We start from the raw sequence: 57671 nt of genomic DNA, 5'->3' as shown, positions 1-57671 counted from the left end.
CCTACATCAACTACGGTACACTCTCGCTAGGGCCTTATGAAGCCGCCTTTTTTGAACATATGAGGCGCAATAACATCGACTTCATGACGTTCTTTTTACGTTGTTGGGAAGAGTCGGTAGGTAAAGCTGCGAGAAAGGAAGTGTTCTATGAGATGCTAGCGCACTTTATTGCAAATGAGGTTTCACTCAATGTGGATCGTTATCTGCCTTTAGAAGATTTCCATACAGCGCTAGAACTGATTGAAATTGAATCCTCGTCGCTTCAAGGAAAAATTATTCTAACTATGTAAGCAATTTCATCGTAAATAGCGGCCTTCGGTACGACAACCCAATCATTGGTTCTCCAATAATTGGGGGGCACTTTATTATTAGGCTTTAGCGTTATCTATAATAGAATTATCGTCGACAATTATTGTGTTATAGATGCTTTTACTTTTCTGATCGCATTTTTGATGCCTTCAGGGTCATAACCCGGTAGCATAACTACGTTATCTTGATTTGCTCCTTTGCTTGGCATTATAACCACAGCTGGTGTACCACGTAGTCCGAGTTTAGAAAACAACTGAAAGTTAGCTGCGTAACGCTCATTAGGTTTGAATTCATTAACGTTTACACCCGCTTTTTTAGCCGCTTTTTTAACGTCTTCTTTTGTTAATTTACCTTCGTCATGACCTGTTGCGAAGATTGCGTTATGGTAAGTTAAGTAAGCTTTACTGCCTTTTTCAGAAAAAATCCATTGTCCCATGTCAGCAGCGTAGCCTGATGTTTCCCAGCGTTCAGAAAAAATAGGTGTTTCTTTAAAAATGAATTTAGCATCAGGATTTTCTTTTATTATGCTATCAAATTCAGGGCTCAATTTCGCACAGTATGCACATTGATAATCAAAGAATTCGATAATACTTACATCTGCATCACTCGGGCCGATGAAAGGACTTTTTTTGTCTTTAAGTAGTGCATCTTGATTGTCTACGATTGCTTTAGCGCTTGCGGCTTGTTGTAATTTCATTTGTTTTAATTGCAGGTTTTTTGAAGCTTGTACCAAAATTTCTGGATGGTTTACTATGTATTCAGCAGCAATTTTTCCGATTTCATCTTCTTGTTCTTTATTAAACGTTGAATTCGAAGCCATGCAATTAAGGCTGATGAGTGTGCTCAAAGCAACTGCAATAGAAAGAGATGATTTTTTCATTTTAAAACTCATTTAATGTAAGTAGTGTGGTATGTGTAAGCATAATGAAAGAAAAGTTCCTTAAAGTTCATTAAAATTAAATTCGTACCATGAATTTTAAGCTTGTCGTCCTGCTCAAATCTTTCTCCTTGCTAAGCCCCCGCTTAAAATATTATGAGCTCTCGCGGATATAAATGTCGCCTTTGGTGTCAATGTGATATATGAAACAACAAGTACACTTAATTAGATGTACCACTTATGGGAGGGCTGTATGACGTGTGTTATGTAAGATCTGAGTCTAGTAATGGTTCACTACGTATAAATAATATTATGTAATAAATTGATTTTACATTGGTTTATGCTTTTCCTTTCCCCTTTAGGATGATTTCAAAATGCAATACAAACTACGATTCTTGATTCCAGCGGCATTGACCTTGGTACTCAGTGCTTGTGGCGGGAGCGGGGGCACAGAAACACATTCGAAAAACCTGTCATCTTTGACCATATACCCGTCTCATTCGCAAACACCAGCTGAACAACTCGAGGTTCATCAGGGGATGTCTCAGGATCTAAGGACTATCGCACACTACACAGATCCGGAGTATTATCCTGATGAGGATGTAACCCAGCATGTTAAGTGGCTGCAATCGGCCCCCGAAAATTTCGAGCAGTCTCAGGGACACTTTTTGGCTAAAGCTTTTCCCGGAGCCGAAACTGATATTAACGTGGTTATGGATGGCGTATCCAGTCAACATGTACAGCTTTTGGTTATTCCTGGAACCCTGACAAAGCTTGAAGTGATTGCTGAAGAGGCTAATGATGATTTGGTGGTTCCGAGAGGCCAATCAATTATACTTAGTGCTTTGGCTACGTTTGAAGGCGATGACGGTCAGAACCATGTTTATGATGTCAGCAGTGATGCACTGTGGACCCTAAGTAACCCTGAGGAGTTTGTTGTTGAGGGTAATACTTTTAGGGCGATAGGAAAAGCGGGTTCGGATATTAGTGCAAGCTTAGTAGGGAGCTACGATACATCAAGTGAAACGAGGAAGTTGACAATCACGAATGGGGAATTAACAGGAATCCATATCAAACTGGAAGACAATCAGAGTCACACGGTTGCCAAGGGTTACAGTATCAGCTTGCACGTGTACGGTACCTTTAAAGGGTCAACGTCTTTAAGAAATTTTGAGCAGGAGATCACTGAGGAAAGTTACGTGCAATACTTGGGGGGCAATGGTAGTTTCTCCCATGACAGAAATGTGTACCACGCAAAAGGTGAACCTGGCAGTGTCGAAACTATTTCTGTGAGAGCGTTAGATGAATATAGCTATCATGGATTCTCTGACGTGATTACTCTCACAGTGGGTAACCCCACACTCGACGATTTGAATATTACTGAAAGACTCGAGCTCGGAGATAATATTCCACTTGCTCAATCTCGAGAATTTATAGCGACTGGGCATTTCGGTTCTGACTATGGAGAGGACTTCAATCAGCTGGTAACCGACGATGTATCATGGACTACGAATGAACCACTTGTATTAAGAAACGAAGAGAACATATTCTTCGCTGAGACGACTGGACGAGCTGTGGTTACTGCTACTGACAATAATGCAAAGGTAAGCGCACATTATAATACGGAGGCGATAAAATTCAGCGACAGTGCAGAGAACAACGGTAATACATTTTTCCATCCAGTGACCAAAGAAGAGGCTGAGGCTGTAGGGATGGATGCAGGCGTTTATAAACCGGTTCCGACAGTAGAATGGGCACTGTTGACTTGGTCTGATGCGAACAGTTATTGTGGTCGAAAAGGCTTTAAACTAGCGACAGTCGATCAACTCATTAGTTTATCCCATGGTTATGACAAATATGAAAATATAAACTACGCTAATGGTTGGCCAATTTTAAAGCGTTATTGGACACATAATTTGGCTAATGATAATCAACATTTTGCCTATAATATGGGTGGCAATGCGGATTATGGCAAAGAAGACAATGATACTCCTCTGCTCGCGATTTGTATTCAGCACAGCGGGGATTAGTGAACAAAGAATCTTCAAAATACGATTTATGGTAAGGCGTTTCAATATTCCTTACCATAAAGGGAATCTGGCACTATACAAATATAACTCTTGTTTACGTTTTTATTTTATTTGATAAATTCTGAATGTTTTCCTATATCCATTTGTAATACATGACAATTTTGATATTGTTGAAGACACATTAATTAAAGTGTCTTCACATATACGTTTCAAGCTTAGCTTGGCGTTATCAAAATTAAGGGATAAGCGTGCAATTATCAGGTCAAAGAATAAAACTATCACCATTCGATGAAACGGATAAGCGTCTTTTTATTGAAATATCAATGTGTCCCAAAATGATGGAACATGTTTATCAAGCATTTACATATGAAGACGCTGCAGCCGCGTTCGCAGCTAAATCACAGCCTTGGACTATTGAAAGTGACGGATGGCTGTCATTAGGCATATCTGAAATCACAACCGGTGAAAAACTAGGGAATATAGGACTTAAAATTGTTAACCATGAAGCCAAAATTGCTGTGGTTGGCTATATGATTAAGCAGGGCGCTCAAGGAAAAGGGTTTGGAAGTGAAGCATTGAACTTGCTTAAAGACTATGCGCTCAATGGATTGGAACTTAATAAGCTAACAGCTACATGTTCAGTTCATAATATGGGTTCATTTAAACTGCTCGAAAAACTTGGCTTTGTTCGTGAGGGCCGTTTACAGCAAAACTCTTTAATTAGTAACAAGTATGTAGATGATTATATCTATGGTTTGTGCAAGTAGTTTTATAATAAATCGCTGAATTAAGATTCACTAAGGCTGTTATGCCGCCGTAGAATTTAGTCGGAATAACCTTTCTCAATACATGCCATGGGAAAATAGCGTAATAGATCGGGAAAGTGCCGAAGGTTATATTGATAAACGTTTAAATAGCGGGGAGGAAGGTGCGGAATGGTTCGCGATTAATTTTAAAAATAAATTCGGCGGTATTTTTGCAATAAAATCAATCAATAGAAATTTCAGCTCTTGTGAGCTTGGGTACTGGCTTTCTGACAATGCAAGAGGTAATCGCGTTATAGGTCAGGTGTTGGAGAGTGCAGTGCCTTACCTAGCGAATAAACAAAATATTAGCGTTATTGAATTTCATTGTTTAGAAAGCAATGTAGCCAGTATTCGTATAGTGGAACGAGTAGGTGCTAAATTTCAAAGGAAAATAGCTAATATATTAGATGTTCCTCATAAAGAGCAGTCACTGTGTATTTATACGTTGGAAGTTCAGGTTTAATCAAATTATTCTATTTATGTAAATTTGTTATACTTAAAAAATCAACACTTTTCAATTTTACAAAGGATATATAATGATAAATAAAATGATATCTGTTGCTACTGTTTCATTTTTATTAGCTATGTCATCAACTACCTATGCAGGGCAGTTGACAGGCTGCGCTGCAAAAAAGAATGAGTTAGAAACGCAAATAACGTATGCAAAAAAACATGATAATACCTATCGTATTCAGGGCTTAGAAAAAGCACTCAAGGAAATAAATGAAAACTGTACCGATGAATCATTGAAAACTAAACGAATGAAGAAAATAACAGAAAAAGAACAGAAGGTTGCAGAAAGAAAACACGACCTCAAAGAAGCAAAAGAAACTGGTAACCCAGATAAAATAAAAAAGAAAGAGCGGAAGTTAGAGGCTGCTGTTAACGAACTCTCTGACGCTAAAGACGAGCTTTTACGTTAATTGTAGTCGCACAGCTTAATCTAACAACAAGCTAAGAACATAACGGATGTTGGTTAATGGGGAGAGGGCATAAGTTAGGCTCTCTCATAATATGTGTATATTAGTTTGCCATATATTTTAAAATAATGGATAAGTAAAAAGTAAGATCTTCCCTCCGTTGGTTTGAGTTAAACACAGCCCTGATTTCTCAGCCAATTCTGTCCAATTTTGGGTTAATTAACCCCTCAGTATATTAAATGCAACCACTTCAAATCAGAGAGAGCTAAAATAGCGGTGAACAAACAACCACGTTAGAGTTTTTATTTTAAACTTGTTTCAACAATGTTACATTAATGTATCTAAAGCCTAATGTGCTGCGGGCATATATAAGTCATCTAAATTAAAGGAATAAACCATGACAGGTCAAACAATAAGAAGAGTTGCAATTATCGGCGGTAACCGTATCCCGTTTGCACGTTCAAACACAGCATATTCGAAACTAAGTAACCAAGACATGCTTACGGAAACGATCCGTGGTTTAGTGGTTAAATATGGTCTACGTGGAGAACAACTTGGTGAAGTTGTTGCGGGGGCGGTAATTAAACACTCTCGCGATTTTAACTTAACGCGTGAAGCGGTATTAAGTGCAGGCCTGGCACCTGAAACACCTTGTTATGATATTCAACAAGCATGTGGTACTGGTCTAGCTGCTGCCATTCAAGTAGCAAACAAGATTGCACTGGGTCAAATTGAAGCGGGTATTGCTGGTGGTTCTGATACAACATCTGATGCTCCGATTGCTGTGAGTGAAGGTATGCGCAGTGTTTTACTTGAGCTGAACCGCGCTAAAACGGGTAAACAACGATTGAGTGCACTTTCTCGTTTACGTCCTAAACATTTCGTGCCACTTACGCCAGCGAATAAAGAACCGCGTACAAAAATGGCGATGGGTGATCATTGTCAAGTGACAGCGAAAGAGTGGAATATCTCACGCGAAGCACAAGATGAATTAGCATGTGCAAGTCATCAAAAATTAGCGGCTGCATATACAGAAGGTTTCTTCGATACATTAGTATCGCCTATGGCTGGTCTAACTAAAGATAATGTATTACGTGCTGACACGACAGTTGAAAAATTAGCTAAATTAAAGCCTTGTTTTGATAAAGTAAATGGCACTATGACGGCGGGTAACAGTACTAACCTTACGGACGGTGCATCTGCTGTATTACTAGCAAGTGAAGAGTGGGCTGCTGAACACAACTTACCGGTTCAAGCTTATTTAACATTTGGTGAAACAGCGGCTGTTGACTTTGTTGATAAAAAAGAAGGTCTGTTAATGGCTCCCGCATATGCAGTGCCAAAAATGCTTAAGCGTGCAGGTCTAACATTACAAGATTTCGATTTCTATGAAATTCATGAAGCATTTGCAGCACAAGTATTATCAACGCTAGCTGCGTGGGAAGATGAGAAATTCTGTAAAGAGAAACTTGGTCTTGATGCACCGCTTGGTTCAATCGATTTAACTAAATTAAACGTGAAAGGTAGTAGCTTAGCAACGGGTCATCCTTTCGCAGCTACAGGTGGTCGTGTTATCGCAACACTGGCACAACTGCTTGATCAGAAAGGTTCAGGTCGTGGTTTAATCTCGATTTGTGCTGCTGGTGGTCAAGGTATTACCGCTATTTTAGAAAAATAAATACTTCGTTTATTTTCTATTGATAAAGACTTCGTATAAAACCGAGGTTCTTTATTAAAGAAACGCCAATACTACAGAGTATTGGCGTTTTGTTTAATAACTAAGTGTACTAATGCATGCCATCATTTCAACCTCTAATTGGATTAGAGCACGGCGCCTCCAATAAGAAACCCAAGTGCTACGGATGTAGTGATTGTGACAACGCCTGGAATGAAGAAAGGGTGGTTAAATACTAAATTACCAATGCGAGTTGAACCTGTGTCATCCATTTCTACTGCTGCAAGAAGTGTTGGGTAAGTTGGCAATACAAACAGTGCACTCACTGCAGCAAATGAAGCGATGGCCGTTATAGGGGCAACCCCAATGGCTAATGCGGCTGGCATTAAGGCTGTCGTGGTGGCACCTTGTGAGTAGAGCAGCGTTGAGGCAAAGAATAGAGTTACAGCAAGCATCCATGGGTATTGCTGAAGGATGTCCGCAGAAAAAGTTTTGATCTCTTCAATATGGCTTGATACGAAAGTATCACCGAGCCAAGCCACACCGAGAACGCAGATGCAGGCGCTCATGCCTGATTTGAATGTTGCTGCGTTCGCGATCTCTGATGCATCAATCTTAGTGAAAGTTACAATAGCAGTAGCGGCAGAGAGCATAAATACCATAATGGCATCATTACGGCTTAACGCTGGGTTTTCAATGATATTTACCGCGTCTGAAATCAGGGTTGCATAGATTATCACTCCTATGATTGCAGTTACAAAGATACCGGTTGCTAATTTAGCGCTTGGCAATATCTCTCTTTGCGTCTTTCCTTTAAGTATGATCTGGCCTTTGGCTAACTTTTCTTGATAGATAGCATCATCTTTTAGCTCACATCCTAAAAAGTTAGAAACGAATGCTCCAACCATACAAGCGGCAAATGTTGAAGGAATACAGATCGCTAGCAGTGTAAGATAGCCCACTCCGAGCGGTTCTAAAATTCCAGAGAAGAAGACTACCGCTGCAGATATTGGAGATGCTGTGATAGCTATTTGTGATGCGACAACCGAGATGCTTAATGGCCTTGATGGGCGTATTCCTTGCTCTTTAGCTACCTCAGCAATAACGGGTAATGTTGAAAATGCTGTGTGCCCAGTTCCTGCAAGTAGGGTCATAAAATAGGTAACCATTGGGGCGTAAAAGGTAATTCTCTTTGGATGTTTACGCAGGAAGTGTTCAGAGAGTTCAACTAGCCAGTCTAACCCTCCCGCGACTTGCATTGCTGCAATTGCAGAAATCACGGACATGATAATCAATATAACATCAATGGGAATATTCCCGGTGTCGACGCCTAGAAACAGGGTAAGAACCAATACACCGGCACCACCCGCAAGACCTATACCGATTCCCCCGATACGAGCGCCAAGATAGATAAAAGTAAGCACAATAATAAACTCTACAGCAATCATAAGTTTTCCTTATTTTGGTTTTGGTGATATAAACGCCTGCCTTGTTGGTGATTTGGTAGTGTAAAGAGCTGGTTGCGTGGGCTTTTATAGGGTTATACTACACTGGCGTAGTGTGGGTAATGGAAGGGAGTACGTTATTTTTTAAAGTTGAGAGGCGGTTCATGTATTGTAGGCTTCTATCCTGCGCAAATTCACAAAATAAATTGTTTTCCATAAAGGCTACATCTATCCTCTTGATTACAAAATGCGTTTGCTTATCTCTGGGGGTGAACGTAACTAAATTGGAGAGGTTAAGGGTTTACTATAAGGGTGTTGTCTCGATTTGTGATGCTGGTGGTCAAGGTATCACGGCGATTCTAGAAAAATAAAAATGTTGTAATCCAGCCCTTATTAAGGGCTGGATCTTAGGATGTTACAAAGGATCAATAAGGTTTATCGCATTAACACGTTCACCTATACCTGGATGCGAACGTAACCAAGTTGGAGAGGTTAAGGGTTCACTTTCTAGCCGTGTCAATATATCTTCTAGCGCCTGCACAGAACCATATTCGGACAGCAATATTTCTGCTGCGAATTTATCTGCTTCAAGTTCATCCTGCTGAGAATAGTTTAGTGATAGTAATAACACACTGGCACTAGCCAAAGTATCACCGACACCCGTCGCATCACCCACAATATAATTCACCAGAACAGATAGTATCGATAATTCAACAAGTCGTTTTAAAAGATGATTATGATACTGATGTCCTATCTCATGCAATAATACAGCGCTTAATTCTCGATCATCTTGTGCAAGCATAACGAGTTCATCTGTTAGAATAATCGTGCCATCAGTTAACGTAAACGCATTGGCCGAGTCAGCTAAGGAGCGAAATAATAACTTGGGTTTTTGGTTATAAGTTACCGCTGTTGAACTGATACTATTTAATAGATTAGTCAGTTCATCTTGTCTTTTTATCGGTAGTTTAGATGGAGTGAAGTCGTGGTCGTCTAAATATTCTAGGCTATAGTCGGCTAGATGTTTTTCCATTACAGGAGGGATCGACTGTGCGATCACGCCACTAATAGCGGGAATCCCTGAGCTAATAACATACCAAGCCGATAAACTACTTAGTAATACACTGGCAATAATGGCGATGCTATTTTTTTCCAGTCTATGTAACCAAGGCTGTTTATTCTGTTGACGTAGCCAGATGTCGATTTTAGCATTATCATCGGCAGTAAATGTCCAACCGTTAACGAATGTAAAGCTACGAGGAATAGCGCCTAAAGCACGAGATATAGTTATGTTACCTATATCTGTTTTTAATGCCGAATCTGCAGCGGTTAAAATATTAGCCTCTACACTGCTGAGCACACACTCAATACCACCATCGGAATTAAGTATTAGCTCAGCGGCTATCGTAATGGCTGATGCGGGTGCAACAGCCTTACCTTGAATTATCATATAGCGCCGATGTTTAGATCGAACGCTTGGGATAATTCATCTGCAATAGCACCTGATTCATCTGTGGCTTGGTCTGTTGCATTAGTGAGGGAAAGATCACCGTCAACTTGAGTCACGGAGGCGACATAATTGGCATGCCGAATCATCGTAAATGGTCGAGCTAAACCAAGAGTACAAACGATCAGTAATAGGTTTGTTAATAGTAGTAAGCTATAAGACATAACCGTCATCGTCGATTTTGGTTGTAACTGGTTATCAAGTTTAGTCTCAGATAGGATATAGTTACGAACTCGGACATGGAAATAGACTTGAGTAAATATCATACCGAGTATCATACCAATGTAAGCAATCACAAAGACTGCCATTTTACTTGAGTCTCCGGCTAAATTACTGACGTCATTTGTGCTGACACCAGCAATAATTAGAAATACTGCAAAGACCGCAATGATAAGTACTATAAGTAACATGAACTTAGCTAGTACCTTAAATATATAGGTAGTTTGTAACGTCGCAGCGAAAGTGAGATTACCATAACGTGTATTATTAATGATGAACTGATTCATGGCGGCTATAACCCAAGAGAATAACAAGGGTAGGAGAAGTAAGCATGTTGCGGCCATAATAATTATGCCAAGTATTTTCGATGCAGGCATAATGTAAGTGAGAGTGATGGCGATGGATATGCCAATTGCTATATAAGCGGCTAACGGCTTTACGAGCATCACTTTATATGCATTTTTGTAAGAGCCGATAAAGTTGAAACGTACATTTCTAAATTGTGTCATTTTCATATCGAAGCGGAGATTACGCACGACTAAAACTGGATAGATAAGTACGAATATTAACATGACAAGTGCAGCTAATAGTGGTGAAAACGTATTTAAAGCTGCCCATATACTAACTGCTATAACGGCAATGATTCGACCAATCAAGATCTGTTTAGGTTGCGCTAGGTAATCAAATCGATTTCCGCTAAGCTCAGTATTACCATAGAAGTATTTGTTGGTACGAACTTTAGCCCATGCTGAGTAGATCCCTAGCGTTATGATACTTAATAGAATATTTACGATCCAAATACCAAAATATTCCTTTCCTTTACCATGAAATTTAAACTGGTGCATTTCTGTTCCTTTGAAATGATGTAAATGAGAATTATTATCGTTATGGTATCATGCTAAGTGTGTACTCAAAAGGGGATATGTAATATTAAGAAGAAAATGAGGAACTAATCACGATATTTTTGTCGTAGTTTATACTGGCATCACTTAAGCGCAATATAATACAGCGGCACCGGCGAGCCTGTTTGTAAGGAAACAAAAAAACAGCACCTAAGTGCTGTTTTAATTGAGGCTTAACGAAGAGTTAAACGAGATTAGTCTTCGTATGCTTCGTTATGTACGCCAGCTGCACGACCCGATGGATCTGCATTGTTTTGGAAACTTTCATCCCAAGCTAGCGCTTCTACTGTTGAACACGCTACAGATTTACCAAATGGCACGCATTTAGCCGCCGAGTCACCAGGGAAGTGATCTTCAAAGATGGCGCGATAGTAGTAACCTTCTTTGGTATCAGGTGTGTTAATCGGAAATTTAAATGCAGCGCTTGCTAACATTTGGTCCGATACAGCTTCTTCAACGTGAACTTTTAGCTGGTCAATCCAAGAATAACCTACACCATCAGAGAATTGCTCTTTTTGACGCCATACAATTTCTTCTGGCAATAAATCTTCAAATGCTTCACGAATGATGTTTTTCTCAATTCTGTCACCAGTGATCATTTTTAATTCAGGGTTTAGTCGCATTGACGCATCTACAAACTCTTTATCTAAGAATGGTACACGTGCTTCAATTCCCCATGCCGCCATCGACTTATTCGCTCGTAAGCAATCAAACATATGAAGTTTAGAAACTTTACGTACCGTTTCTTCATGGAACTCTTTTGCATTTGGTGCTTTGTGGAAGTACAAGTAACCACCGAATAGTTCATCAGCACCTTCACCAGAAAGCACCATTTTGATACCCATGGCTTTAATTTTACGCGCCATCAAATACATAGGTGTTGATGCTCGAATCGTCGTTACATCGTATGTTTCAATGTGGTATATAACGTCACGTAATGCATCGATACCTTCTTGTACAGTAAATTCAATCGAGTGATGGATAGTGCCTAAGTGATCTGCCACTTTTTGTGCCGCAGCTAAATCTGGAGAACCGTTTAAGCCTACAGAGAAAGAATGCAATTGTGGCCACCATGCTTCTGTTTTACCATCGTCTTCGATACGACGTTTTGAATACTGTTGAGTGATCGCAGAGATAACTGAAGAATCTAAACCACCTGACAGTAATACACCATAAGGTACATCACACATTAGTTGACGTTTAACGGCACTTTCTAAACCTTGCTTAACAACTTCTTTATCACCGCCATTTTGTGCTACTGCATCAAACTCTGTCCAGTCACGTTGATAATACGGTGTTACTTTACCGTCTTTACTCCACAAGTAATGACCAGCTGGGAATTCTTCAATTTGTGTACAAACAGGTACTAACGCTTTCATTTCAGATGCAACATAAAAGTTACCGTGCTCATCATAGCCTGTGTATAGCGGAATAATACCGATATGATCTCGACCGATAAGGTAAGCGTCTTCTTCTTCATCATATAAAGCAAAAGCAAAGATACCATTCAGGTCATCTAAAAACTGCGTTCCTTTCTCTTTATATAGAGCAAGGATAACTTCACAATCAGACTCTGTTTGAAATTCAAAATCTACATTTAATGTTTTTTGTAAATCTTTATGGTTATAAATTTCACCATTAACAGCAAGTACGTGAGTCTTTTCTTCATTGTATAAAGGTTGTGCACCATTATTAACATCAACAATTGCAAGGCGCTCATGGACTAAAATAGCATTATCATTAGTATAGATACCTGACCAATCTGGGCCTCGGTGACGCAGTAACTTTGATAACTCTAATGCTTGTGCACGAAGAGGTTTAATGTCTGACTTGATGTCTAGAATTCCGAATATTGAGCACATAACTAATTCCTTCTAATGCTGCGTATGCAGCTAACTTTCTAAATAGTGTGTCTAATTTGCCACATTGTAGATTTAATGCAAACAAAAATGATAAAACAATTACAAAAAATGAATTTAAATGTTGAATCGATAATTTAAAGGTGCTGAAAGTAACAATTCAATAATATTAATGGCGAGGTAATAGACTAATATGGATCTTAATGAATAAGTAAGCATGATTGAATCCATTCAACGCAACGTGGTACTAAGTAAATAATTTAAATACAATAATGATCCACTTGCGTTAAATTTATCATGATAATTAACTCTAGCTCAATGGCAATTTGGCATAACTATAAAATATATTTTAAATTAATGGGTTAGTAGAGTATTTAAACTTGAAATGGGTACTTTATGGCGTTATTGGTATATTGGTATTGAGCCATAGCGTGTTAAAACGATTAAAATAGAACAGTAAATATAAAAAATAGTTGGTTTTGGTGACATAACTGAATAAAATGATTAGCTTGATATCTCGTAGTACTTTCGTAATTTAAACAGGTTTGATAAAACTATATGTCTGATAAATATAAACCGTATGACCTTTCTTTCAAAAAAACATTTTTGCTACCTAAGTTTTGGCCTGTATGGTTCGGCGTCTTTGTATTATACCTACTCGCTTTTGTACCTGTTAAACCGCGTGATAAGTTTGCGCGTTTCATCGCGACGAAATTATTTAATTTAAAAGTGATGAACAAGCGCAAGAAGGTTGCGAAAATTAACCTATCTATGTGTTTTCCTGAAATGGATGAGGCAGAACAAGAGCGAATTATTATGGGTAACTTAGTTACTTTTTGCCAAACGATCTTAAGCTATGCAGAACCAAGTGCACGTAGTCGCGCTTATAACCGTAATCGTATGGTTGTTCATGGTGGTGAGAATTTGTTCCCATTACTTGAACAAGGCAAAGCTTGTATTTTATTAGTGCCGCATAGCTTCGCAGTTGATTTTTCTGGCTTACATATTGCTTCTTATGGCGCACCATTTTGTACTATGTTTAATAATTCTGATAATGAGCTGTTTGATTGGTTGATGACACGTCAACGCGCTATGTTTGGTGGCACTGTTTATCACCGAAAGGCTGGGTTAGGGGCTCTGGTTAAATCACTTAAAAATGGTGAAAGCTGTTATTACTTACCTGATGAAGATCATGGCCCTAAGCGTAGTGTATTCACCCCTTTATTTGCTACGCAAAAAGCAACTTTACCCGTGATGGGCAGATTAGCAGAAAAAACAGGCGCATCAGTTGTTCCTATCTATGCTGCATATAATGAAAAACGAAGTAAATTCGAAACATTTATCCGACCAGCGATGCAAAACTTTCCGTCCGAAAGTCCTGAGCAAGATGCGGTTATGATGAATCAAGAGATCGAAGCGTTGATTGAGTGTGGTATTGATCAGTATATGTGGACGTTAAGATTATTAAGAACACGTCCAGATGGTAAAAAAATCTATTAGTTGTCGTCATCTCTTTATTCAAGCGCTATATATTTAACTTAGATATAGCGCTTCCTTTTAACGTAAAATCCCGCCTGACGAACCATTCTTAGATGCTCTTGCAGTTATATTTAATGACAATTTGGCTTGTACTTGCTTTGTTTTTAGCCTAATGAGTGAAACAAACTTGATCTAGGTATCTATTCTGTCTTTCTTTATGCTTATCACTCTATGTTTTTAAACTTATACTTGTTACAATTGGTTTCATATGAAAGGGATGTGGTTTCAATAAAAGCTATTTCGGTTTCAATAAAAATTTTGGTTTATAGTCGCATTCAGAGTAAATCGAACAACTTTCTCATCTAGACTATGAATAAGAACACAAGATCTAAAAGAATATAAAATATCCCATACGGAGCTATAAGAATGAAAAAGACTAAAATTGTTTGTACAATTGGTCCAAAAACTGAATCAGTAGAGAAACTAACAGAGCTTGTTAATGCAGGTATGAACGTTATGCGTTTAAACTTCTCTCATGGTAACTTTGCTGAGCATTCAGGTCGAATTCAAAATATCCGTCAAGTAAGTGAAAACCTGAATAAAAAAATCGCAGTATTATTGGATACGAAAGGTCCAGAAATTCGTACCATTAAATTAGAGAATGGTGAAGATGTTACATTGACAGTAGGTCAGTCATTCACATTTACAACAGATATTAATGTTGTAGGCAATAAAGAGTGTGTTGCTGTCACGTATGCTGGTTTTGCTAAAGACCTAAGCCCTGGCGCAATCATTCTTGTTGATGATGGCTTGATTGAAATGGAAGTGACTGAAACAACAGATACTGAAGTTAAGTGTAAAGTATTAAACACCGGTGCACTTGGTGAAAATAAAGGCGTTAACTTACCAAACATCAGTGTCGGTTTACCTGCATTATCTGATAAAGATAAAGCTGATCTTGCGTTTGGCTGTGAACAAGAAGTTGATTTCGTTGCTGCATCGTTTATCCGTAAAGCTGATGATGTAAGAGAAATTCGCGAAGTGTTATTTAATAACGGTGGCGAAAACATTCAGATTATCTCTAAAATTGAAAACCAAGAGGGTGTTGATAATTTTGATGAGATCCTAGCTGAATCTGACGGTATCATGGTTGCTCGTGGTGATCTGGGTGTTGAAATCCCTGTTGAAGAAGTGATCATGGCTCAGAAGATGATGATCAAGAAGTGTAACAAAGCAGGGAAAGTTGTCATTACAGCAACACAAATGCTTGATTCTATGATCAGTAACCCTCGTCCAACTCGTGCAGAAGCGGGAGACGTAGCCAATGCTGTTCTTGACGGTACTGATGCGGTAATGTTATCTGGCGAAACTGCGAAAGGTAAATATCCAGTTGAAGCTGTTTCTATTATGGCGAATATTTGTGAGCGTACTGATAACTCTATGTCTTCGGACCTAGGTGCTAATATTGTTGCTAAAAGCATGCGTATTACAGAAGCTGTATGTAAAGGTGCGGTAGAAACAACTGAAAAATTATGTGCACCACTGATAGTTGTTGCTACTCGTGGCGGCAAATCGGCGAAGTCTGTACGTAAGTATTTTCCGAAAGCTAACATTCTTGCGATTACAACGAACGAGAAAACTGCGCAACAATTATGTCTGACTAAAGGTGTTAAATCTTGTATTGTTAAACAGATTGATAGTACTGATGAATTTTACCGTAAAGGTAAAGAGTTAGCGATTGCAAGTGGACTAGCTAAAGAAGGTGATATAATTGTTATGGTTTCAGGTGCCCTTGTACCATCAGGTACAACAAACACCGCATCAGTTCACCAACTGTAAGTTGTTAAATTGATATTGTAGAAAAGAGAGCGCATGCTCTCTTTTTTTATACCTATATTTAATATACAGTTAGTAAAAAGTTAATTGGGGATTAATCAAAGAGATGGGTAGCACTAAACACAATATTGGCTTGGTACTTTCTGGTGGCGGAGCGAAGGGTATTGCTCACCTTGGCGTATTAAAATACCTGTTAGAGCAGGGGGTAAGACCGAGTTTAATTGCGGGCACGAGTGCCGGTTCTATGGTTGGTGCACTTTACTGTTCTGGATTAGAGATCGATGAAATACTGCAGTTTTTTATAGATGTGAAACCATTTTCTTGGAAATTTACTCGAGCGGCTGCGGGTTTTATTGATCCTGCTAAATTGTATCCTGAGTTTTTAAAGTATATCCCGGAAGATAATTTTAAACATCTTGATCCTGAGTTGCGTATTATTGCTACCAACATGCTACTTGGAAAAGAGCATATTTTTAAAGAGGGTTCCGTTATCAATGCCTTGTTAGCATCGGCAAGTTATCCTTTAGTATTCTCGCCTATGATCATTGATGGCCAAGTTTACTCTGACGGTGGTATCGTTAATCACTTTCCACTAAGTGTTATCGAAGCTGATTGTGATAAAATAATCGGTGTGTATGTATCGCCAATACGTCAAGTTGAACCTGAGGAATTGTCGAGTATCAAAGACGTTGTATTACGCGCATTTACGTTGCAGGGAAGTGGCGCTGAATTAGAGAAACTATCTCAATGTGATGTGCGAATTTACCCCGAAGCATTAGTCAATTACAATACATTTACAACCGACGAAAAATCATTACGAGAAATCTTTAAGATCGGCTACGAAGCAGCAAAAGAGCAATGTGATAGTATTATTGAATTAAAGGAAAGTTTAGTTAGCAGTAACCCGAAAAAGAATCCCTTTACAAGGTGGTTCGGTCATTAATACTGTTAGTAACTCTTGTGTTATACTCATCAGCAATTAATCTTAAATAATTTATCACGGTAAACATGACTCAAATAAATAACCCGCTTCACGGGATGACACTCGAAAAAGTAATTAACAGCCTTGTTGATAAATATGGTTGGGATGGCCTTGGTTACTACGTTAACATTCGCTGTTTTACCCATGATCCAAGTGTTAAGTCTAGTCTTAAGTTTTTACGAAAAACACCTTGGGCGCGTGATAAAGTTGAAGCGTTATACGTAAAAATGGTCACTGAAGACTAAATTTTATTACGGCACGTTGGTCCTTGTTTACTATTGATTAAGCATCATTAACAATGATAAATAGGGACCTGTGAATTGAAAGACGGTATTAACTTTGATTATCGATCTCATTCCTCAGTTATAACTATAAGCAAACCTGTGCTTATTCTAGTGTTACTACCTTTAATGTGTGACACCTTGTCCAATGTTACACTGTCATTTCTCTAATTTATCTATATGCTATGTATTTTAATACGTGATCAAATAGGTTAATTTCAGTAATGACGAAGATATACCATCACCCAGTACAAATTTATTATGAAGATACCGACCACTCAGGTGTTGTTTACCATCCTAATTTTTTGAAGTATTTTGAACGTGCACGTGAACATGTTATCAATTGCGATTTATTAGCGACATTGTGGAACGAACGCGGGTTAGGTTTTGCGGTTTATAAAGCCAATTTAACGTTTCTGGATGGCGTCGAGTTTGCCGAAGTTTGTGATATCCGTACCTCTTTTACACTCGATGGTAAATATAAAACGATCTGGCGTCAGGAAGTGTGGCGTCCTAATGCGAGTAAGGCTGCCGTCATCGGCGATATTGAAATGGTGTGCTTAGATAAAGAAAAGCGCTTACAGCCCTTTCCTAATGATGTATTAACCGCAATGGTAAATGCATAATATCTGGTGTTAGCCAATTGGGTACGAAAAAACCACAATGAAATAATGAGGTATCTAATGCCTCAATTTACGTTTAAATGACTTCCCGTCACGATTAAAACATCGCTAATAGCGACGTCTTCACATGTACTTACTCGTTATATCAGGATTAAATATGGCCATTGGTACATCAAAAATGCTGAGCATTTAGTCTATTAATCATTATTTATGATTGAATTTTGACTGTGTCGCAGCGGTTATGTAATTTAATGTAAGCTTCTTCTTATTTATTACGGCGTTTATTCTAGAAAATGCATACTAATAATGAGAGGTTACGCAGATTTAAGATTAATTATTTGCCACCGGAGTATTTTAGAAAAATAGGTTTTTAGCTTAAAAGAGATGTTTATTACTGAATATCTAGTGAAAATCGGGTAAATGTGTATAAAGATGCATAATTTTATAATGCTAAATCTACTATTTTCAGTTATCCCCTGATCTGATGAGTCTGACTTAAGTGAAATCGAGTATATTTGAGTTGGTTTTTAATCCTGTGTATATTATTGCAGATGTAAATAATACTATGCTGGCGTTGGACGATTAAGTTCAGTGCTGACTATTGGGATAAAATTTAAAACAATTAACTCTACCGAATTTATTTTATGTGAAATGAGATGACGGTAGATTTTTTTCGCACTTTAAGGGTACACTTGTACGCTCAAGTGGTTAGCTTAGTGTCCAAATGGACATTTAATGAGCATTGTTTTTAGTGCAGGAAGATCCTTACAGGAGCAATAACACAATGGCTAAAAAGAACACCACATCGGTTAAGCACGGCAAGGATGTGTTAAGTAGTGACGAGCAACAGTTAAATTCACGTTTGCAAGAATGCCCAATTGCAATCATCGGTATGGCATCGGTTTTTGCTGACGCTAAAAATCTGGACCAATTCTGGGATAATATCGTTGATTCCGTTGATGCCATTATCGATGTGCCTAGCGACCGCTGGAATATTGACGACCATTATTCGGCAGATAAAAAAGCAGCAGACAAGACATACTGTAAACGCGGTGGTTTTATTCCTGAATTAGACTTTGATCCGATGGAGTTTGGCCTGCCGCCAAATATCTTAGAGCTAACTGATATCGCTCAACTGCTGTCGTTAATCGTTGCACGCGATGTATTAAGTGATGCTGGCATTGGCAGTGATTATGACCATGATAAAATTGGTATCACTTTAGGTGTTGGTGGTGGTCAAAAACAAATTTCACCGTTAACCGCTCGCCTGCAAGGCCCAGTGTTAGAAAAAGTATTAAAAGCCTCAGGTATTGATAAAGATGATCGCGAAATGATCATCGAAAAATTCAAAAAAGCTTACATTGGTTGGGAAGAGAATTCATTCCCAGGTATGTTAGGTAACGTTATTGCTGGTCGAATTGCTAATCGCTTCGACTTTGGCGGTACTAACTGTGTGGTCGATGCGGCGTGTGCAGGCTCCCTAGCAGCAATTAAAATGGCGATTTCAGACTTACTGGAATACCGTTCAGAAGTGATGATCTCGGGTGGTGTATGTTGTGATAACTCACCATTCATGTATATGTCATTCTCAAAAACCCCTGCGTTTACCACCAATGATGATATTCGTCCGTTTGATGACGATTCGAAAGGTATGCTGCTGGGTGAAGGTATTGGCATGCTGGCGTTTAAACGTCTGGAAGATGCTGAACGTGATGGCGATAGAATCTATTCTGTATTGAAAGGTATCGGCACGTCTTCCGATGGTCGTTTCAAGTCTATTTACGCACCGCGCCCAGATGGCCAAGCCAAAGCGCTTAAACGTGCTTATGAAGATGCGGGTTTCGCACCTGAAACATGTGGTCTTATTGAAGGTCACGGTACGGGGACGAAAGCTGGCGATGTGGCGGAGTTTAGTGGTCTAACTAAACACTTTGGTGCAGCGAGTGATAAGAAGCAGCACATTGCATTAGGTTCGGTTAAATCGCAAATTGGCCATACTAAATCTGCGGCTGGTTCTGCAGGTATGATCAAAGCAGCATTAGCACTACATCATAAAATTTTACCTCCGACTATTCATATCGATAAACCAAATGAAGCCTTGGATATCAAAAATAGCCCGATGTATTTAAACAGTGAGACGCGTCCTTGGATGCCACGTGAAGATGGTATCCCACGCCGTGCGGGTATTAGCTCATTCGGTTTTGGTGGTACTAACTTCCATATTATTTTAGAAGAGTATCGTCCGAGCCATGATAGCGCATATCGCTTAAACTCAGTCTCGCAAACAGTACTTATCTCTGCGACTAACCAGCAAGGTATTATCGCAGAATTAAATAATTGGCGTACTAAACTGGCGGTAGAGGCTGACCTTCAGGCATTTGCGTTTAACGATTTAGTGACTACCTGGCCGTTGAATACGCCATCAGCAGATCAAGCGCGTTTAGGTTTTGTTGCACGTAATGCAAACGAAGCCATTGTTATGATTAATGCGGCGTTGAAACAATTCAGCGTGAATGCAGATAAAGCAACATGGTCAGTACCAACGGGGATCTATTATCGCCAAACGGGTATTGATGCCAATGGTAAAGTTGTCGCGTTATTCTCCGGACAAGGTTCGCAATATGTGAACATGGGCCGTGAGTTAACTTGTAACTTCCCAAGCATGATGCACAGTACAGCGGCAATGGATAGAGAATTCAGTACAGTTGGTTTAGGTCAGTTGTCTGCAATCACTTATCCGATTCCAGTGTACACTGACGCTGAACGTAAGTTACAAGAAGCGCAATTGCGTTTAACTCAACATGCACAACCTGCGATTGGTTGTTTTAGCGTTGGTCTGTTTAAAACGTTCCAACAAGCAGGTTTTAAAGCTGACTTTACCGCTGGTCATAGTTTCGGTGAATTAACGGCATTATGGGCTGCTGACGTATTGAGCGACAGTGATTACATGATGTTGGCACGCAGTCGTGGTCAAGCCATGGCGGCGCCAGAGCAACAAGATTTTGATGCTGGCAAGATGGCGGCTGTCGTGGGTGACCCACTGCAAGTTGCGGTGATCATCGACGCGATTGATGATGTGTCTATTGCTAACCACAACTCTAATAATCAAGTGGTTATTGCTGGGTCTAGTGAGCAGGTGGTTGTTGCTATTACAGCGCTCGGTAATGCTGGTTTCAAGGTTGTTCCACTGCCTGTATCAGCTGCGTTTCATACTCCATTAGTCGGTCACGCTCAAAAGCCATTTGCCAACGCGGTTGATAGCACTAAGTTTAAAGCGCCGACAATTCCAGTTTTTGCTAACGGCACAGGTTTAGTTCATTCAAGTAAACCGAACGAAATTAAAAAAAGCCTGAAAAAACATATGTTGGAACCTGTCCATTTCAATCAAGAAATTGACAATATATATGCAGACGGTGGCCGTATATTTATCGAGTTTGGCCCGAAGAATGTACTAACCAAATTGGTTGAGAATATTCTTAATGATAAATCTGATGCTGTAGCTATCGCTGTAAATGCTAATCCAAAACAACCTGCCGATGTGCAAATGCGTCAAGCTGCCCTGCAGATGGCCGTTCTTGGTGTTGCGTTAGAAAATCTTGACCCGTACGATGCGGTTAAGCGTCCATCAACTGCGCCGAAAGTGTCACCTATGTTGATGAAACTGTCTGGTGCATCGTATGTGAGTCCGAAAACTAAAAAAGCATTTACGGATTCGTTAACTGACGGTTGGACGGTGAAACAAGCAAAGGCTACTCCTGTTGCTGTTCCACAACCTAAAGTGATTGAAAAGATCGTTGAAGTCGAGAAAATAGTAGAAAGAATCGTTGAAGTCGAGAAGATTGTCTACGTTAATGCTGATGGTTCACTTGCATCTAAAAATAATAGCAACGGTGTTAACGATCATGTTAACAGCGCTGTTATTAACAATACTGATGCCGATCTTGTTGCTTCTATCGAGCGCAGTGTTGGTCAGTTTGTTGAACACCAGCAGCAATTATTAAATGTGCATGAGCAGTTTATGCAGGGACCACAGGACTATGCTAAAACAGTTCAATCGGTACTTGCAGCGCAAACTAGCAACGAATTACCGGAAAGTCTAGACCGTACACTGGCTATGTATAATGAGTTCCAATCTGAAACTCTGCGTGTGCATGAAACTTATCTGAACAATCAGACGAGCCATATGAATACCATGCTCACTGGTTCTGAATCTAGCGTTATAGAAACGTCTGTTACTCCTGCATTGAATACGCCACAACAGCCAGTACAAACTGCATCGCTAATAACTCCGGTTGTTCATGACAAAGTGGCAAGTCCTGTTGTTGTAAATACAGTGACAAATGTTGCATCTAATGTTTCAAATAGTGCGGCCGTTGCAGTGCAAACTGTGGCATTAACGCCTGCTCCTGTGAGCTCTCCAGCGGTTGCTTCTACACCTGCACCTGTATTGGTTGCTGTCGTGGCTGAATCAGTTGTTATACCTAAGGTTGTCGTTCAATCGAGTATTGATGTAGCAACGATTAACAAGGTGATGTTAGACGTTGTTGCTGATAAAACCGGTTATCCAACAGATATGCTTGAACTGAGCATGGATATGGAAGCTGACTTAGGTATTGACTCTATCAAACGTGTTGAAATCTTAGGTACAGTACAGGAACTAATCCCAGATCTTCCTGAGCTTAACCCTGAAGACCTTGCTGAATTGCGCACGCTTGGTGAAATTGTTACTTATATGCAAAGTAAAGTAATGAAATCAAAAGCGCAAGCGGCAGTACCTGCAATAAGTGCATCTATTACGGCTGTACCTGCAGTTGCTGGTATTGATTTAAACCATATCCAAACAGTAATGCTGGATGTTGTGGCTGATAAGACTGGTTATCCGACAGACATGCTTGAACTAAGCATGGATATGGAAGCGGACTTAGGTATTGATTCAATCAAACGTGTAGAAATTTTAGGTGCAGTACAGGAAATTATCACTGATTTACCTGAGCTAAACCCTGAAGACCTAGCTGAATTACGCACCTTAGGTGAAATCGTTACTTATATGCAGAGCAAGGCTCCTGTATCAGAAAGTGTACCTGCGGCAACGATAGAATCTATAGACGCTGTAGCTACAAGTTCAACATCAGCTATCGATTTAAACCACATCCAAACAGTAATGCTGGATGTTGTGGCTGATAAGACTGGTTATCCGACAGACATGCTTGAACTAAGCATGGATATGGAAGCTGACTTAGGTATTGATTCAATTAAACGTGTAGAAATCTTAGGTGCAGTACAGGAAATTATCACTGATTTACCTGAGCTAAACCCTGAAGACCTAGCTGAATTACGCACCTTAGGTGAAATCGTTACTTATATGCAGAGCAAGGCTCCTGTAGCAGAAAGTGTACCTGCGGCAACGATAGAATCTATAGACGCTGTAGCTACAAGTTCAACATCAGCTATCGATTTAAACCACATCCAAACAGTAATGCTGGATGTTGTGGCTGATAAGACTGGTTATCCGACAGATATGCTTGAACTAAGCATGGATATGGAAGCGGACTTAGGTATTGATTCAATCAAACGTGTAGAAATTTTAGGTGCAGTACAGGAAATTATCACTGATTTACCTGAGCTAAACCCTGAAGACCTAGCTGAATTACGCACCTTAGGTGAAATCGTTACTTATATGCAGAGCAAGGCTCCTGTAGCAGAAAGTGTACCTGTGCCAACGACAGAATCTACAGACGCTGTCGTGACAAGTGCTACACCAACTATCGACTTAAATCATATCCAAACGGTAATGATGGAAGTGGTTGCAGACAAGACGGGTTATCCGGTAGACATGCTTGAATTAGGTATGGACATGGAAGCGGACCTTGGCATTGACTCAATTAAACGTGTAGAAATCTTAGGTGCAGTACAGGAAATTATCACTGATTTACCTGAACTAAACCCTGAAGATTTAGCGGAATTGCGTACATTAGGTGAAATCGTTACCTATATGCAGAGTAAAGTGGAGTCTCCGGTTGTAGCTGACATTACTAATACAACGGCTAATACTGTAATGACTGCCGAGATTGATTTAGATCGTATTCAAAACGTGATGATGGACGTTGTTGCGGATAAGACGGGTTACCCTGCCAACATGCTAGAGCTAGCAATGGACATGGAAGCGGACCTTGGTATTGATTCAATCAAACGGGTTGAAATTTTAGGGGCAGTACAGGAGATCATTACTGATTTACCTGAACTAAACCCAGAAGATTTAGCAGAACTGCGCACACTAGAAGAAATTGTACTTTATATGCAGAGTAAAGCCATGCAAAGCAAGGCGACGGGCAGTGTCGATTCTGAAAATGCTGTTTCGGATGCATTTATGCATGACAGTGTTGCAACGATTACTGCAGCGTTAGAGCCGAAAGCTGAATTTCAACCAGCACCGAGTGCTACGGTTGCGATTACACGATTAAGCTCTGTCACTAAAATCAGTCATGATACTAAAGGTGCTAACGCCCTAATCGTCGCTGACGGTAGTGATAATGCGGTGCAATTAGCGGATGAATTAATTAAATCTGGCTGGAATGTAACTGCATTGCAACCGAGTTGGATCACAACTGATAGCACAAAAACGTTTGCTAAGTCAGTGAGTGTGGTTACGTTAAACGCCGTTGATGAAACTGAAATTAACAATATCATTACTGCAAATGCGCAACTTGATGCGGTTATCTACCTGCATGCAAGCACTGAGATAAGCCACATCGAATACCCGCAAGCATCTAAGCAAGGCTTAATGTTAGCGTTCTTATTAGCTAAATTGAGCAAAGTAACTCAAGCAGCTAAAGTACGCGGCGCTTTCATGGTTGTTACTCAGCAAGGTGGTTCATTAGGCTTTAGTGATAGTGATAAACCTGAGCGAGTAAAAAGTGACTTAGTACAAAGTGGTTTAAACGGCTTAGTTAAAACACTATCACACGAATGGGATCACGTATTCTGTCGTGCGGTAGATATGCCTACGTCATTAACTGCAAAGCAAGTGGCAAAAATTGTTAGTGATGAACTGCTTGATGCTGACACCACTTTAATTGAAGTTGGTTATCAGCCTGCAGAGAAAAATGGCGTTGAACGTGTCACTTTAACTGACGTTGTTACTGATAGTTACGGATTAACCGCAGGTAATAACATTGATGCTAATTCGGTATTCTTGGTTAGTGGTGGTGCTAAAGGTGTGACTGCACATTGTGTTGTTCGTATTGCTAAAGAATATCAAGCTAAGTTCATCTTATTGGGACGTTCGAAGTTCTCAACTGATGAGCCTAATTGGGCACAGGGTATTAGCGATGAAGCTGCGTTAAAGAAAGCCGCGATGCAGTCTTTGATTGCTGCTGGTGATAAACCAACACCGGTGAAGATCGTACAACTGATCAAACCTATCCAAGCTAATCGTGAAATAGCACAAACTTTAACAGCCATTACCGCAGCGGGTGGTCAAGTTGAGTATGTTTCTGCTGATGTAACCAATGCAGTAAATGTACAGGCCGCCGTGAAACCAGTTATTGCTAAATTTGGTGATGTTACAGGTATTATTCATGGCGCAGGCGTTTTAGCCGACCAATTTATTGAGCAAAAAACACTGAGCGATTTTGAGTCTGTTTACAGCACCAAAATTGACGGTTTGTTATCACTGTTATCAGTGACCGAAGCAAGTAACATCAAGCAATTGGTATTGTTCTCGTCAGCCGCGGGTTTCTACGGTAACCCTGGGCAGTCTGATTATGCAATGGCTAATGAGATCTTAAATAAAACTGCCTATCGTTTTAAATCATTGCACCCACAAGCGCAGGTCCTGAGCTTTAACTGGGGTCCTTGGGATGGCGGCATGGTCACGCCAGAGGTGAAACGTATGTTTGATCAACGTGGTGTATATATTATTCCACTTGATGCAGGCGCGCAGTTGTTATTGAGTGAGTTAGCAGCGAATGATAATCGTTGTCCACAAATTCTAGTGGGTAATGATTTATCAAAAAATGTTGAGAATGATGTAGAGAGTAATACTGTAAAAAAGCCACGAGTTAGTTGTTTATCAGATGCTTTCGTCATTAAAAGCATCAAAGCAACTAACAGTGATTTTCAGGCTAATAGCTATAATTTTCAGGTGAACGATAATCACTTTTTAGCTGACCACATGATCAAAGGCAATCAGGTATTACCTACGGTTTGCGCGATTGCCTGGATGAGTGATGCGGCACTGGCGACTTATAGTAAACGAGACTGTACATTAAAATATGTCGGTTTCGAAGACTATAAATTGTTTAAAGGGGTGGTTTTTGATGGCAGAGAGGCGGCGGATCACCAAATCCAATTGTCGCCTGTGACGACTGGTCCCGAGCTGGCAGGTGTAGTCCGTATTGCGGCAAAAACCTTTAGCCTGAAAAGCGATGGTAAACCTGTGTTTCACTATGCTGCGACGATATTATTAGCGACTCAACCGCTAGACGCAGTGAGGGTTAATCTGCCGTCATTAGCGACGGATGTTGATAACAACGCTGTTAGCAACAAGTCGGTTGATGAAGCACAAGCATTATATAGCAATGGCACTTTGTTTCATGGCGACAGTCTGCAGGGTATTAAGCAGATATTACGTTGTGATGAGCAAGGACTATTACTGGCGTGTCAGGTCACGGACGTTGCAGCTGCGAAGCAGGGATCATTCCCCTTGGCAGCTAACAACATTTTTGCTAATGACTTGGTTTATCAGGCTATGTTGGTATGGGTGCGTAAGCAATTTAACTTAGGTAGCTTACCTTCTGTAACAGCAGCTTGGACTGTGTATCGTGAAGTGGCTGTTGATGAGCTGTTTTATTTGCAACTTAAGGTTGTCGAGCATGATCTGTTGACATCTCGAGGCAGTAAAGCCTGTTGTGATATTCAATTAATCAGTGCCGATATGCAATTACTTGCAGAAATTAAATCTGCACAAGTCAGTGTGAGTGACATTTTGAATGATATGTCTTGAGCCTGTAATTAAATAATCATAATTGTAGGCGTCATAGTCATCATGGCGTCTACTTTTATTAATTAGTTTCATTATTAAATATTAATAGCTAAAAGCGGTTGGCTTAAATTCCAGTTTCCAGCGTTTTTAGCTATTACTATTCGAAATAGGATATTACAAAGAATATGACGGAATTAGCTGTTATTGGTATGGATGCTAAATTTAGCGGACAAGATAATATTGATCGTGTTGAACGTGCTTTCTATTTAGGCGCTAGTATCGGCAATAACGCCAGTATTAGCACCAGCGGCATTAGCGATGCTGATAAGAAAAATAGCACTTCGGCGACAGTGCTAACGTCTGTGGCGTTATTAGCAGAAACTAATCAGTTGCACATGGCTAATATAGCGGTATTGCTTATTGCTGATACCAACAGTTGTGTTCACGAGCTGATTGTTGAACAAGTCGCGCAGCAGTGCGCGAGCTGTGTTGTTATTACCGAACTAGGCCAAGCACTGAAGCAAGCAACTGATTTAGTCAATAACCAAGATTGCGCAGTCGCTGTGATCGGTATTAATAATGCCACTGCTGTTGGTCATGACTGTGTCAGAATTGATACTGCAGAAGCACCCGTGGCGACAATCAGCTTTGATGAAACATTTAGTGGTTATGCCAGTGTTACAGGGGTCGCCAGTTTACTTATCTCCTCAACAGATTTCGCTCGTGTTAATCAATGTTATGTTTATACCAACATTAAAGGCTTCGCTCAGTTGGCTGTAAACAGTGAACTAAATGTTCCAAACATTGCTAATACCGCACGCCTCGCATTACAGAAAGCTCAAATCAAAGCAGAGCAGGTTGGCCTATTAGAAGTCACTGCAGACTCTAGAGCTGAATTGGCGTTATTTGAAAGCCAGGGGTTAATGTCTGCTTATAGTAATACGCAAAGTTTACATACAGCATTAAGCTGTGCGCGTAGTGTGACTGGTGAAAACAGCTATTTCTCACAGGTTGCGGGTTTATTAAAAGCAGTTATTAGTTTACATCAGCGTTATATACCAGCTATTAAAGACTGGCAACAACCTATCCAAACACAAATGTCACAGTGGCAGCGTTCGCCATTCTATATATCAGTTGATGCTAGACCTTGGTTTCCACATGAAGATGGTAGCGCTCATGTCGCCGCTTATAGTTGCGTTGCTCACTCCTTATCAAAACAGGGCTACTGTCACGTAATTCTACAAGAAAACAAGGTCAAGATTGCAGGCCAAGACCATCCGGTTAGCGATGTGCGCAGTAATGGTTTTTTTGCCGCCAGTGATTTATCTCTGGTTATTATTCAAGGTGATGACGAAGCGCAATTACGCAGTGAATTAGAGCGTATTGCCGGTCAATCAATGACGACCGGTATTAAGAAAATAGCGACGGATTGTTATGTTCGTAGTGATAGCAACAAAGTTTATAGCGCAGTGCTCATTGCTGAGTCAGCCGAAGAGTTGAGTAAAGAGATCACGCTTGCATTCGCTGGCATCAGCAGTGTATTTAATGATGCGAATGTCAGTGAATGGAAAACCCCTAAGGGCAGTTATTTTACTGGGCAGCCAGCTAACCGTGGAACAGACCACTGTACACAAGGTGGTATTGCATTTTTATACCCTGGGATTGGCGCTACTTATGTTGGTTTAGGCCGTGATCTATTTCATTTATTCCCACAAATTTTTCAGCCCGTTGCGGCCTTAGCGGATGACATAGGTTCGAGTCTTAAAGATACCTTACTTAATCCACGCAGCATTAGTCGCCATAGTTTCAAACAGCTGAAACAGCTGGATCTAAATCTACGGGGCAACCTAGCCAATATTGCCGAAGCAGGTGTTGGTTTTGCTTGTGTGTTTACCAAGGTGTTTGAAGAAGTATTTGCAGTTAAAGCAGACTTTGCCACGGGTTACAGTATGGGTGAAGTGAGTATGTATGCAGCATTAGGATGCTGGCAACAACCGGGGCTGATGAGCGCACGTCTTGCACAGTCAAATACCTTTAATCATCAGCTTTGTGGTGAATTAAGAACCCTACGCCAGCATTGGTGTATGGATGATGTTCCAGACGGTACTTTTGAACAGATCTGGGAAACGTATACCATTAAGGCGACTATTGAACAGGTAGAGATTGCAGCTGCAGATGAAGATCGTGTGTACTGCACCATCATCAATACGCCAGATAGTTTATTACTGGCAGGTTATCCAGAAGCTTGCCAGCGGGTGATCAAAAAATTAGGCAAACGGGCGATGGCATTAAATATGGCCAACGCGATCCACAGTGCCCCAGCTTATGCCGAATATGACCATATGGTTGAGTTATATCATATGGATGTCACTGAACGTATTAAAACCAAAATGTATTCAAGCTCATGTTATTTACCTATTCCACAACGCAGCAAAGCGATCTCACACAGTATTGCTAAATGCTTGTGTGATGTGGTGGATTTTCCGCGCTTAGTGAATACCTTACATGATAAAGGCGCGCGGGTATTTATTGAGATGGGGCCTGGACGCTCGTTATGCAGCTGGGTAGATAAGATCCTAACCCATGAGAAAGATGATAGTCGCCATGTATCCGTCCCTGTGAATGCTAAGGGCACCAGTGATGAACTGACTTATATTCGCGCGATTGCTAAATTAGTTAGCCATGGCGTGAATTTGAATTTAGATAGTTTGTTTAACGGGTCAATCCTTGTTAAAGCTGGCCGCCTCGATTGTTAATACATGACGCTTTGCTAGTGCGGGCAGATAATTAAAAAATCAGAAAAACAAGGTAGACAGTCCAGGCGGGGTGTTCTCCGTCAGTTGAAATATGGATTTAAAGAGAGTAATTATGGAAAATATTGCAGTAGTAGGTATTGCTAATTTGTTTCCGGGCTCACAAGCTCCGGATCAATTTTGGCAGCAATTGCTTGAACAACAAGATTGCCGCAGTAAAGCGACAGCTGTTCAGATGGGCGTTGACCCTGCTAAATACACCGCTAACAAAGGTGATACAGATAAGTTCTACTGTGTTCACGGTGGTTATATCAGTGATTTTAATTTTGATGCATCTGGTTATCAACTCGATAGCCGCTATTTAACGGAATTAGATGATCTAAATCAGTGGGGGCTTTATGTTACTAAACAGGCGCTTGCAGATGCAGGTTACTGGGGTAGTGATGCGTTGTCAAATTGCGGGGTTATTTTAGGCAATCTGTCATTCCCAACCAAGTCATCGAATCAGCTGTTCATGCCGTTATATCATCAAGTTGTTGATAATGCGTTAAAGTCAGTATTACATCCAGATTTTCAATTAACCCATTATACTGCACCGAAACAAACACATGCAGATAATGCCTTAGTCGCGGGTTATCCAGCGGCTTTGATCGCCCACGCTGCGGGCTTAGGTGGTTCACACTTTGCACTGGATGCGGCTTGTGCGTCATCTTGTTATAGCGTTAAATTAGCCTGTGATTATCTGCATACCGGTAAAGCTGACATGATGTTAGCTGGAGCGGTATCAGCAGCAGATCCTATGTTTGTGAATATGGGGTTCTCGATTTTCCAAGCTTATCCAGGCAATAATGTTCACGCCCCGTTTGATAAAAATTCACAAGGTTTATTTGCCGGTGAAGGCGCGGGCATGATGGTATTAAAACGCCACAGTGATGCAGTACGCGATGGTGATAATATTTACGCCATTATTAAAGGCGGCGCATTATCGAATGATGGTAAAGGTGAATTTGTATTAAGCCCAAACACCAAGGGCCAGGTATTAGTTTATGAACGCGCTTATGCGGATGCCGGTGTGGATCCAGCGGCTGTTGATTATATCGAGTGCCACGCTACCGGTACCCCGAAAGGTGATAATGTTGAATTACGCTCGATGGAAACCTTCTTTAGTCGGGTAAATAACAAACCGCTGTTGGGCTCGGTTAAATCAAACCTTGGTCATTTGTTAACGGCAGCTGGTATGCCGGGCATGACCAAAGCTATGTTAGCACTGGGTAAAGGCCTTATTCCAGCCACGATTAATCTGAAAGAACCACTGCAGTCTAAAAATGGTTACTTTACTGGCGAGCAGATGCCGACGAGTACTGTGCCTTGGCCTACTTCTCATGGGTCAAAAACGACTGGCCCACGTACAGCAGGTGTCAGTGTCTTTGGTTTTGGTGGCAGTAACGCCCATTTGGTATTACAACAACCAACACAAGCGCTTGAATCTAACTTTGGTGCTGCTAAGCCCCGTGAGCCACTGGCTATTATTGGTATGGACAGCCATTTTGGCAGTGCGAGTAACTTAGCGCAGTTCAAAACCTTATTAGATAATAACCAAAACACCTTCCGTGAGTTACCTGAGCAACGCTGGAAAGGGATGGAAAGTAACGCTAACGTCATGCAGTCGTTACAGTTAACCAAAGCGCCTAAAGGTGGCTATGTTGAACAGCTAGATATTGATTTCTTACGCTTCAAAGTGCCACCAAATGAAAAAGACTGCTTGATCCCACAACAATTAATGATGATGCAAGTTGCTGACAATGCTGCGAAAGATGCAGGGCTTGTTGAAAGTAGTAACGTTGCCGTGTTAGTTGCTATGGGTATGGAACTGGAATTACACCAGTATCGTGGTCGTGTTAATTTAACGACTCAAATTGAAGACAGTTTATTACAACAAGGCATTAACTTAACGGTTGAGCAACGTAAAGAACTGACTAATATTGCCAAAGATGGTCTCGCCTCTGCCGCGCAGTTAAATCAGTACACCAGTTTTATTGGCAATATCATGGCGTCACGTATTTCGGCGTTATGGGATTTCTCTGGCCCTGCTATTACTGTATCGGCTGAAGAAAACTCGGTATATCGTTGCGTCGAATTAGCTGAAAACCTATTTCAAACCAGTGATGTTGAAGCGGTTATTATTGCTGCCGTTGATTTGGCCGGGTCAATTGAAAACATTACCTTACGTCAGCACTACGGACCTGTAAGTGAAAATGGGCCTAATAGTAAAGATGTAACCAGCAACAACATACTTGATGAGCAGCAATGGCTGGTGGGTGAGGGTGCTGCTGCTATTGTAGTGAAACCTGTATCTCAAGTTGCATCACAGCAAGTTTATGCCAGCATTGATGCGGTTAGTTTTGCATCAGGCAGCGATGCTCAAGCCATTGCGAGTGCAGCGGATAAAGCCTTAACGTTAGCAGGTATCAGTGCTGCGGATGTGGTGAGTGTAGAAGCACACGCCAGTGGTTTTAGCGCCGAAAACAGTGCTGAGAAAGCCGCGTTTGCTCAATTATATCCAAATGTTAATATTAGCTCGGTAAAATCTAATATTGGGCATACGTTTAATGCATCCGGTATTGCTAGTATTATTAAAAGTGCTTTACTGTTAGACCAACAAAGTAGTCAAGAGCAAGCAAGTACCAAGCAACAGCAAGCGGTACAACATATTGCGATTAACGGTCTTGGTCGTGATTACAGCTGTGCACATCTTATTTTGTCGACTTCGGAACAAGTTCATCAAGCTGCGCCAGCGCCAATCAGTAAACGACGCCCGCAACTGGTTAAAACTATCAAGCTCGGTGGTCAGTTAATTGCCGAAGCAATCGTGAATAGTGCCAGTTCATCGTTGAATGTGATCAAGGCGCAGTTTGTGGGCAAAATCTTAACTAAGGTTAACCAGCCTGTAATTATGGATAATGTGATACCACAAGGTATTCGTCCTAATTCAATCAGATCCTCAATCCTTTCCCAACATCAACATACAGCGCAGCCAGTATTGGCTCAGAGCGTTGTTGGAGTGACAGTGAAAAGTAAAGCCAGTACAGAAATTTATCAGCAAGCGTCTACGCATCAGGCATTCTTACAAAGCCGCTTAGCTGCACAGAAAAATCTTTCTCAACTTATCGAACTACAAGCGAAAATATCAGCTGGTTTGCCAGTGCAAGATCGCGTTGAAAGCGCAGCCTCAGAAATAGTGACGCCATTAACGGTAGTACCAACGGTTGTTTCAGAGAAGCCTGTAGTCGTTGCTAATCTCACAAGTGTGGAAGCACAGGTTCAAGCCGAAGCGATACAAGCTGGTTTCCAGATCAAAGGGCCAGTCGGTTACAACTATCCACCATTGCAATTAATTGAACGTTATAATCAACCAGAAAATGTTATTTATGATCAAGCTGATCTGGTTGAGTTCGCTGAAGGTGACATTGGTAAAGTATTTGGTGCAGAGTACAACATCATTGATGGTTATTCACGTCGTGTACGTTTGCCAACCTCGGATTATTTGTTAGTCACACGCGTTACCGAGCTTGATGCTAAGATTAACGAATATAAAAAATCATACATGTGTACGGAATATGATATCCCGGTCGATGCACCGTTCCTTATTGATGGTCAGATCCCTTGGTCAGTAGCGGTGGAGTCAGGTCAGTGTGACTTGATGCTGATTTCCTACATAGGTATCGATTTCCAAGCTAAAGGAGAGCGTGTTTACCGATTACTTGATTGTGAATTAACTTTCCTTGAAGAGATGGCTTTCGGCGGCGATACATTGCGTTACGAGATCCACATTGATTCTTATGCACGTAATGGTGAACAGCTATTATTCTTCTTCCACTATGATTGTTATGTGGGTGATAAGAAAGTACTTATCATGCGTAATGGTTGTGCTGGCTTCTTTACTGATGAAGAACTTTCTGATGGTAAAGGTGTGATTCAAAACGATAAAGATAAAGCTGAATTTTCAAATGCAGTTAAATCATCATTTACACCGTTATTGCAGCATAGGCGTAGTCAATATGACTACAGTGATATGATGAAGTTGGTTAACGGTGATGTGGCTGGTTGTTTTGGTCCGCAATATGATCTTGATGGACGTAATCCATCGTTGAAATTCTCATCAGAGAAGTTCTTGATGATTGAGCGCATTACCAAGATAGATCCAACAGGTGGTCACTGGGGCTTAGGGCTATTAGAAGGCCAAAAAGACTTAGATCCTGAGCATTGGTATTTCCCTTGTCACTTTAAAGGTGATCAAGTGATGGCGGGTTCTTTGATGTCGGAAGGCTGTGGTCAGATGGCGATGTTCTTTATGTTGTCACTCGGCATGCATACTAACGTTAATAATGCTCGTTTCCAGCCCCTGCCAGGTGAATCGCAAACGGTACGTTGTCGTGGACAGGTATTACCGCAGCACAACACGCTGACTTATCGTATGGAAGTGACTGCTATGGGTATGGAACCGTACCCGTATATGAAAGCCAATATTGATATTATTCTTGATGGCAAAGTGGTTGTTGATTTTAAAAACCTTTGCGTGATTATCAGTGATCAAGATGAAAACTCAGATTATCCAGTAACGCTACCTCATAATGTGAAGCTGAAAACACGCACGTCTCCAGCCGTTGTAACTGCTTTAGCGCCAGTGGCTGTAACAGCTAACAGTGCGGTTCTGGACGAACGTGGTGTTGAACCATTTAAGTTCCCAGAACGTCCTCTAATGCGCGTAGAGTCAGATTTATCAGCACCGAAAACGAAAGGTGTAACGCCGATCAAACATTTCGAAGCGCCAGCGGTTGCAGGACATCATAGAGTGCCGAATCAAGCACCATTCACGCCTTGGCATATGTTTGAATTCGCAACCGGAAACATTTCTAACTGTTTTGGTCCTGACTTTGATGTCTATGAAGGTCGTATTCCACCACGTACGCCTTGTGGTGATCTACAAGTCGTTACTCAGGTTGTTGAAGTTCAGGGGGATCGTCTTGACCTGAAGAATCCGTCAAGCTGTGTAGCTGAATATTATGTACCGGAAGATGCTTGGTACTTCACGAAAAACAGCCATGAAAACTGGATGCCATATTCATTGATTATGGAAATTGCGCTGCAACCGAATGGCTTTATTTCCGGTTACATGGGTACAACCTTGAAATACCCAGAAAAAGACCTGTTTTTCCGTAACCTTGATGGCAGTGGAACATTACTGAAACAGATAGATTTACGCGGTAAAACTATCGTTAACAAATCGGTATTGGTCAGCACGGCAATTGCTGGTGGCGCGATCATTCAAAGTTTTACGTTTGATATGTCGGTTGATGGCGAGCTGTTTTATACTGGTAAAGCGGTATTTGGTTACTTTAGTGGCGAGTCTCTGACTAACCAACTGGGTATTGATAATGGTAAAATCACCAATGCTTGGTTTGTTGATAACAATACCCCGTCAGACAATATTGATGTATTTGATTTAACTAATCAGTCATTGGCTCTGTATAAAGCACCTGCGGATAAACCCCATTATAAATTGGCGGGCGGTCAGATGAACTTTATCGATATCGTGTCAGTAGTTGAAGGTGGTGGTAAGGCCGGTGTTGCTTATGTTTATGGTGAACGTACGATTGATGCTGATGATTGGTTCTTCCGTTATCACTTCCACCAAGATCCGGTTATGCCTGGTTCATTAGGTGTTGAAGCTATCATCGAGTTAATGCAAACTTATGCGTTGAAAAATGATTTAGGCGCACAGTTCAGTAATCCACGTTTCATTGCACCAATGACGAAAGTTGATTGGAAATACCGTGGCCAAATTACGCCGCTGAATAAGAAAATGTCTCTGGATGTGCATATTACCGAGATCATTACTGAAGCCGGTGAAATACGTATCGTCGGTGATGCTAACCTATCTAAAGATGGTCTGCGCATTTATGAAGTGAAGAATATTGTATTAAGTATTGTTGAGGCGTAGCGTCTGTTCAATGTCGCATTGGTTAAAGACGCTCAGTAGGCTTACTTTAATCAATACGACCGAGGTGATCTAATTAGGATCACGGTGAACTTATTAGATAATAAACGGAATAGTTCGGCTGTTGAATTTAGTTATTGAAATCAGATTTGAGTAAATAGTTCAGCAGCTGCATAAAATAGGAATGAAGTATGTCGAGTTTAGGTTTTAACAATAGCAACGCGATCAATTGGGCTTGGAAAGTCGATCCGGCGTCAGTGCATACGCAAGATGTAGAAATTAAGGCCGCCTTGATGGATCTGGCTAAGCCGCTTTATGTGGCGAATAGTGTTGCAAGTAGTGTCGCTAATAATTCGGGTGTTACGGGTATCACTAACCATACTTCAGTATCTGGTGCTATCAGCAACAATGTTGACGTTAATGTACTGGCATTTGCACAAAAACTAACCCCAGAAGATCTGGGCGATGCTGCTTATAAAAAGCAACACGGGGTTAAATATGCCTACCATGGCGGCGCGATGGCTAACGGTATTGCGTCAGTTGAGCTTGTTGTCGCGTTAGGTAAAGCGGGACTGTTATGTTCTTTCGGCGCAGCAGGTTTAGTTCCTGATGCAGTTGAAGATGCAATTCGTCGTATTCAAGCGGAATTACCAAATGGTCCATACGCGGTCAACTTGATCCATGCACCAGCAGAAGAAGCACTAGAGCGTGGCGCGGTTGAACGTTTCCTTAAACTGGGTGTTAAAACAGTAGAGGCTTCCGCTTATTTAGGGTTAACAGAGCATATTGTTTGGTACCGTGCTGCAGGCTTATCTAAAAATAGTGATGGCACTGTTAATATTGGTAACAAGGTTATTGCTAAAGTATCGCGTACTGAAGTTGGCCGTCGTTTTATGGAACCTGCACCGCAAAAGTTACTGGATAAATTATTAACACAAGGCAAGATCACACCACAGCAAGCGGCATTAGCACTGTTAGTGCCAATGGCTGATGATATTACTGCGGAAGCGGATTCTGGTGGTCATACTGACAACAGACCATTTTTAACGTTATTACCGACAATTATTGGCCTGCGTGACGAAGTGCAAGCTAAGTATAACTTTTCTCCTGCATTACGTGTGGGTGCTGGTGGTGGTATCGGAACACCAGAAGCGGCACTCGCTGCATTTAACATGGGCGCAGCTTACATAGTGTTGGGATCTGTTAATCAGGCTTGTGTCGAAGCTGGTGCATCTGAATATACCCGTAAACTATTATCTACCGTTGAAATGGCCGATGTGACAATGGCACCTGCGGCTGATATGTTCGAAATGGGTGTTAAACTACAAGTATTAAAACGTGGTTCTATGTTCGCTATGCGTGCGAAGAAACTGTATGACTTGTATGTCGCTTATGACTCGATTGAAGATATTCCTGCAGCGGAACGTGAGAAGATTGAAAAACAGATTTTCCGTTCAAACCTTGACGAGATCTGGACTGGCACGATAGCGTTCTTTGCTGAGCGTGATCCTGAAATGTTAGCGCGTGCGAAAAGTAGCCCTAAGCGTAAAATGGCATTAATTTTCCGTTGGTATCTAGGTCTGTCTTCACGCTGGTCAAATACAGGTGAGAAGGGCCGTGAAATGGATTACCAGATCTGGGCAGGTCCAAGTCTAGGTGCATTTAACAGTTGGGTGAAAGGATCTTATCTTGAAGATTATACTCGCCGTGGTGCTGTTGACGTAGCCTTGCATATGCTAAAAGGTGCAGCGTATTTACAACGTGTAAACCAGTTGAAATTGCAAGGTGTGAGCTTAAGCACTGAATTGGCGTGCTATCGCACTAGCGATTAATATCGGATGTCGGCATTTCGGTTGTTTATTTTCGCCGATATCGCAGCTTAGCCAGCGTGTTATGCTGGCTTTCTGCTTATAATAGCCTTGTTAATTCAATCCTATTCTATTCTATCTTCTTTTAAGTGATTGCTTTCATTATAATTCTTACGCCACTTACACTTCCTTACAATTCAGCCGTGTCGACACATTGTTTTTAGTATCATTGTATTTATAATCCGCGCTATAAAAAACCAGATAGCTTAAAGGCCAAAAATGAAAAAATTCGATATGAAAATAATAATTGTTAGTGCGTTAATAACCACTATTGTTGGCTGTGGTTCAGGTGGCGGATCCTCGGAGACTACTGTGATCAAAGAGTCGGCAGTTACATGCTTCGGTGAGAACCTCTACCAAGTGGGAGAGTATGACATCGAATATAAATATAAGAGTGATACGCGTAATGGTTTTACTCGAACATATGTTGAAGTTAGTCAACTTGAAGATAAAATTGGTAGTAATCAATTTGAGATGAGGGAGACATATCCCGGTGTATTTGCCAGCGTAACGGATACGGTACTGATTTGGCCTGGTGCCGGTTGGGTTGAACTTAAAGGTCGTGTAGTTATTAAAAACGACGCACCTCAGATCTCAAAATATAAATTTGATACGGTTGATCCACTGATAGTAGGCTGGTTTTCTTTGAGAGAAGGAGAACATAAAAGTATTTCTACGTCTTATGACCTTCAAACATACAGCCCTGACTTGTCGGAAAGCATAAAAAATGAAAGTGAAAATTTTGAACAAAAAGTTACTTTTGTAGGATTCAAAAATATCAATATTAAGGGTGTAGATTACAACACATGCCAAATCACCGATGAACAAATCTATAATGAAGGTACTATTACATCCCAGGTTTTCTATCAGACGAACACTGGACTTCCGTTGAAAAAAATCACTCTCAGTAAACGCAACGATGGAAAGACAGATAAGAAAGAAGAAACACTTATTAGCTATCAATTTAACGGAACCGAACTGTTAAATTAACTGAGAGTAAAAATGTTATTCAGATATAGCCTTTCACAGGACTATGTCTGAATAAGAAACAAAGTTTTGTTGCAGATCTAAGTCCTGGTTTCAATTCAGGCAGACAAGAGAGATAACCACGGTTATTTCTCTTAAGCCAGCACTTATGCGCCGACATAGTGCTCTGTTACCTTACTTATATTATAACCATCATATTCTCCCAAGGGTCATACATCGAATTATCAGACTTAACGCGAATAATGCCGACTGGTAACATCTGTAACCGCCTCACAATTGAGTTCTTATAATAACGACAGTTACTTACCGTGATACTGATTTTTATTTCGCAGATTCTACTCCCTGTTTAACTAAAACTGTGAGTTGACTAACTATTTGGGGCGTAGTTTAGCAGGATGATGTCTGACCAATGGTTCCGTTTTATTATTATATTAATTAATGGAATAACTTAGGTTTGAAGATGAAATTAAATAAAATAAGTCTTGTACTCATGCTTGTCAGCCCAAGCTTGTTTGCCTCACCCAATCTAACCATCTCAACCAGTACCACTAGTCGAGACTTCTTGCTCACTAGTGAATCTCCGCTGGTGGTGCCACTTACTAAAGCAAGCTATACCTTAAATGTTACTGGAATTGAAGGAAGCTGCATTAAGCCAAAAGAACAAAAGGTAAGGTTTAGTCAACCACTGGCTTTGAATTGTGATTCACCGACTGAACTGCTTATTAAGATCAGATTTAATGGTGATTATGCATTTGTATTTGATGCAGAAAATAAAACACTGTTAATAAAACGTCAGCCCAAAAAATCCACTGACAAAGCATTCAAACGTCCTTTACCACAAGTGCAATGTGACATCTATAAAGGTGGAGAGGTTACTATTAATCTTGCCGATACCTATAAAGATGGTACTCAATTAAAAGATAAACTAAGTGGGCAAGTTGTCACTGTTATTCAACAGCAAGTAACTATTACGCCTGCAATTAATAGTGGGGGATTAATATTATTAGAGCCACTAAAAGGTCAATTCAAAGAAGCTAAATTTAACTGGCGCAACGCAAATATTTATTTTGTTATGATTGATCGTTTTAATAATCAAGATACAAGCAATGATAATAGTTATGGTCGCCGTAAAGATGGAAAAGATGAGGTTGGAACCTTTCATGGTGGCGATTTAAAAGGGGTTATTGAGAAGCTTGATTATATTAAGAGCTTAGGAACAAGTGCTATTTGGCTTTCACCTATTGTAGAACAAGTACGGGGATTTGTCGGTGGTGGTAACGCTGGCTCGTTTCCGTTTTATAGTTATCACGGCTATTGGGCTCGTGATTTTACTAAAATAGATGCGAATTTTGGCAATGAAAATGATCTCAAGCGTTTGGTTGAAGAAGCGCATAAGCGGGGCATTAAAGTTTTACTCGATGTCGTCATAAACCACCCCGGATATGCCACCTTAACAGATTTACAGCGTGATCAAATTCCTGTTGTAAACCCTGCTCAAAGCTGGCCTGTACAATGGCGTGATTGGCAACCAAATACGGGCCAAAATTGGCATAGTTTCAATGACAATATTGATTATGATAATGCTGCATGGAGTCAGTGGTGGGGAGGTGATTGGGTCCGTGCCAGTTTACCTAATTATCCAAAACCAGGCTCGAATGACCTAACACTTTCACTTGCAGGCCTGCCAGACTTTATAACTGAATCCACCAAGTCTGTTACACCCCCACAATGGCTATTAAATAACCCCGGAACACGAGTCATTAGCCATGATAACTATACTGTAGCGGATTACTTGATCGAGTGGCAAACAGACTGGGTGAAGCGTTTTGGTATTGATGGTTATCGTATAGATACTGTAAAACATGTGTCTGGTGATGTATGGATGCGCTTAAAAGAAGCTGCAACAAAAAGTTTAAATGACTGGCGTGAAGAGAATGATGAAACAGGACAACCATTTTGGATGATGGGGGAAGTATGGGGACATAGCGCTTATCGTAGTCCTTATTATGATGACGGTTTTGATGCGCTGCTCAATTTTGATATGCAGAAAAAGATGGACGAAGGGGCTCTCTGTTTTAGCAAGATGGCCGATACTTACCAAAATTATGCAGATACACTCAAAGAAAAGCCCGATTTTAATCCTGTGAGTTATATGTCATCTCATGATACAGAGCTTTTCTTTGGGCGATTTAAATCATTTGAAATGCAGCGTAATGCAGCCAGTGCGCTATTGCTAAGTCCTGGTGCTGTTCAAGTTTACTACGGTGATGAAGTAGCAAGAAACATAGGCGCTTATGCGGATGATTTCCATCAAGGAACCCGTTCTGATATGAATTGGTCATTGGATGCTAACCGCCAGAAATTACTCAAACACTGGCAAACACTCGGGCAATTTAGACAGGCTCATCCAGCTATTGGTGCTGGGACCCATAAGGAGATTAAGCAGAAAAATGGTTATGCATTTTCTCGTACGTTAGGTGGTGATAAGGTCGTTGTTGCATTTGCAGGTAAATCAACTGAGCCTTATTAATTTCGATACTGTTTGTTATATTTTCGTGAGAATAACCCCATTATAGCGAATGCGAAAATGACAAGTGTTGATGGTTCTGGGACTTGTTCCACTGAGAAATTTGGATTAATAACATAACCTAAATCTGCGAACGAATTTATAGTTGTTAAACTAATCGTGGTATTAGGATCTAACCAACCAGTCATTAATTCACTGAGCCCGCCTCCATAAGGCTCATTCCAATGGTAGCCCGCAGTTCCTGGGCCGCCATCTTGTTCTACAGGGACAAATGTCGCTTCTGGATTACTAAGTTGATATGCTTCTAATCCATATTGGCCTATATAATTACCAGCGCTATCTAATAAATCATTTAATGTCGGTCCCCATAAAATACCAAAACCAATGGCATGCGCCATTTCATGCATGACAACATGAAATAGATTTCCAGCTGTTTCTATAGAAAGCAGATCTGCACTATCAATTTGTATCGTCCCCTCTGTGGCATAAACATAGCTAGGAATAAATAAACCATAAGTAATTCCTGTTTTTCCAAGAGTGCCTCCAACACCATCTATATTTTGGCCAGAAGCACTAATATCTAAACCTGGGCCTGGGAACTCATCTCGGTATCCTACGATGAATAACTCCCAAAGATTTTCTGCATCAGAAAAAACAGTTTGTTGTGAGTTAGTTAGGCCACTGTCAAAATTGACTCTTATATCAAAGTCATAGATGGTTCCCGCATTAGCTAAGTTAATAAAGTAGCTAGCAGACAAAGTAATCCCGGCTAGAGCAGCATATATAGACTTTAAATACATTTATACACCTTTGGAACCCAGATGAGAAATGAGACTGTGATTAGAAAAAGTTGCAGTTATCAATATTTTCATCTAATGCTACAATCCCCAAAGTGTACTTGTAGCTTCTCATATCGCTCAATATCGTAGCCTGTATCAGCTATGGGAAATTCGTTTTTGGTATTAATTAAAGATATGCAATAAACGGTGACAAATCAATTTATCATTCACCACGTTAAAGTGTTTGGCTTAACTAGCACTGGATTTATAGCCCTCAGATACAGTTATGCCGCTAAATAATAAAACGGACCCCTCATTAGATAAAAACCCTGTCTGACTTATTCCGATTGAACTAACTAATGAAGTTTGGTCAGGGGAGCTCACCCCGCTGACTATAATAAGTAGATCATGATCGAGTAAGCGCTAGTGCTTCACTGTGCAATGCGATTGTGTGAGTTCACAAGAATCATACGCAGAATTATCAGACATAATCCGAATAATGCCACCCATAAGCCTGAAGTCGAATTTCTAGACGCCAAAATGAACCTCTCTTAACAAAACAGGGAAGGTGATGGATAATGATGCCGTAAGTTCGAATGTCATTAGTTCAATCATATTTTCACTTTAGTGGTGGGGGGATGCACTAAAGATAGCCCTAGATGTATCATTGGCAAAAGTATTGAATACTTTGGTTTTAAGTTGTGAGTTAGTTTACTGTAATTAAAATTTGGACGTGATGCTAGTCTAAATCTTGAAGGTTAACGCCTAAAAATAGGCGTTGGCATGACTCCCCACCTGATTCTAAGTAATTACTTCTCTAAATCAATGGTTTTACAACGTATAGACAATGTCGACATACTGGCGGCAGGAGATAAACTGCGTATAAAATCGATAGCTTTGGTTAAATCTTGAGTTTCAATTTTTAGGTTGTTCATAATGCGCCCATCATTAGTCATGTCAGTATCGACAACACTTGGGCATAAGCAGCAAACCTTAATGCCAAAAGGAAGAAGTTCCTGATAAAGAGATTGGCTATAACTAACGATAGCGGCTTTTGTTGCTGAATAAGCGGCTATTTTGGGAACGGGCTCTAAGCCAGCTGTTGAGCCGATACTATAAATTTCACCGTAACCTTGTCGCTTCATTTTTTCGATAACCAAATTACATGCTGTAATAGTCGAAAGTAGGTTTACATTTATTAATTCAGAAAGTTGATTCAGTGTTAGATCTACGTGCCCAGCCATGAGGACTCCGGCGCTATTAACCATAACATCGATTGAATCGTGGTTAGTAATAATCGATTTTATTGTAGATTCAACGTCTGCTGGCTTATTAAAATCGACTGTGATTGTTTCGATATTAGCCGACGGATATTGTGATTCTATCTCTAACTTAGCTAGATCTAGATTTTCCTTATTTAATGAAACTAAAATAAGCGAATATCCTTGCTGGGCAAAGTAATGAGAAATAGCCTTTCCTATACCACGACTCGCTCCAGTAATTAGTGCAAATTTAGTCATGACGAGTTTCCTTGTTGATTCGTTTTTGGCACCATAGCACCTTTCAGTACTTTCGAAAAGTGCCAATATTGTTAGGGTTTTCATGGCTCTGTTCCGTTTTTGTTGGGATTTTTAAACTACCAATTGATCAGTTATAAACTTTCATAAAATACTTTGTGATCCACATCAAACTTATGTCGCTAATGTTTAGCGATTGTCTTGTATGTTAAATTTGTATCCTATTGTAATTATGATGGTATATCAGTATATAGGCTCGAAGTAGAATAGAGCAGGTGAGATATAAATGTATTTATATTTATGGTGATTTATTTTCAATCAACAGAATAATTTAATAATCAATACTAATAATAATGTAATCCATTGTTATTTAACAACAATGAAGTGTTTGGTTCTTTTATGTTCGTGATTTTTAGGCATCATACGGAATACTGGGAAATCACTAGCTAACTCATTAGGTATATTAAATGAAGTTTTTATTAAGTCTTATTGTTATTACGCTCTCTTTTACGTCTTTGGCAAAGAAAATTAGCGTTTCTAACACTGATATTTCATTCGTGTCACCTTATGAGTTTCGGCCATTACCTCAAGACATTATAGATACGAAGTGGCCACACAAGAGAGCCCCTAAATGGGTTCTTGGCAATGCTTCGGCTTCGACTACTATTACATATGATCTTAAGCCAAATGATATTTCGGCAGCTCCCTTACCAGTTATAATGGATTCCTTTAAGAAAATTTTTGATCGTATGATCCCCGGTGTTGAATGGAAAAAGAAAGAAATTATAGAGCTTTCTGGTAAAAAATGGGTGTATCTTGAGATGTTCTCAAACGCGATTGATACAGACATACACAACATCATGCTTATTACTAGCTATGGTAAAGAAATGCTTATTTTCAACTTCAATTCAGCTAAAGGAGAATTTCCAAAGTATGAAGATAAACTTCGAGCCAGCATTCAATCCATACAGCTTTCTAAGTGAGCGGACAAAAACAATCAGACAAGAGGACGAGTTACTGCCCTAATGTCTCAACCCCGCGTTTTGTTCAATATTTAAATCAAATCTTCTTGTCCTTTATCTGCCTTTGTTAATAGACTCTCCGCTTTTTTAATTACTTTTGACCCTGATTTAATTTTACCCGTCACAATTAGTTTCAAGTAACGATTGGCTAAGTCTCGGCGTAACTTGATTAACGGTTTAAAATTGACGGGTAGTGATTTGTTATACGTGTCTTGTTGGTTATAAATTTGGTCTAATGTTCGTTGACTTGTTGCCATTTTGACAGCAGCAATCCATGCATCAAATCTATCTCGGTAAAATAGCTCAGCAGCATCGAAAGGAAATGCTTGTGATTTATCTGAAGTTTGATACTCAGTGAGTGTTTTAATCGCAGTGATGAGTTCTGGCTGATCTAATAATGTTTGTAGTTCCGAAGCTGAATGTTTAAATAGTAATTCGCCGGGTGCTAGTAGTGTGTTAATGACGTTATAATTGTACTCACTGATCGCAGTATGGAGTTGTTTACGATATAGGTTTACCGCTTGCTTTGAAGGGATGATCATGTAATCAGTATCAACTTGTTTCATATCTTGACGTAGTGTGAATATATCGGTTCCATCGCTGTCAGGTAGGTAGTTTGCACGTAGTAAGCGTTGTTCAATACTCGCGAGCAGTATTGTTCTTGCTGACTCTCTTTGGTCTTCAACATACAGTTCCATATCGCTAAGTTTAATCGAGTCTGGATATAAGGTTGTCGTTTCTTCAATCAATGCTGCCATCTGGTCGAAATCAGGGTAGCGTGATTTTGGATCCTGCATAATGCGGTTTATTTTTGCAATATGGAAGTTGATCACTTCCTCACGTTTCAGTCGCAAGATACCAGCTTTAAGCGTCGCTGTTTCACTATCTAGCTCAGATAATGAATTCATGAATACTTCAACGCTTGAGTTAGCTAAGTTATCAACATTGGATGTATGAACCTGTTCAGTCAATTGCTGTGTAGTGATTACATTTTCCATATAATAAAAATAACCGACAGAACCTAAGATAGTAAGTAAAGGTAATATGGTTGAAAAAACAGGAAGCGGTTTGCGGGTTAGTTTAGATTGCCACGCTTGAATGCTTTGTGGTCTATCTGCATTCGATAATTGCAATGCTGAGTAAATAACTTTCCATTTATTATTACTGAGTTTAGTTAATTTTTTTACAGTAATCTTATCCGTAATTGCTTGATCTGCCGGTTTACGTAAATAAGGGTGTTTACTTGATAGTAATTCGTAAAAAATACAACCTAATGAAAAGAGGTCATCGCTTTCTGATGGTTGCTGACCTTGCAACAACTCCGCACTCGCATAAGCAGGAGTGTAACCACCCAGTGAGTTATTCTGTTCAATATTATCGTTGGCAAATTCATCTGCCTTATTCTGGATTAATCTGGCAACACCAAAGTCGAAAATCTTAATATCACCATTACGCGTGTGCATGATATTAGAGGGTTTTAAATCTGTATGTACAATGCCATTTTTATGGGCGAATTTGAGTGCATCAGCCACCTGTGAAATAACTTTCTCAGCACCTTTATATGTTAATCCCTTAGGCTTAGAGCGTGAAATAACTTGATCAAGTGTTTCGCCATTCAACCATTCCATAATGATAAAGCAAAGATTATCTTCCTTATCTACATCATAAACACGGATAATATTTGGATGAGAAAGAGACATCGTTTTATGTGCTTCCCGAAACAACAGCTGCTGTGCTTCTTTATTTCGAGTGTATTGTGGTTGCAAGACTTTTATCGCCACGTAAGGTTCTTCGACACCTGCTTTATCTAATAACAAATCTTTTGCTTTATATATATCACTCATGCCGCCAGAGCCAATGTGCGCTTCTAATTCATATCTATTTTTTAATACCTGTCCTGTAAGTGTCGCTGTATCAATGTCATTTTTTGAGTTTTCATTACCTAATAGCATTTTATCTTTTTCCACACTAGACTCCTTGTGTTTTTTGAAAACTTAATGTATTAAAAGTACTAGTTCCATCTAGTTCTTTTGTATTGATTTATGCTTTTTATTAAAATTAATACTTTAGTTAACTTTAATATGAGCAAATTAAAGTAAGTTGTGATTACGATTTTTATTATGTTTTTTGTCAATAGTTAATAAAGTGTTTTATCATTTCACCGTTTATTTACCATGTTCTTTGAAATTGATGTTGAATACGATAAGTTGTTGTTTTTAGTGTTATTTTGCGCGGTGTTATCGTTCTGTTAACTGGCGCGTATAAATAAGGTTGAAATTATGCTTAGCAATAAATGAAGAATTTATTTTTCTTACCGAATAATAAATCCTTGTATTTCATTAACGACAATCAGCATACACATTTATTTACCGGAAATAGTATTAAATGTAGTATTAGATATCTGTTTAAATTGTAAATGTAGCGGATCAGCTTGTTTGACTTGGTTGTAGTTATTTGGTTTTATGATTATATCAATACGTATTAAATACAAATCTTCATGAACTTAGAAGTTAATAACATTGATAAATGTATAGGGCCAGCTGGATATTTATTTAGCGTTAACAATAGATAAGTCAAGGAATGATAAATGGGACTGCTTTTATCTGTAATAAGTTATCAACAATTATCACCAAATTTACAAGCAACCTTTAAATTAGAAGGTGCATCTGCGGTAATTGGTCGTTCTGATTCAAATGATTGGGTACTACCTGACTGCGATAAAATTTTATCCAGTCGACATGCCGAATTAACGTTAGTGATGGGTAAATATTATATTACAGATGTATCGACAAATGGTGTGTTCGTTAATCAGTCTACTAAGCCCCTTGGTAAAGGCAATCGCCATACATTGGCATCTGGCGAGCAAATTATTCTTGGCGAATACGTCATTGAAGTGAACATTGAGGTCGAATTATTAGATGATCATTTACTGGCTTCAAACTCAACATCATCTCCTTTTTCTTCTTCTGCATATATAGAAGAAGATCGTGTCAATCATGATAAGCCAGTTGATCTGACGAGTGTAAGCGACCCTCATTTAATCGGCAGTGAATTACAGGATAGTTTAGTACTAGATGGCAACATTATTCCTGACGATTGGAATTGGGCGAATGATGGGCAAAATGCCTGCGCACCTAAAATCGCACCAAAACCAGTTGTCGATATACAGGAAGCATCATCGACAAAAAAAGATGAAAAAGTAGCGTTAGTAAGCAAAAAAATCGTTAACGATTCTCTGCAATCTAAAGTTAAAAGTACAGATAAAATGGCCGCGTTTCTTAAAGGTCTGGGGATTGAATCGTCTCCTGTTATTGATGATGAGGAATGGTGGTTTGACCTTGGGTCATCAATCCGAACTATCAACGATGAACTTATGGCTTCATTACGAGACCGAGCTTTATTTAAAAATCAGTTCCGCGTTAATCACACCATGTTTCAGATTAAAGAAAATAACCCATTCAAATTTTCAGCTTCTGTTGATGACTTATTTCGTAATTTATATTTGCGCACCAATGGCAGTTTTATGTCGACAAACAAAGCCATTACAAAAGCATTTGGTGATTTACGTCAGCATGAACAAAGCATGCGGGCAGGTCTAGAGGGAGCGGTTGTCGGTGTTTTAGACCAACTATCGCCAGATAATATGGTCCCGGTTCAAGACGAAAAAGGATTTTTTGATAAGTTTAAACGTAGTAGTAAAGAGCAGAAAATGTGGCGTAATTTTATTGAAATGCATGAAGATATCCGCAACGAAATCACTGTTAACCGTGAAAGTATCCTTTCTGACGCGTTTGTTCGAGCTTATGAAGAAAGGCAGAAACAGGGTAAATGATATTTTGTAATAAACCGAATTTACTTAAAAACCATAATATTAAAACAGGCAGAGACATGAAATTATTAAACTTAAAAAGTAATCGCTTTAATCGCATCGTTTTTATGTGCATGGCAATGCTAGCGGTAAGTAGTCTGGCAGGGTGTTCGATGATGAACTTTGTAATAACGCCATCTACAACATTAAATTTTGTTGCATCTAGAAGTTTAAACCCCGACATTGAAACGCGCCCATCACCAGTCGTTGTTAAAATATTTCAGCTAGCAAGTCGTGGGTCGATTGAAACAGCCGACTTCTTCAGTTTGTATTCAGACTACGAAGAGATTCTTGGACCAGAACTGCTTGAAAAGGAAGAGTTAGTATTCAACCCTGGCCAACAGCTAAAATATGAACGCGAATTAAACAAAAACACACGATTTATAGCAGTACTCGTTGCTTATCAAGATATTGAAAACTCACGTTGGAGAGATGTAATAGCCGTTGATCCTAAAGCGTACGACGATTTCAATGTGTATTTAGAAAAACTAAGTGTGTTTATTCGTGATTAATAAGCAATTTAATTACGCGGTGATGTAGATATTAGTATGGGGGATTACAGTAATGAGTGACTTCAGTAAAGTTGCATGGAGTGAGGGAATGTTTCTTCGCCCCCAGCATTTTCAGCAGCAAGACCGACATCATGGTTATGTACAAAGGCGTTTATTGCAAGCTTTAGGATCTCACCAGTGGGGGGTTATTGAACTTTGTACTGACGATGATTTATTAACACTAGGGCGATTCTCGTTAACGGATTTTGAAGGCATTTTTAATGATGGTACACACATTAAGATGCCATCACAGGCAAGATTACCACCGCCGTTGCTTATACCTCTAGGGACGATTGACTGTAATATTGTTTTGGCATTACCTATAGAGAAAAGTACCGGTCTTAATATCACAAACAGTGAACATGATGACGTTATAGTACGCTATTTAAATGTTTATAAAGATGTGATTGATACATCACTCGAGAGTTTACCCGTTGAATCAATTGCGATGGCTAAACTAAGTGTAGAATTTAAACTCGCAACTCAAGATCTCACGGGTTATGTAACGATACCGATTGCGCGTGTGATTAATGTAAGCGATACAGGTGATATCAAGCTTGATAAAAAGTTTATTCCACCTTGTATGAGTATTAAATCTGTTGCCCATCTCGTTGACTATATCAATGAAGTAACCGGTATGGTCGTCCAGCGCGCAGAAGCCATTGCCGCACGTTTAACAAAAGGCCAGGGGCAGGGTCAAGCATCTACAGTTGCAGACTATATGATGCTGCAACTTTTAAATCGAATCGAGCCCTTATTAATGCACAATTTACAGCAGCGTACATTACATCCTGAGCGATTATTTGAACTGTTTATTTCGATTTCGGGTGAGTTATCGACCTTTTACGGTGAAACAAAAAGAGCAGCTAAAATGCCTTTATATAAGCATGATAACTTAGCAGCAACCTTCGGTAGTTGTATGTCGTTATTGACTCAAACCTTGAGTGTTGTGGTCGATCATACTGCGGTAGGATTAGCGCTTATTGAGAAGCAATTTGGAATTTATGTCGCACAACTTGCAGATAAAAGTGTGCTGGAAAATAGTATTTTAGTCTTGGCTGTAAAAGCAAATATGTCGGTACAAGAGGTAACAAAAAACCTACCGGGTCAAATAAAAATTGGCCCGGTCGAACTGATTCGGGATCTGGTTAATGTACAACTTCCAGGAATTAGCGTTACATCCTTACCTGTTGCCCCAAGGCAAATTCCTTATCATGCAGGGAGTGTTTATTTCCAATTAGATAGTAGTAGTGAATATTGGCATAAATTAAAAAGTAGTGGTGGTGTTGCTATCCATTTATCTGGACAGTTTCCAGGGCTCGCAATGGAATTGTGGTCAATAAAACAATAAGTATCAGCAGGAAGTTTTACATTGAACGTTAACATGGACCGTTTAGCAGTAAGCAGGGATAGATTAGTATGAGTGAAAAAACAATATTTAAACCTAGACCTGGAGGTCGGAGTCAACCCGAACCAACACCGTCTAGTACTGTCGCCAACGCTGTACCCAAGCCAGGCCTTGCAGCAGATGACAATAATACCTTATTTGTACAGCCACAGCATAAAGCATTTAATCAGACAATTTTAACCATTGGGGCGAATCCTCTGATTGAACACGCAGGGATAATCCTATCCTTGATTAACCAGCTTAGGGTTAATAATGAATACGAAAAAGTGGATGTATTACATGGCCAGTGCATCGATATAGTGGATAAATACGAACGCCAATTACACGCATTAAAATATGAAAACAAGTTAAGTGGAAAAACAGAAACAACGGATAATAAACTCATTGATGCCGCTAAATTTTGTGTTTGTGCATTTATTGATGAAACTGTAATGACAATGCCTTGGGGGCGTAATAGTGCTTGGGCGCAAAACTCACTGCAAAGTCATTTTTATCATGAAACATTTGGTGGCGAGCATTTCTATCAGTTATTGGACGAGTCAGTCGCGAATATGGTCGAAATGGTATTTGTCGTTGAATTACAATATTTATGTTTGTCACTTGGTTATCAAGGTAAATACCGTGTAACTAAAAACGCAGAACAATTAATTGAATCGTTACGCGATAACTTAGGACTTGCTTTAAAAAATCATCATGGACGCAGAGAAAAGCGTTTATCTGACAACTTACAAGTGGCGCAAGTGGGTAGTGTCAAAGCCAAGTTCGAATTACCTATCTGGGTTACAGCATCAATTGCAGCTGCATTACTTGCTGCGAGTTTTATAGGCTTACGTTTTAATGTTAATGAAAATGCCGATTTAGTTTACCAGCAAGTACTGAACCTTGTTGACCGTAAGCCGGAAGCCACCTCAGCGGTCAGAGCCAGTTCATTAGCATTAAAGTTAGAACAATTATTGCAAACAGAAATTGGCCGGAACATTGTCGTTGTTCAAGAGCTGTCTGATCGTATAAGCATCCGCTTAATTAGCGCTGATTTATTTGCCAGTGGTAGCGATAAAATTAGTCCTGCATACCAACCTATCATCCGTAAAATTGCACGTGCACTCGAATCAACGCAAGGGCAAATCTTAATTACTGGGCATACGGATAAACAACAAATTATTTCGAGCCGATACCCTTCAAACTGGCATTTATCACTTGCTCGTGCGACAAGCATTGCAGATGTACTAGCCAAAGACACTCGTTTAAGTGGCAGGTTATTACCTGAAGGTCGGGGGTCATCAGAGCCATTAGTTACTGGTTCTACGATCAGTCATGAGCAGCACGCGCAAAATCGTCGTGTCGAAATCGATATTTTGAGGTAATAAAAGATGGCATTTAAACAAGGTATATCGAAATTATTTGCGTTATTAACGTTAAAAACTTTTTTTATTGTTATTGGTATCATTGCCATTATTGTCTGTGTTTGGTTGGCTGGTCCTCTCATTGCTATTGATGGCGTCACACCATTAGCAAGTGTGATGAATCGGTTGGTTTTTTTAGCGTTATTATTTTTATGTTGGGTCGTAAGCTTACTCGTCAAAAAGGTTTTAGTAAAACGCCAAAATAATAAGTTAGCTCGCGAGATGATCAAAGGGCAAGACAATGAAATAGATGATATTGCAGCAGAGCAGGATATTTCTGCGATTGAAGACAAACTTAAGCAAGCGATTAATATTTTGCGCACCGCTAAATTGAGCAAAGGTAAAAGTATTTATCAGCTGCCTTGGTATGTGCTTATCGGCCCTCCGGGTTCGGGTAAAACAACAGCATTGCAGCAATCAGGACTGCAGTTTCCTTTGCAGAAAGAAATGGGTGTAAACGCATTGGCCGGTATTGCTGGTACTCGTCATTGTGATTGGTGGTTTACTGATAAAGCTGTATTAATTGATACGGCAGGACGTTATACGACTCAAGACAGTCGGAGTGCGACTGATTCAAGAGCATGGTTTGGATTTTTAGGGTTGTTAAGACGTTATCGTGCAGAACAACCTATCAATGGTGTGCTTATTTCGATGAGCTTGTCAGATTTATTAACCTGTACGCAAACAGAACGTAATCTCCATGCGCGTGCCATTAAGCAACGAATTCAAGAATTACAAAATCAATTGAGCATGACTTTTCCGATATATGTCATTTTCACCAAAGCCGATCTCGTTGCTGGTTTTAATGAATATTTTGCAGAGTTGAGTGAGGAAGAGCGTGAACAAGCGTGGGGCTTTACGCTACCGATGGAAAGCAGTGAAGATACAAAAGGTGTCGTGTCACTCTTTAATAAAGAGTTTTATCAACTTATCGTTAAAGTTAATGAAGGCATGTTACAGCGCTTAAATGGAGAACGAGACCCGAAAGTTCGTGCGCTCATTTATGAATTTCCAAAACAGTTACGCATGTTGCAAGGGGCCGCAGATGATTTTTTAAAAGAGATATTTGCACCCAATGCATTTGAAAAATTACCGCTATTACGTGGTGCTTTCATCGCGAGTGGTCATCAAGCGGGTAATCCGATCGATCGCGTGAGCAGTCAAATGGCGAGTGGTTTTGGTTTGAAACCAAGCTCCCCTCTGTCTGTTAATCATAATGAACCAAAAGGTTTTTTCATTAAGTCTGTGCTTAACGATGTCATTTTTGCAGAACAAAATATTGCAACCGTTAATACTGAGCACGCGCGTCATAATCGTTGGCTACGCCGTACTGCAATTACATCGATTTGTGTTTCTTCGGCTCTGTTGGGAACAAGCTGGTGGGCAAGTGCAAATTGGAATCAAGCCTTATCGGCACAGGTTAGCGAGGGTGTTGAGGTATTTAAACAGAATGCAACTGGCGGTTTAACTGAGTCAAGTGATCTCATTACGTTAGCAAACGGATTAACGATTCTACGTAATCTTCCAACGGGCTATGAAGGTAATTTGCCTGACGGTTGGCCGAACCATTTAGGCTTGTATCAAGGTGACCGATTAGGGCAAGCAACGAACGAAGTGTATCAACGGGCACTGCAGCAATATTTGTTGGCATATGTATCGAAATCGTTAGTCAGCGATATGGCAAACAATAAAACACATATTGATTATTTATATGAAACCTTAAAGACTTACTTAATGTTGTTTGAGCGTGAATACTATAACGCAGAGCAAATTAAATCATGGTTTTCATTCCACTTAGAAAATAACATTCCTGGTGATGTTAACAAAGTAATGCGTTTAGCGCTTAATGAACATTTAGACGTTCTATTAAGTAGTAGCGCGATAGAACCTGCATATAACGAGCTGGCTGTAAGTGAAGCGAGAGACATTCTACTCTCAGTGCCTTTAGCTGAACGCGCGTTTGCTCGAATTCAACAAAAGTCAAAGCAACATCAGCTCGGTGAATTTAAGCTCACTAATGTCTTACCAAATGAAAGCATAGGGCTGTTTTATCGCCACAGTGGTGAATCGATGAGTAAACCGATACCTGCGCTTTTTACTTACGAAGGTTTTTATAAAGTATTCCTCGCGGAACACAAAAAAATAATTCAAGTATTAACAAAAGATAGTTGGGTTTATGGTGATGAAGTTAAAGGTATGGGGGATGATGTTGAAGATCAAATTATTAAGCAGGTCAAGGAGCGTTACTTCAAAGAGTACAGTTATTATTGGCGTGATTTAATTGATGATGTTGCACTTAAACCATTTGACAGCGCATCACAAGGTGCTTACACCACTAAGGTGTTGACGGGGCCGGATCAACCAATACAGAAACTATTAACAGCGATTCAAGATAATATTGAGCTAACAAAGCTACCAGCATCAGAAGCAGCGGGCAAAGCGGGTGAGGTAGCAGGAGCGATAGCCGCGCACAAAATGCCAAGTACGACCAACCGCTTCAAGCAGTACATGCCACAAGATGTCAGCATTAATATCGCATTACCTGGTGAATCCGTTGAAAAAGTATTTCCAGGGATATTGGGACTGGAAGATACCGATGTATTACAAGTTCAAACACAGATGAAGAAGGTGCATGCACTTTTAGCGAAATTGAGTCGAGGTCAAACGAGTGGAGACAAAGTAGTTAGGCAGCATGTAAACCTAAGACAAGCCGGAGAACCTCTTGCGGAGTTGGATAAGCTTGTTGAAGACCTACCATCGCCTTTTGCTGAAATGATTAAAGGTGTTGTCGAAAGTACAACGCAAATATCATTGCAAAGCTCACGTTATCATCTGAATGATCTATGGCAAGGTACGGTATATAACGAATATAAAAAACGTATACGTGGGCGTTATCCGTTTAAGCGTAGTGCGCAGGATGAAGTTAGGATCAGAGATTTCTCTCGCTTCTTTAGTCCCGAAGGCACCATGTCTAAGTATTTTGAGACTTACATTAAACCACATGTACGAATGGGTGCTAGACGTTGGACCTTTAAGAATAATATTGGTTTAAGTAATAAGTCTTTAGCTGTGTTCCGAAAGTGGTACAAGATCAAAAATGAATTTTTTGAATCTGGTAGTACGCCAGAGATAGAATTTGCATTGAAAGCAAACTACTTAGATCGCGATATGCAGCAAATTAAGCTGCAAATTGATGACCAAAATTTTGTTTATCGTCATGACCCAATAAGAGTGATTGAATATCATTGGCCAAGTTCGGCAAACTTCGCACAAACCCGAGTGATATTTACACCTGCAAACTACATGCGCACGGTCGAAAAGTCATATGAAGGTGATTGGGCTTGGTTCCGGTTCTTAGATGAAATCGTGGCTAAGCGACCAAAAACCCTAAAAGATAACATGTTAGAAATTGAAATTCAGGGGCATGTAGCGAAGGTTCAGTTGATCGCTGGTAGCGCTTCAACCCCATTTAAAACACGTGAGTTGGAGGCGTTTTCATGTCCGGCCAAGCTGTAATAGACGAACAATTAATGAATAGTGCCAATATGAATACTAAAACGGTCGATATCATCACGGGATATTGCGGAAAAATTCCGAGTTTAGGGGATTTTGTTAGCCTAGGTCTTGATTCAAGCTTAGAGCAATCTTGGAACGAGTGGGTGCAAGCAGCACTTGCAGTCAGCCGAGAAAAATTGCAAGGCAAGTGGCTAGATAATTATTTAACGTCACCTATTTGGCATTTTGCAGTGAGTGGCGGCGTGTGTGCAGATCGAAGTTTCGCTGGCACCTTGATCCCAAGCGTGGATAACGTCGGGCGATATTATCCGTTTACCTTGTTCTATCAAGCGGATCTAGACCCACTACAGTTCTGGCAGAAACAGGCATTTTTCCAGCAAAACGAACAGCAATTGTTAACGATATTAGATGACAACTGTGTCTTACTGAATTGGTATAAAAAGCTAGCACCGCTAACCCTTGGTGTCACACCCATTACATCGTACAAGCAAACTTTGCTATCTCCGAATAGCCACCAGCAAAATTGGCTGCTAACGGCGGTAGGAGAGCAAACGGGAGATATTGGGAGTGATCAACTTGGTTTATTACAACAGACATTAAATCAGCAGTTTAATCGTTATAGCATATGGTGGACAGCGGGTTCAGACAAGATCGATCCTTGTACATTAGTTTTCTCTGGGATGCCAAGTGCAGCCACTTATGCTGGCATGCTAGATGGTAATTGGACTCGGTCTTAAGAAGGGTAAATCGAGATGTTAACAGAAATAGTTTTACAATCTTTTGGTCAAACTCATGTTGGCGCTGTGAGAAAAATAAATGAAGACAGTTTATTAGAATACCCAGAGCAAAATATTTGGGTTGTTGCTGATGGCATGGGAGGGCATGAGGCAGGAGATGTGGCAAGCCAAATCCTTGTCGAAACAATCAATACTTATATTAATGAGAACGCCTATCGTGGCATTACCGTTGAGGTATTAAAGCAAGCGATACTCACAGCCAACGAAAAAATCATTGCTTATAGTCATAGCCAACTTGCAGGGAAAACCGCAGGTTCAACCGTTGTTTTGCTCTGGATTGATGGTAATACCGCACATTGGTTGTGGACTGGTGATAGCCGAGGTTATTGCTTTTACCATCAAGATTTAAAGCAAATTACACGAGATCATTCCCATGTGAACGAATTAATAGACCAGGGAGTGTTGAGTGCTGAGGATGCTGAAAAACACCCGATGGGTAATGTCATCACTCGTGCGATAGGCGTGGTTGAAGATATCGAAATTGATCATGTGACACATCCGATTATCGAAGGTGAATTGCTATTACTCTGCAGTGACGGCTTAACAGGTGAATTATCCGACGCAAGTATTGCGCAACAGCTCCAGCAGCATAGCGTAATAAACGCCGGTTCATCGCTTATGCACGCTGCACTGGGTAAAGGAGCAAAGGATAATGTCACCTTAATCTTAGTGTCGGTATCGCGACAGAATCAGCTTAACAGCGCTGAAAATGATGATCTCACCATACCGCTATTTAGCTAAATTGTAGTGCTTATCGACCTTACATGGATGTAGTAGATGTCAGTATTAAACCAAGAAATTATCGAAGATGTAGTAAAGCCCATTAATGGCGAATTGTTGTGTGGTATTGATCCTCGCACTGACACGTCACCTTTGTCTCAATACTATCGTTTGAAAGAAATTCGTACACGCACTCGTGCAAATGAACGAAATGCATTAATTGGAATAGATGGTGACGAAAGGACGGCTGATTTTGTACGAGAGTGGCATCCGATCAAAGATGAAATACCACAAATACTCGTTAATGAAACGAAAGATCTTGAGTATTGTGCTTGGTTAATTGAAGCGCTATGCCGTACCGATGGTTTTGCCGGATTAGCGATTGGTTTCAAGTTGGCACACCAACTGATTTGTCACTTCTGGGATGGATTGTATCCAAGCCCCGACGAAGATGGATTGGAAACTCGCATTGCACCGTTGCTTGGACTAAATGGTTTTGAAGGGGAAGGGGTATTGTTAATGCCAATTTTATCCATCCCTTTAGTTGAAACCTTATCTGGTGAACGGTATGCAACATGGCAGATTGAACAAGCAAGCCAGCTAAACAGCTTAAGCGCAGATAAACAAAAAGGAAAAATTGAAAACGGCGCTATTTCATTGAAGCAGATTAAGGAAGCGTTAACCGAAATCGGTGATGAAGAATTAATTAAACTAAAGCACGATATTGAAGACGCCATTTCGGCCTTTAGTGAATTGTCAGAAAAAATGGATGTAGTGATGTCAGGTAATGCGCAACCGACGTCAAAAATATCTGAAAAATTACAAAATTGTCAGAATATTTTTACCTTTATTATGACAGAACGCTTTAACGTGATTAATGCGCAGTCTCAAATCGAGATTGATAAATCTGAGTCAATTAATGATTTAGATAGTGATGACACGGCTGATGTATCAGACTTAAATACCGAGTCCGAGCCCACTGCGCGTGTTAATCCGACGAATGGTTATGACTTTGTGCAAATGGAGCAGTCGTTGAATAATAGGCAAGAAGCGATTACAGCATTACATAAAATTGAACAATATTTTCGTACAACAGAGCCTCACTCACCAATTTCATACGCGATAGCACAAGCGATACGTTGGAGCGAACTTAGTTTACCTGAGTTACTCGCAGAATTAGTCAGTGACCCCAGTGCGAGAACAGATTATTTCAAACTTACTGGC

General features: G+C 40.1%; 34 protein-coding genes (2 of these 34 cut by a window edge). 26 read left to right on the top strand and 8 right to left on the bottom strand.

Translation table 11 applies throughout. The annotated features are described in order from the left end of the window. Window positions 1–290: the final stretch of a zinc-dependent alcohol dehydrogenase family protein gene (locus HWV01_RS12120; RefSeq protein WP_211671790.1), read on the top strand. It extends 706 nt beyond the left edge of the window; 290 of the gene's 996 nt are visible here — the last part of the coding sequence; its start codon lies beyond the left edge, outside the window; its stop codon occupies window positions 288–290. A gap of 119 nt (window positions 291–409) precedes the next feature. On the opposite strand, the gene HWV01_RS12115 is transcribed toward HWV01_RS12120, so the two are convergent. Beyond that, window positions 410–1189, bottom strand: a complete 780-nt coding sequence (locus HWV01_RS12115; RefSeq protein WP_211671789.1) for a DsbA family protein — start codon at window positions 1187–1189, stop codon at window positions 410–412. 371 nt (window positions 1190–1560) lie between these two features. Here HWV01_RS12115 and HWV01_RS12110 point away from each other — a divergent pair, with 371 nt between their 5' ends. From HWV01_RS12110 to HWV01_RS12090, 5 genes are all read left to right on the top strand, one after another. After that, window positions 1561–3216 (top strand): adhesion domain-containing protein, encoded by a 1656-nt coding sequence (locus HWV01_RS12110; protein ID WP_211671788.1) that lies wholly within the window; start codon window positions 1561–1563, stop codon window positions 3214–3216. Window positions 3217–3464: 248 nt separating this feature from the next. Continuing rightward, window positions 3465–3983: a GNAT family N-acetyltransferase gene (locus HWV01_RS12105; RefSeq protein ID WP_211671787.1), complete on the top strand. Its 519-nt coding sequence runs from the start codon at window positions 3465–3467 to the stop codon at window positions 3981–3983. 82 nt (window positions 3984–4065) lie between these two features. Next, window positions 4066–4485, top strand: coding sequence for a GNAT family N-acetyltransferase (locus tag HWV01_RS12100; RefSeq protein WP_211671785.1), 420 nt, complete (start codon window positions 4066–4068; stop codon window positions 4483–4485). Between the two features lie 73 nt (window positions 4486–4558). Beyond that, window positions 4559–4945 carry a DUF1090 domain-containing protein gene (locus HWV01_RS12095; RefSeq protein WP_211671783.1) on the top strand — a complete coding sequence of 129 codons (387 nt, stop codon included), beginning with the start codon at window positions 4559–4561 and terminating at the stop codon, window positions 4943–4945. A gap of 394 nt (window positions 4946–5339) precedes the next feature. Then, window positions 5340–6620, top strand: a complete 1281-nt coding sequence (locus HWV01_RS12090) for an acetyl-CoA C-acetyltransferase (protein WP_211671782.1) — start codon at window positions 5340–5342, stop codon at window positions 6618–6620. A gap of 143 nt (window positions 6621–6763) precedes the next feature. On the opposite strand, the gene HWV01_RS12085 is transcribed toward HWV01_RS12090, so the two are convergent. From HWV01_RS12085 to asnB, 4 genes are all read right to left on the bottom strand, one after another. Further along, on the bottom strand, window positions 6764–8065 hold the full coding sequence (locus HWV01_RS12085) for an anaerobic C4-dicarboxylate transporter (RefSeq protein WP_211671781.1): 1302 nt from the start codon (window positions 8063–8065) through the stop codon (window positions 6764–6766). A 412-nt stretch (window positions 8066–8477) separates the two neighbouring features. Further along, complete coding sequence (locus HWV01_RS12080; protein ID WP_211671780.1) at window positions 8478–9512, bottom strand: M48 family metallopeptidase; 1035 nt, start codon at window positions 9510–9512, stop codon at window positions 8478–8480. Further along, window positions 9509–10633, bottom strand: a complete 1125-nt coding sequence (locus HWV01_RS12075) for a YjgN family protein (protein ID WP_211671779.1) — start codon at window positions 10631–10633, stop codon at window positions 9509–9511. Before HWV01_RS12075 ends, HWV01_RS12080 begins: the two co-directional genes overlap by 4 nt. Window positions 10634–10884: 251 nt before the next feature. Continuing rightward, window positions 10885–12552 (bottom strand): asparagine synthase B, encoded by a 1668-nt coding sequence (asnB, locus tag HWV01_RS12070; RefSeq protein WP_211671778.1) that lies wholly within the window; start codon window positions 12550–12552, stop codon window positions 10885–10887. Window positions 12553–13107: 555 nt separating this feature from the next. Here asnB and lpxM point away from each other — a divergent pair. The 11 genes from lpxM (at window position 13108) to HWV01_RS12015 (ending at window position 40869) form a co-directional block, all read left to right on the top strand. Further along, window positions 13108–14049: a lauroyl-Kdo(2)-lipid IV(A) myristoyltransferase gene (gene lpxM / locus HWV01_RS12065; RefSeq protein WP_211671777.1), complete on the top strand. Its 942-nt coding sequence runs from the start codon at window positions 13108–13110 to the stop codon at window positions 14047–14049. 405 nt (window positions 14050–14454) lie between these two features. Further along, a complete protein-coding gene (gene pykF / locus HWV01_RS12060; protein ID WP_211671776.1) occupies window positions 14455–15867 on the top strand; it encodes a pyruvate kinase PykF in 1413 nt (470 codons plus the stop codon). Between the two features lie 103 nt (window positions 15868–15970). Next, window positions 15971–16807, top strand: coding sequence for a patatin-like phospholipase family protein (locus tag HWV01_RS12055; protein WP_211671774.1), 837 nt, complete (start codon window positions 15971–15973; stop codon window positions 16805–16807). A 65-nt stretch (window positions 16808–16872) separates the two neighbouring features. Next, on the top strand, window positions 16873–17091 hold the full coding sequence (locus HWV01_RS12050) for a VF530 family DNA-binding protein (protein WP_211671773.1): 219 nt from the start codon (window positions 16873–16875) through the stop codon (window positions 17089–17091). Window positions 17092–17351: 260 nt separating this feature from the next. After that, window positions 17352–17753 (top strand): thioesterase family protein, encoded by a 402-nt coding sequence (locus tag HWV01_RS12045; RefSeq protein WP_211671772.1) that lies wholly within the window; start codon window positions 17352–17354, stop codon window positions 17751–17753. A 781-nt stretch (window positions 17754–18534) separates the two neighbouring features. After that, window positions 18535–26754: a type I polyketide synthase gene (locus HWV01_RS12040; protein WP_211671771.1), complete on the top strand. Its 8220-nt coding sequence runs from the start codon at window positions 18535–18537 to the stop codon at window positions 26752–26754. A gap of 164 nt (window positions 26755–26918) precedes the next feature. Next, the gene (locus HWV01_RS12035; protein ID WP_211671770.1) at window positions 26919–29489 is read left to right on the top strand and encodes a PfaB family protein; all 2571 of its coding nucleotides are present in this window, start codon (window positions 26919–26921) and stop codon (window positions 29487–29489) included. Between the two features lie 112 nt (window positions 29490–29601). Further along, window positions 29602–35487, top strand: a complete 5886-nt coding sequence (locus tag HWV01_RS12030) for a beta-ketoacyl synthase N-terminal-like domain-containing protein (RefSeq protein WP_211671769.1) — start codon at window positions 29602–29604, stop codon at window positions 35485–35487. Between the two features lie 188 nt (window positions 35488–35675). After that, on the top strand, window positions 35676–37316 hold the full coding sequence (locus HWV01_RS12025) for a PfaD family polyunsaturated fatty acid/polyketide biosynthesis protein (protein ID WP_211671767.1): 1641 nt from the start codon (window positions 35676–35678) through the stop codon (window positions 37314–37316). Window positions 37317–37571: 255 nt separating this feature from the next. After that, the gene (locus HWV01_RS12020) at window positions 37572–38342 is read left to right on the top strand and encodes a hypothetical protein (RefSeq protein ID WP_211671765.1); all 771 of its coding nucleotides are present in this window, start codon (window positions 37572–37574) and stop codon (window positions 38340–38342) included. A 457-nt stretch (window positions 38343–38799) separates the two neighbouring features. Beyond that, on the top strand, window positions 38800–40869 hold the full coding sequence (locus HWV01_RS12015) for an alpha-amylase (RefSeq protein WP_211671763.1): 2070 nt from the start codon (window positions 38800–38802) through the stop codon (window positions 40867–40869). Here the strand turns inward: HWV01_RS12015 and HWV01_RS12010 are convergent. Beyond that, window positions 40866–41666 carry a PEP-CTERM sorting domain-containing protein gene (locus HWV01_RS12010; RefSeq protein ID WP_211671761.1) on the bottom strand — a complete coding sequence of 267 codons (801 nt, stop codon included), beginning with the start codon at window positions 41664–41666 and terminating at the stop codon, window positions 40866–40868. The two genes, HWV01_RS12015 and HWV01_RS12010, sit on opposite strands and share 4 nt — an antisense overlap. A 788-nt stretch (window positions 41667–42454) precedes the next feature. After that, the gene (locus HWV01_RS12005) at window positions 42455–43165 is read right to left on the bottom strand and encodes an SDR family oxidoreductase (RefSeq protein WP_211671759.1); all 711 of its coding nucleotides are present in this window, start codon (window positions 43163–43165) and stop codon (window positions 42455–42457) included. 464 nt (window positions 43166–43629) lie between these two features. On the opposite strand from HWV01_RS12005, the gene HWV01_RS12000 reads away from it, so the two are divergent. Continuing rightward, a complete protein-coding gene (locus tag HWV01_RS12000) occupies window positions 43630–44145 on the top strand; it encodes a hypothetical protein (protein WP_211671758.1) in 516 nt (171 codons plus the stop codon). A 71-nt stretch (window positions 44146–44216) separates the two neighbouring features. On the opposite strand, the gene HWV01_RS11995 is transcribed toward HWV01_RS12000, so the two are convergent. Beyond that, window positions 44217–46151: a serine/threonine-protein kinase gene (locus HWV01_RS11995; RefSeq protein WP_211671756.1), complete on the bottom strand. Its 1935-nt coding sequence runs from the start codon at window positions 46149–46151 to the stop codon at window positions 44217–44219. Window positions 46152–46771: 620 nt separating this feature from the next. On the opposite strand from HWV01_RS11995, the gene tagH reads away from it, so the two are divergent. The 8 genes from tagH to tssA form a co-directional block, all read left to right on the top strand. After that, window positions 46772–48016 carry a type VI secretion system-associated FHA domain protein TagH gene (gene tagH / locus HWV01_RS11990; protein WP_211671754.1) on the top strand — a complete coding sequence of 415 codons (1245 nt, stop codon included), beginning with the start codon at window positions 46772–46774 and terminating at the stop codon, window positions 48014–48016. A gap of 56 nt (window positions 48017–48072) precedes the next feature. Beyond that, window positions 48073–48564, top strand: a complete 492-nt coding sequence (gene tssJ, locus HWV01_RS11985; RefSeq protein WP_249185286.1) for a type VI secretion system lipoprotein TssJ — start codon at window positions 48073–48075, stop codon at window positions 48562–48564. 52 nt (window positions 48565–48616) lie between these two features. Continuing rightward, window positions 48617–49954: a type VI secretion system baseplate subunit TssK gene (tssK, locus tag HWV01_RS11980; protein WP_211671753.1), complete on the top strand. Its 1338-nt coding sequence runs from the start codon at window positions 48617–48619 to the stop codon at window positions 49952–49954. Window positions 49955–50022: 68 nt separating this feature from the next. Continuing rightward, window positions 50023–51375: a type VI secretion system protein TssL, long form gene (gene tssL, locus HWV01_RS11975; RefSeq protein ID WP_211671752.1), complete on the top strand. Its 1353-nt coding sequence runs from the start codon at window positions 50023–50025 to the stop codon at window positions 51373–51375. 6 nt (window positions 51376–51381) lie between these two features. Further along, window positions 51382–54930: a type VI secretion system membrane subunit TssM gene (tssM, locus tag HWV01_RS11970; protein WP_211671751.1), complete on the top strand. Its 3549-nt coding sequence runs from the start codon at window positions 51382–51384 to the stop codon at window positions 54928–54930. Beyond that, a complete protein-coding gene (gene tagF, locus HWV01_RS11965) occupies window positions 54912–55667 on the top strand; it encodes a type VI secretion system-associated protein TagF (protein WP_211671750.1) in 756 nt (251 codons plus the stop codon). Before tssM ends, tagF begins: the two co-directional genes overlap by 19 nt. A 15-nt stretch (window positions 55668–55682) precedes the next feature. Continuing rightward, complete coding sequence (locus tag HWV01_RS11960) at window positions 55683–56468, top strand: Stp1/IreP family PP2C-type Ser/Thr phosphatase (RefSeq protein ID WP_211671749.1); 786 nt, start codon at window positions 55683–55685, stop codon at window positions 56466–56468. A 36-nt stretch (window positions 56469–56504) separates the two neighbouring features. Next, on the top strand, window positions 56505–57671 hold the 5' portion of the coding sequence (gene tssA, locus HWV01_RS11955) for a type VI secretion system protein TssA (protein ID WP_211671748.1). The gene runs 24 nt beyond the window's last position; only the first 1167 of its 1191 coding nucleotides appear in the window; it begins with the start codon at window positions 56505–56507; the stop codon falls past the right edge of the window.

This window comes from Moritella sp. 5 (assembly GCF_018219455.1).
GTDB lineage: Bacteria > Pseudomonadota > Gammaproteobacteria > Enterobacterales > Moritellaceae > Moritella.
Note: the sequence above shows the minus strand (reverse complement) of the source record. Positions and strands in the feature narration are given on the sequence as shown.

Excerpts from the sequence above, each read along its gene's own strand:
- tssK (WP_211671753.1), top strand. The coding sequence starts at position 48,617 with ATGAGTGACTTCAGTAAAGTTGCATGGAGTGAGGGAATGTTTCTTCGC.
- tssL (WP_211671752.1), top strand. The coding sequence starts at position 50,023 with ATGAGTGAAAAAACAATATTTAAACCTAGACCTGGAGGTCGGAGTCAA.
- tssM (WP_211671751.1), top strand. The coding sequence starts at position 51,382 with ATGGCATTTAAACAAGGTATATCGAAATTATTTGCGTTATTAACGTTA.
- tssJ (WP_249185286.1), top strand. The coding sequence starts at position 48,073 with ATGAAATTATTAAACTTAAAAAGTAATCGCTTTAATCGCATCGTTTTT.
- HWV01_RS12115 (WP_211671789.1), bottom strand. The coding sequence starts at position 1,189 with ATGAAAAAATCATCTCTTTCTATTGCAGTTGCTTTGAGCACACTCATC.
- asnB (WP_211671778.1), bottom strand. The coding sequence starts at position 12,552 with ATGTGCTCAATATTCGGAATTCTAGACATCAAGTCAGACATTAAACCT.
- HWV01_RS12000 (WP_211671758.1), top strand. The coding sequence starts at position 43,630 with ATGAAGTTTTTATTAAGTCTTATTGTTATTACGCTCTCTTTTACGTCT.
- HWV01_RS12040 (WP_211671771.1), top strand. The coding sequence starts at position 18,535 with ATGGCTAAAAAGAACACCACATCGGTTAAGCACGGCAAGGATGTGTTA.
- HWV01_RS12075 (WP_211671779.1), bottom strand. The coding sequence starts at position 10,633 with ATGCACCAGTTTAAATTTCATGGTAAAGGAAAGGAATATTTTGGTATT.
- HWV01_RS12100 (WP_211671785.1), top strand. The coding sequence starts at position 4,066 with ATGCCATGGGAAAATAGCGTAATAGATCGGGAAAGTGCCGAAGGTTAT.
- HWV01_RS12025 (WP_211671767.1), top strand. The coding sequence starts at position 35,676 with ATGTCGAGTTTAGGTTTTAACAATAGCAACGCGATCAATTGGGCTTGG.
- tagF (WP_211671750.1), top strand. The coding sequence starts at position 54,912 with ATGTCCGGCCAAGCTGTAATAGACGAACAATTAATGAATAGTGCCAAT.
- HWV01_RS12010 (WP_211671761.1), bottom strand. The coding sequence starts at position 41,666 with ATGTATTTAAAGTCTATATATGCTGCTCTAGCCGGGATTACTTTGTCT.
- HWV01_RS12015 (WP_211671763.1), top strand. The coding sequence starts at position 38,800 with ATGAAATTAAATAAAATAAGTCTTGTACTCATGCTTGTCAGCCCAAGC.
- HWV01_RS12080 (WP_211671780.1), bottom strand. The coding sequence starts at position 9,512 with ATGATAATTCAAGGTAAGGCTGTTGCACCCGCATCAGCCATTACGATA.
- tagH (WP_211671754.1), top strand. The coding sequence starts at position 46,772 with ATGGGACTGCTTTTATCTGTAATAAGTTATCAACAATTATCACCAAAT.
- HWV01_RS12110 (WP_211671788.1), top strand. The coding sequence starts at position 1,561 with ATGCAATACAAACTACGATTCTTGATTCCAGCGGCATTGACCTTGGTA.
- lpxM (WP_211671777.1), top strand. The coding sequence starts at position 13,108 with ATGTCTGATAAATATAAACCGTATGACCTTTCTTTCAAAAAAACATTT.
- HWV01_RS12005 (WP_211671759.1), bottom strand. The coding sequence starts at position 43,165 with ATGACTAAATTTGCACTAATTACTGGAGCGAGTCGTGGTATAGGAAAG.
- HWV01_RS12055 (WP_211671774.1), top strand. The coding sequence starts at position 15,971 with ATGGGTAGCACTAAACACAATATTGGCTTGGTACTTTCTGGTGGCGGA.
- HWV01_RS12035 (WP_211671770.1), top strand. The coding sequence starts at position 26,919 with ATGACGGAATTAGCTGTTATTGGTATGGATGCTAAATTTAGCGGACAA.
- HWV01_RS12050 (WP_211671773.1), top strand. The coding sequence starts at position 16,873 with ATGACTCAAATAAATAACCCGCTTCACGGGATGACACTCGAAAAAGTA.
- HWV01_RS12030 (WP_211671769.1), top strand. The coding sequence starts at position 29,602 with ATGGAAAATATTGCAGTAGTAGGTATTGCTAATTTGTTTCCGGGCTCA.
- HWV01_RS12045 (WP_211671772.1), top strand. The coding sequence starts at position 17,352 with ATGACGAAGATATACCATCACCCAGTACAAATTTATTATGAAGATACC.
- HWV01_RS12090 (WP_211671782.1), top strand. The coding sequence starts at position 5,340 with ATGACAGGTCAAACAATAAGAAGAGTTGCAATTATCGGCGGTAACCGT.
- HWV01_RS12020 (WP_211671765.1), top strand. The coding sequence starts at position 37,572 with ATGAAAAAATTCGATATGAAAATAATAATTGTTAGTGCGTTAATAACC.
- HWV01_RS12085 (WP_211671781.1), bottom strand. The coding sequence starts at position 8,065 with ATGATTGCTGTAGAGTTTATTATTGTGCTTACTTTTATCTATCTTGGC.
- HWV01_RS12095 (WP_211671783.1), top strand. The coding sequence starts at position 4,559 with ATGATAAATAAAATGATATCTGTTGCTACTGTTTCATTTTTATTAGCT.
- HWV01_RS11960 (WP_211671749.1), top strand. The coding sequence starts at position 55,683 with ATGTTAACAGAAATAGTTTTACAATCTTTTGGTCAAACTCATGTTGGC.
- pykF (WP_211671776.1), top strand. The coding sequence starts at position 14,455 with ATGAAAAAGACTAAAATTGTTTGTACAATTGGTCCAAAAACTGAATCA.